General features: G+C 47.5%; 46 protein-coding genes. 23 read left to right on the top strand and 23 right to left on the bottom strand.

From position 1 onward, the window contains the following. Positions 1–194: hypothetical protein (locus ABJO30_08695; GenBank protein ID MEP3232890.1), on the top strand; the 194-nt coding region annotated here is incomplete at its 5' end. 120 nt (positions 195–314) lie between these two features. Beyond that, on the top strand, positions 315–758 hold the full coding sequence (locus tag ABJO30_08690; protein ID MEP3232889.1) for a hypothetical protein: 444 nt from the start codon (positions 315–317) through the stop codon (positions 756–758). Between the two features lie 126 nt (positions 759–884). Here the strand turns inward: ABJO30_08690 and ABJO30_08685 are convergent, their stop codons facing one another. Then, complete coding sequence (locus tag ABJO30_08685) at positions 885–1,997, bottom strand: acyltransferase family protein (GenBank protein MEP3232888.1); 1,113 nt, start codon at positions 1,995–1,997, stop codon at positions 885–887. A 246-nt stretch (positions 1,998–2,243) separates the two neighbouring features. Here ABJO30_08685 and ABJO30_08680 point away from each other — a divergent pair, with 246 nt between their 5' ends. After that, on the top strand, positions 2,244–4,439 hold the full coding sequence (locus ABJO30_08680) for a transglycosylase domain-containing protein (GenBank protein MEP3232887.1): 2,196 nt from the start codon (positions 2,244–2,246) through the stop codon (positions 4,437–4,439). A gap of 342 nt (positions 4,440–4,781) precedes the next feature. Next, complete coding sequence (locus ABJO30_08675) at positions 4,782–6,140, top strand: peptidoglycan-binding protein (protein MEP3232886.1); 1,359 nt, start codon at positions 4,782–4,784, stop codon at positions 6,138–6,140. 76 nt (positions 6,141–6,216) lie between these two features. On the opposite strand, the gene ABJO30_08670 is transcribed toward ABJO30_08675, so the two are convergent. Both ABJO30_08670 and ABJO30_08665 read right to left on the bottom strand, forming a co-directional pair. Further along, entirely contained in the window at positions 6,217–7,071 is an 855-nt protein-coding gene (locus ABJO30_08670; protein ID MEP3232885.1) for a prephenate dehydratase, read from the bottom strand. A 23-nt stretch (positions 7,072–7,094) separates the two neighbouring features. Further along, positions 7,095–7,835, bottom strand: coding sequence for a 3-deoxy-manno-octulosonate cytidylyltransferase (locus ABJO30_08665; GenBank protein MEP3232884.1), 741 nt, complete (start codon positions 7,833–7,835; stop codon positions 7,095–7,097). Between the two features lie 226 nt (positions 7,836–8,061). Between ABJO30_08665 and ABJO30_08660 the strand changes: the two genes are divergently transcribed. The 6 genes from ABJO30_08660 to ABJO30_08635 all read left to right on the top strand — a co-directional run bounded on the left by ABJO30_08660 (position 8,062) and on the right by ABJO30_08635 (position 14,940). Next, positions 8,062–8,607, top strand: a complete 546-nt coding sequence (locus tag ABJO30_08660) for a cytochrome c family protein (GenBank protein MEP3232883.1) — start codon at positions 8,062–8,064, stop codon at positions 8,605–8,607. A gap of 121 nt (positions 8,608–8,728) precedes the next feature. Then, a complete protein-coding gene (locus ABJO30_08655; protein MEP3232882.1) occupies positions 8,729–10,618 on the top strand; it encodes an ABC transporter substrate-binding protein in 1,890 nt (629 codons plus the stop codon). A gap of 28 nt (positions 10,619–10,646) precedes the next feature. After that, positions 10,647–11,741, top strand: a complete 1,095-nt coding sequence (locus tag ABJO30_08650) for a microcin C ABC transporter permease YejB (protein MEP3232881.1) — start codon at positions 10,647–10,649, stop codon at positions 11,739–11,741. Beyond that, positions 11,742–12,875: an ABC transporter permease gene (locus ABJO30_08645; protein MEP3232880.1), complete on the top strand. Its 1,134-nt coding sequence runs from the start codon at positions 11,742–11,744 to the stop codon at positions 12,873–12,875. Between the two features lie 8 nt (positions 12,876–12,883). Beyond that, positions 12,884–13,315, top strand: a complete 432-nt coding sequence (locus ABJO30_08640; GenBank protein ID MEP3232879.1) for a PIN domain-containing protein — start codon at positions 12,884–12,886, stop codon at positions 13,313–13,315. After that, positions 13,312–14,940, top strand: a complete 1,629-nt coding sequence (locus tag ABJO30_08635; protein MEP3232878.1) for an ABC transporter ATP-binding protein — start codon at positions 13,312–13,314, stop codon at positions 14,938–14,940. Before ABJO30_08640 ends, ABJO30_08635 begins: the two co-directional genes overlap by 4 nt. 16 nt (positions 14,941–14,956) lie before the next feature. Here ABJO30_08635 and ABJO30_08630 read toward each other — a convergent pair whose 3' ends face one another. The 3 genes from ABJO30_08630 to ABJO30_08620 form a co-directional block, all read right to left on the bottom strand. Next, positions 14,957–15,907, bottom strand: coding sequence for an NlpC/P60 family protein (locus ABJO30_08630; GenBank protein ID MEP3232877.1), 951 nt, complete (start codon positions 15,905–15,907; stop codon positions 14,957–14,959). Between the two features lie 46 nt (positions 15,908–15,953). Continuing rightward, complete coding sequence (locus tag ABJO30_08625) at positions 15,954–16,304, bottom strand: MarR family transcriptional regulator (protein MEP3232876.1); 351 nt, start codon at positions 16,302–16,304, stop codon at positions 15,954–15,956. Positions 16,305–16,395: 91 nt separating this feature from the next. Further along, positions 16,396–17,772, bottom strand: coding sequence for a leucyl aminopeptidase family protein (locus ABJO30_08620; protein ID MEP3232875.1), 1,377 nt, complete (start codon positions 17,770–17,772; stop codon positions 16,396–16,398). 157 nt (positions 17,773–17,929) lie between these two features. Here ABJO30_08620 and ABJO30_08615 point away from each other — a divergent pair, with 157 nt between their 5' ends. Next, a complete protein-coding gene (locus ABJO30_08615) occupies positions 17,930–18,739 on the top strand; it encodes a tetratricopeptide repeat protein (GenBank protein MEP3232874.1) in 810 nt (269 codons plus the stop codon). A 105-nt stretch (positions 18,740–18,844) separates the two neighbouring features. Here ABJO30_08615 and ABJO30_08610 read toward each other — a convergent pair whose 3' ends face one another. The 13 genes from ABJO30_08610 to ABJO30_08550 form a co-directional block, all read right to left on the bottom strand. After that, a complete protein-coding gene (locus ABJO30_08610; GenBank protein MEP3232873.1) occupies positions 18,845–19,855 on the bottom strand; it encodes a type II secretion system F family protein in 1,011 nt (336 codons plus the stop codon). A gap of 21 nt (positions 19,856–19,876) precedes the next feature. Then, positions 19,877–20,878 (bottom strand): type II secretion system F family protein, encoded by a 1,002-nt coding sequence (locus ABJO30_08605; protein MEP3232872.1) that lies wholly within the window; start codon positions 20,876–20,878, stop codon positions 19,877–19,879. 74 nt (positions 20,879–20,952) lie between these two features. Further along, a complete protein-coding gene (locus ABJO30_08600; GenBank protein MEP3232871.1) occupies positions 20,953–22,422 on the bottom strand; it encodes a CpaF family protein in 1,470 nt (489 codons plus the stop codon). A 41-nt stretch (positions 22,423–22,463) separates the two neighbouring features. Then, entirely contained in the window at positions 22,464–23,699 is a 1,236-nt protein-coding gene (locus ABJO30_08595; GenBank protein ID MEP3232870.1) for an AAA family ATPase, read from the bottom strand. A gap of 12 nt (positions 23,700–23,711) precedes the next feature. Continuing rightward, a complete protein-coding gene (locus ABJO30_08590; GenBank protein ID MEP3232869.1) occupies positions 23,712–24,464 on the bottom strand; it encodes a CpaD family pilus assembly protein in 753 nt (250 codons plus the stop codon). Between the two features lie 63 nt (positions 24,465–24,527). After that, on the bottom strand, positions 24,528–26,078 hold the full coding sequence (locus ABJO30_08585; protein ID MEP3232868.1) for a type II and III secretion system protein family protein: 1,551 nt from the start codon (positions 26,076–26,078) through the stop codon (positions 24,528–24,530). Positions 26,079–26,089: 11 nt separating this feature from the next. Then, complete coding sequence (gene cpaB, locus ABJO30_08580) at positions 26,090–26,908, bottom strand: Flp pilus assembly protein CpaB (protein MEP3232867.1); 819 nt, start codon at positions 26,906–26,908, stop codon at positions 26,090–26,092. 130 nt (positions 26,909–27,038) lie between these two features. Then, complete coding sequence (locus tag ABJO30_08575; protein MEP3232866.1) at positions 27,039–27,542, bottom strand: prepilin peptidase; 504 nt, start codon at positions 27,540–27,542, stop codon at positions 27,039–27,041. Positions 27,543–27,705: 163 nt separating this feature from the next. Beyond that, positions 27,706–27,909, bottom strand: coding sequence for a Flp family type IVb pilin (locus ABJO30_08570; protein ID MEP3232865.1), 204 nt, complete (start codon positions 27,907–27,909; stop codon positions 27,706–27,708). Positions 27,910–28,229: 320 nt separating this feature from the next. Next, positions 28,230–28,928, bottom strand: coding sequence for a SprT family zinc-dependent metalloprotease (locus ABJO30_08565; protein ID MEP3232864.1), 699 nt, complete (start codon positions 28,926–28,928; stop codon positions 28,230–28,232). A 228-nt stretch (positions 28,929–29,156) separates the two neighbouring features. Next, positions 29,157–29,579 carry a DUF2852 domain-containing protein gene (locus ABJO30_08560; protein MEP3232863.1) on the bottom strand — a complete coding sequence of 141 codons (423 nt, stop codon included), beginning with the start codon at positions 29,577–29,579 and terminating at the stop codon, positions 29,157–29,159. A gap of 192 nt (positions 29,580–29,771) precedes the next feature. After that, positions 29,772–31,088: a polyhydroxyalkanoate depolymerase gene (gene phaZ / locus ABJO30_08555; GenBank protein ID MEP3232862.1), complete on the bottom strand. Its 1,317-nt coding sequence runs from the start codon at positions 31,086–31,088 to the stop codon at positions 29,772–29,774. Between the two features lie 392 nt (positions 31,089–31,480). Further along, positions 31,481–31,942, bottom strand: a complete 462-nt coding sequence (locus tag ABJO30_08550) for an MmcB family DNA repair protein (GenBank protein ID MEP3232861.1) — start codon at positions 31,940–31,942, stop codon at positions 31,481–31,483. 153 nt (positions 31,943–32,095) lie between these two features. Here ABJO30_08550 and ABJO30_08545 point away from each other — a divergent pair, with 153 nt between their 5' ends. Further along, positions 32,096–33,046, top strand: a complete 951-nt coding sequence (locus ABJO30_08545; protein MEP3232860.1) for a GGDEF domain-containing protein — start codon at positions 32,096–32,098, stop codon at positions 33,044–33,046. A 51-nt stretch (positions 33,047–33,097) separates the two neighbouring features. Here the strand turns inward: ABJO30_08545 and ABJO30_08540 are convergent, their stop codons facing one another. Next, positions 33,098–33,910, bottom strand: coding sequence for a tellurium resistance protein TerC (locus ABJO30_08540; protein MEP3232859.1), 813 nt, complete (start codon positions 33,908–33,910; stop codon positions 33,098–33,100). Between the two features lie 244 nt (positions 33,911–34,154). Between ABJO30_08540 and ABJO30_08535 the strand changes: the two genes are divergently transcribed. After that, on the top strand, positions 34,155–36,323 hold the full coding sequence (locus tag ABJO30_08535; protein MEP3232858.1) for a malate synthase G: 2,169 nt from the start codon (positions 34,155–34,157) through the stop codon (positions 36,321–36,323). A 93-nt stretch (positions 36,324–36,416) separates the two neighbouring features. Here the strand turns inward: ABJO30_08535 and ABJO30_08530 are convergent, their stop codons facing one another. Together ABJO30_08530 and ABJO30_08525 are read right to left on the bottom strand one after the other, a co-directional pair. Continuing rightward, the gene (locus ABJO30_08530; protein MEP3232857.1) at positions 36,417–36,881 is read right to left on the bottom strand and encodes a YtoQ family protein; all 465 of its coding nucleotides are present in this window, start codon (positions 36,879–36,881) and stop codon (positions 36,417–36,419) included. Between the two features lie 102 nt (positions 36,882–36,983). Then, positions 36,984–37,247, bottom strand: coding sequence for a hypothetical protein (locus ABJO30_08525; protein ID MEP3232856.1), 264 nt, complete (start codon positions 37,245–37,247; stop codon positions 36,984–36,986). A gap of 120 nt (positions 37,248–37,367) precedes the next feature. On the opposite strand from ABJO30_08525, the gene mepA reads away from it, so the two are divergent. From mepA to ABJO30_08490, 7 genes are all read left to right on the top strand, one after another. Then, positions 37,368–38,309: a penicillin-insensitive murein endopeptidase gene (gene mepA / locus ABJO30_08520; protein ID MEP3232855.1), complete on the top strand. Its 942-nt coding sequence runs from the start codon at positions 37,368–37,370 to the stop codon at positions 38,307–38,309. 186 nt (positions 38,310–38,495) lie between these two features. Further along, a complete protein-coding gene (msrA, locus tag ABJO30_08515) occupies positions 38,496–39,152 on the top strand; it encodes a peptide-methionine (S)-S-oxide reductase MsrA (GenBank protein MEP3232854.1) in 657 nt (218 codons plus the stop codon). A 145-nt stretch (positions 39,153–39,297) separates the two neighbouring features. Beyond that, on the top strand, positions 39,298–40,482 hold the full coding sequence (locus ABJO30_08510; protein MEP3232853.1) for an ABC transporter substrate-binding protein: 1,185 nt from the start codon (positions 39,298–39,300) through the stop codon (positions 40,480–40,482). A gap of 98 nt (positions 40,483–40,580) precedes the next feature. Further along, the gene (locus ABJO30_08505; protein MEP3232852.1) at positions 40,581–41,504 is read left to right on the top strand and encodes a branched-chain amino acid ABC transporter permease; all 924 of its coding nucleotides are present in this window, start codon (positions 40,581–40,583) and stop codon (positions 41,502–41,504) included. Next, complete coding sequence (locus ABJO30_08500) at positions 41,505–42,500, top strand: branched-chain amino acid ABC transporter permease (protein ID MEP3232851.1); 996 nt, start codon at positions 41,505–41,507, stop codon at positions 42,498–42,500. Beyond that, positions 42,497–43,240 carry an ABC transporter ATP-binding protein gene (locus ABJO30_08495; protein ID MEP3232850.1) on the top strand — a complete coding sequence of 248 codons (744 nt, stop codon included), beginning with the start codon at positions 42,497–42,499 and terminating at the stop codon, positions 43,238–43,240. The genes ABJO30_08500 and ABJO30_08495 overlap by 4 nt, the downstream gene beginning before the upstream one ends. A 3-nt stretch (positions 43,241–43,243) precedes the next feature. Beyond that, the gene (locus tag ABJO30_08490; protein ID MEP3232849.1) at positions 43,244–43,945 is read left to right on the top strand and encodes an ABC transporter ATP-binding protein; all 702 of its coding nucleotides are present in this window, start codon (positions 43,244–43,246) and stop codon (positions 43,943–43,945) included. Between the two features lie 59 nt (positions 43,946–44,004). On the opposite strand, the gene ABJO30_08485 is transcribed toward ABJO30_08490, so the two are convergent. Beyond that, positions 44,005–44,823: a mechanosensitive ion channel domain-containing protein gene (locus tag ABJO30_08485; GenBank protein ID MEP3232848.1), complete on the bottom strand. Its 819-nt coding sequence runs from the start codon at positions 44,821–44,823 to the stop codon at positions 44,005–44,007. A gap of 267 nt (positions 44,824–45,090) precedes the next feature. Between ABJO30_08485 and ABJO30_08480 the strand changes: the two genes are divergently transcribed. The 3 genes from ABJO30_08480 to boxC form a co-directional block, all read left to right on the top strand. Next, a complete protein-coding gene (locus ABJO30_08480; GenBank protein MEP3232847.1) occupies positions 45,091–46,626 on the top strand; it encodes a benzoate-CoA ligase family protein in 1,536 nt (511 codons plus the stop codon). A 9-nt stretch (positions 46,627–46,635) separates the two neighbouring features. Continuing rightward, positions 46,636–47,475: an alpha/beta hydrolase gene (locus tag ABJO30_08475; GenBank protein ID MEP3232846.1), complete on the top strand. Its 840-nt coding sequence runs from the start codon at positions 46,636–46,638 to the stop codon at positions 47,473–47,475. Between the two features lie 143 nt (positions 47,476–47,618). Then, positions 47,619–49,004: 2,3-epoxybenzoyl-CoA dihydrolase (boxC, locus tag ABJO30_08470; protein MEP3232845.1), on the top strand; the 1,386-nt coding region annotated here is incomplete at its 3' end.

Below are 49,004 nucleotides of genomic sequence, written 5' to 3'. Positions count from 1 at the left end.
CATGGGTCAACGAGAATGTGGCCGATCTGTTGAGCGGTCCGTTTGATTTGTCTGAAGCGTCCTTTGTTGCCATGCTAAAATATCTAGACTTCAGGTTTGAAGCGATCGGATGGCGTAACAAATATCCAGCACTGGTTGAGCCTTTTGAAGCAATGTGCGAAATGACGTGCGTTAAAGCTGTCTACGGGGATTAGACGCACCTGAAATTAACACGCTATTTCTTACAAACATCCACCAAATTTTTAACCCTTTTCACTAATCTATTATCCAACGGGATATTTTCCCAATGCTGTAGATGATGAGAGGTGGACGTTATGGAAATGCTAAAAACGTGGTATTTGGGCGCAACCAACCCCAAAGAAGTCAACTTCAAGACGATGTTCATTGCCAGTTTGGCAGCCAAAGGCAACATCTTTATGGCTCAACTCATCGGTGCGGCTCTGGTTGGGGTCGCCTTCCTACTTGGCGATGACGGCGATGGTGCTTTCAACAAATATATAACGTGGCAACTCTTCGTGGTTGCCCTTTGCGCAATCTCAGCACGTAGCCACAAGTACTTTTCCTTTATGGAGTTGGATAAAGGCTATCACTCTATCTTAGACCGTTGCTTGCTAGCGGGTCTCAATTTCTTGCTTGTATGGCAATGGGCAGACTCGTTTTTACATCCAAGTTTCGGGCTCTTCGTCTCCATTTGCTACGCTATCTTTAGCTTCTTCCTTTTCGCACCCAAGAAGGACCGTGAAGCCTTAAAGGTTTAAAACTTTTAGAACCCTTAGACGTTTCAAACATTTTGCAAAAAAATGCCGCTGTCTCCATTAAAGAGGCAGCGGCATTTTTGTATTCGTCAGTTGCGTATGCTGGTTTTACTTAGCAAGGCGCTTTGTTCATTCAGCAGGGGCAAGCGATGCTTTGCTGCTTGATGATGAAGGGCGATCAATATGAGCCCACGCAGGTCGTTCAAACAAGAAGCGACCAAAGCCAACCTTCTTGATAACCCAATAAAGCACAAGCGGCGCGATCACGGCTGTAGCAGTAACCAGAGCTGAGATTGTACCAAGATCAAGGAAGCCACCAAACTTCAACAACACGGCGCGAGAGACGGCCATCGGGAAGAAGAAGGCGAGATAGACCACGATTGAGTTCTGTCCGCAAAAACGCAGGAATGACATCCAACGAACCTTTGCAAGCAGAGCGGACACAATAATCACACCCACAGCACCAGCAAATCCAAGACCCAATGCGATAATTGGAAGATCACCAATCTGTCTAACGCTCGGCAAACCATGACGCGTGATTTCAACTGAGTTGAACATCAACATGGCATTGACCACACCCCACAAAAGCAGAGCAAGAACACTAAGGCTCACATTGTTGCGTGCCCATTCAGCCAGCTTGAAGATGTGCGGTGCAAAGAAATAGCCTGCGAAGAAATAGACATAACGCGATGCAAATTCATCCACGATCAGGCTGCCTGTATGGATAGGCGCAATTTGCAAAACAGCTGCCGCGCCGAAAACTAGATACCACGGGAGCGGTTTCAAAAGCTTCGTCACAACAAACATAATTGGCAGCATATAGATGAACCAAAGGGTAGAATATGGCTCCCAGAATGTTTGGAAATAAAGCAATGGAAGATTAGCAAAGCCAATTTCTGCGCCATTAGTCGGGATTTTGATGCCGAACTGGATGAATGTCCAAATCAGATAGAAGTAGACAAAATGCATCACCTTTTTATCTAGGTAACTCTTCCAAGGACGATCAATAACAAGCGCTAAGAACAGGCCAGCAATCATAAAGAAATCAGGCATTCTGAAAGGGCGGGCAAATTCTACAACGTAGTGGAGCCAGCCTTCGCCGCCGGCAGCTTTGCCAACACCCAAAGTTGAATGCATCATAACCACAAAGATGATGCAAAAGCCTTTTGCATAATCAACCCAGTCGATGCGCCCATCACTTCCAGCAGGAAATGAGGCTTTAAGTGTACTTGCTGTCGTCATAATCACTCACCCAAGTTATTTAAGTAGGCTCGGAAAATACCACGGAAGCGTATTAATACTTGTAACGGCTGTGTGAAAATGGCGGAAATCCGCGGCTATGATTAACAGCGACCTAAACTAATTGCAGAAAATCAGCTCTTTTTTGCTTAACAGCAGCTTCACCTTAACTGCCCCTTAAATCGCCGCATTTAGATTTCATGCCAAGGAACCAATTAAATTTGCAAACCATCGACGGGAATTCGCTTAGTGTTCAAACGTGCGAAGAAAAAAACAAAGCGGATCGAACCTAAAATCGATGCGAATTTTGGACGTGGCCGCAAGGGTGATCTCAATCTTGCCCTCAGCGAAGAAGACCGCCCCGGTGGGAAGTCTGGCAAGAAGCGCAAAGCCACGCGCAAAAAAGCACCCGCAAAATCGAGCGCCCGCCGCAAGCCTCAAAAAGCCACTGCAAAGGACCGACGCAAAAAAGCACGCTCATCAGGTGGCCTCGTTGGTTTCATGCGTAAAGGTATTTACTGGTCCTTGGTATTGGGCCTATGGGCCGTCATCGGTGTGGTTGGCATTCTGGGCTACTATACCGCGAAGCTACCAAACAGCTCGCAATGGGCCGTGCCAGACCGTCCGCCGAATGTGAAGATTGTCGCTGTTGATGGTTCATTGATCGGCAACCGCGGCACAACGGGCGGCGAAGCTGTACCCTTACACGAGATGCCGGCTTATATGCCGCAAGCCATTGTCGCGATTGAAGACCACCGTTTTTATCAGCACTTTGGTTTTGATGTTTTAGGCTTTGCCCGTGCCATGGTGACAAATATTGCTAAAGGCCGTCTGGCTCAGGGTGGTTCCTCTCTTAGTCAGCAATTGGCGAAGAACCTCTTTCTATCACCGGCCCGCACCTTTGAACGCAAAGTACAAGAATTGGTTTTGGCGTTTTGGTTGGAGACAAAATACACCAAAGACCAAATCGTCGAGATATATCTCAACCGCGTTTATTTCGGCGCCAATGCTTATGGCGTTGATGCAGCAGCAAGACGCTATTTCAAAAAATCTGCCCGTGATCTCAATCTTGGTGAAGCAGCAACCTTGGCGGGTCTCGTTAAAGCACCTTCACGCCTTGCTCCTTCAAAAAATCCTGAAGGCGCGCGCAAACGGGCCAAGCTTGTTTTGGCCGCCATGGAGCGCGAAGGCTATATTTCAGAGCGTGAACGCGAAATTGCCCTCGACATTCCTTCCAACAAAATACCACCACGCAAAACCGGCGCTCACAATTACATTGCTGATTGGGTGATGAATGTTCTGCCGAAATATGTGGGCGAGATCAAAGAAGACGTCATTGTCGACACGACAATTGATCGCCACTTACAAGAATTTGCTCAAAACGCCATTGCAAAGGGCCTTAATGACGACGGCAAGAAACTCGGCGTATCACAGGGCACACTCGTCTCAATGGATGGCATTGGCGCGGTGCGCGCAATGGTCGGTGGGCGGGATTATGGCAAAAGCCAATATAACCGTGCGGTCAAAGCAAAACGTCAGCCTGGTTCGTCATTCAAGCCTTTTGTATACTTAGCAGCCGTTGAAAGCGGCCTAACCCCCGACACCATTCGGGTGGACAAACCGATTTCAATCAAGGGCTGGAAACCCAAGAACTACTCAAAGAAATATGAAGGCGAAATCAAACTTCGTTCAGCGCTTGCAAAATCTCTCAACACGATTGCCGCCCAATTGGCCTATGAGGTTGGACCGCAAAGTGTTGTGGATGTGGCCAATAGATTGGGTGTGCGCTCAAAGCTCAAACCTAATTATTCACTGTCACTTGGTACGTCTGAAGTAACGCCTTTTGAATTGGCAACGGCCTATGTGCCGTTTGCAAATGGCGGCTATAGAGTTGCCCCTTATATCGTCAAACGCGTGATCACCAAGAGTGGCAAAGTGCTCTATCAGCGAGATGGCAATGAGCAATATGTCAAAGTCATCAACGCTAAACACCTAGGCATGATGAATGCGATGCTGTCAGAGACTTTGGTGACAGGCACTGGCAAACGGGCCGCTTTGAAAAAATGGCCTGCGGGTGGCAAAACGGGTACCAGCCAAGAATTTCGCGATGCATGGTTTGCAGGCTTTACCGCAAACCTCACCACGGTGGTCTGGGTTGGCAATGACAACAACAAACCAACCAAAAAAGCGTCTGGCGGCAATTTACCTGCAGCCATCTGGAAGCAATTTATGGAAGAGGCTCATCAAGGTGTGCCGATTGCCGATTTACCAGGCCGATATAAAGATCAAATCTTCGCTGACAATTTGCCGCAAAACATCAACGATATAATCGTCCAAAATGGCGGCACCCCAATACCAACCACTCCTCCGCCGCAAGTTGTTCGCGCAAATGAGGATAAAAAGGGTATCAAAGGCTTCTTTAAAAAGATTTTTGGGCGCGAATAGCAAATTTGCGCTTTTCAAAGATTAATGATCGCTAGTGTTAGGTATAGCTAGAGCTTTCATTTACTACTGCTTTAAGCTCGTTACCCAACACAGGTATTTCAAAATATTCAAACCATTGAAATACAATCTCTTTTCAGCAACATGCATTTATACACATCACGTATTCTTTAAAGCGGCTATTTATAGTGCACAAAAGAAGCGAATTTGTGCTTTGACAAAACCTTATAGTCGCCGTTACTTTCAAAACAAGGGCATTTTATCGGCCCGTATATTGTACAGATTTGCTTCATTAGGCTTCTCAAGAAGTCGGTATTTTACATTTATTTTTCTCAGGAGGGCTCAATGCTTTTACGTTCACTAACAGCCGTTGTACTTAGCGCAACATTCTTAATCGCCGTTCCCGCGCCGCAAGCACAAGCAGGCAATGCAGGGAAAGTTCTTGGCGGCCTTGCAGCAGGTGCCGCCGCTGGTTTCATTGCTCATAAAGTTTACAAGAACCAAAAGCGCAAGAAGCGTGCCCGTCGTTATTATAGCAAGCGTCGTCAATATAATAACCGCCGCACATATTCAAAACGCAAAACATACTCGAAACGCACACGTGCAGCCTTCAACCAAAACACTTACAACACACAAACATGGTTGAACCAATTGGGTTATAATGCCGGGTCTGCCGATGGCATTTCTGGTCGCCGCACAAGAAATGCTGTTCGTCAGTTCCAAATTGCAAACGGCTTGCCATCAACTGGCGCTTTAAGCCCACAGCAAACCGCATTGCTTTCTCAACAAGCAGCAGTAGCTGTTGCAGGCGTTGCACCTCAAACGCCAACAACTCAGGTTGCCGTTGCTCCACAGGCACCAATAGCTCCACAAGGTTATGTTCCACAAACAGTTGTACCAGCAGCAACGGGTGTTGCAGCTTATAATGCGCTCCAGCCTCAGCAACCAGCGCTCCAGCCAGTGCAACCGCAAGTGGCTCAACCCGTTCAACCGCAGGTAATTCAGCCAGCGCAACCAGCCTTACAACCTGTTCAGCCGCAAATTGTTCAACCAGTGCAGCCACAAGTGGTTCAACCAGCTCCGTTGTTGGAAGTATCAACACCAGCACCAACATCTCCTGCCGCAAACGGTGCGCCATATTCAACAATGGCTGATCGTCCAGCAGTTCTCGGTGTAACGGTTGGTGGTTCGTTTGCGAATGTTCCGACTTTGTTGCAAAGCCAAGGTTTTGTGAACTGTGAATCATTTGCGAATGCTACATTCTGCGAAAGAACGACAGGCTTCGGCTCAGATAAAATCGCGGTGGCTGCAAGTGGTGGTAAAATCCACACCATCACGCGTAAACTATCATTCAACCAACCAACGACGCCGGCAAATGTGTTCGCTCCAATGCCTGCTACCTATAAGCCACTCATCGATGCGGCGAACCATAAAGTTGCGTCGGCTCCTGCGTGTGGTGCGTTGGTTTCAGCGAATGCTGGCACGTTTGACACGATGGTCAAGCAAAGCATGGTTGGCAACAAATATGATGCCTCAACCGTTGGCTTCTCTCATGCATGTAACTACTACTTCGCAATCAACATACCTGCGGGACCAACAGTCAATGAAGTTGAGCTGACATTCTTTGATGCCTCACCAATCATTGCATCCTTGAGCGATGGCGCAACACAAGCTGGTGCGCAAAACGGTGAATTGAAGTTTTAATCAACTTCACTCAAGACCAATCACGAAAAAGCGGAGCTTCAAGCTCCGCTTTTTTATGACTAACTCGGGCTAGGATCTAGCTATTGGTTTTGTTGATTGATTGACGGAATGAACTTGCAGGATAGGTCCCGAGAATTCTGATCTCATCCGAGTAAAACCCTAATTCCTCAAGCGCATATTTGACACCTTGATCATCAGGATGACCGTCAATTTCCGCATAAAACTGCGTCGCCGTGAATTTGCCGTCGAGTTGATAGCTTTCCAGTTTTGTCATATTCACGCCGTTAGTCGCAAAACCGCCCATTGCCTTATAGAGCGCAGCCGGAACATTTCGCACGCGAAACACAAAGGACATGACCGTTGGATGCTCTGACTTTACTGGCACTTTGGCGTCGCGAGATAAAACAACAAAGCGGGTGGTGTTGTGATCTGCGTCTTCAACATTTTTTTCTAAAATATCGAGGCCATAAAGATCAGCGGCTAGAAACGGCGCGAGGGCAGCAACATGGCGGTCCCCTCTTTCAGCCACCATTTTGGCAGCACCGGCCGTATCGCTTGCAACCATTGCAGTCCATCCGTTGTTGCGGATTATATTTCTGCACTGACCAAGCGCATGAATGTGGCTATGCACTTCCGTAATTTCATTTTTTGCAACACCTGGCAGCACCATCAATTGAAAATGGATTGGCAGGAAATATTCGCCGATAATGTTTAAATTGGATGCTGGCAAAAGGTGGTGAATATCTGCGACACGGCCCGCGAGTGAATTATCAATCGGGATCATCGCAAGATCGGCCACACTGGTTTCAACGGCTAAAAAAGCATCTTCAAAGGTCGCACAAGGTAACGGCTCCATATCGGGGAACATGTCGCGGCAAGCCGAATCTGAATTAGCGCCTTTCTCACCTTGAAAGGAAATTTTCGCGCGCATTTGGTCAGCCATTTATTTGTTTCTCACGATCGGGATGCCAGCAAGGTGCGGGCCTTTTCAAGGTCGGCAGGAGTATCGACACCAAGGGGGATTGTGTCAACGAGTGCGACCTCGATTGACATACCTGCTTCAAGAGCACGCAATTGCTCCAAACTTTCACGCGTCTCAAGTGTCGAGGGCGAAAGCGACACATATCGTTTCAATGCGTCACGCTTATATCCGTAAAGTCCAATATGATGATATAGCGGCCCCTCTCCATAAGGAGCGGTTGCTCTGGTAAAATAAAGCGCCTTTAAACGTCCATCACCAAGGGGCGACCCAACAATTTTCACCACGTTCGGATTGGTCTTTTCTGCTTCCTCAACGATCTCAACCGCAATTGTAGAAATGTCGACGCTATCTTTTTCTAATACTTTGCAGGTTGCCTGTATTGATTGAACATCGACTGTCGGCAAATCGCCTTGAACATTGATGATCACATCGTGTTTTGCCTCAGGGTCAATTGCTTCCATCGCTTCATGGATGCGATCTGAGCCATTGGTGTGATCTGCTCGCGTCATAATTGCTTCGCCACCGGCTTCTAAAACAGCATCCACTATGGCTTGATCGTCAGCGGCAACAACCACACGCCCAATCTTGGCCTCGCTCGCACGCTTATAGACCTGAACAACCATCGACAGCCCATTTATATCAGCCAACGGTTTCCCAGGGAGGCGTGTTGAGGCCATACGAGAAGGGATCAAGACGAGCGGATTCATTAACATTCTCTGTTTAAACTGTCATTTGTCATACAACGGGCTCGTTCCTGCACCTTTATAAAGGGCATATCAAGGGTGAAATTCACAACTTCGTGCAGCTTTTAGCCGCAAAATTCAGAAGACGTGCTGATCATAGTTGATTTTCCCAGCAAAAAGGGTAGTTTCCGCCCAAATATAAGATTTCCTGCCTGCCACTGTATGGGGCGCAGTTTTTAGAGGAGTCGCTTTAGCGATGCAAAAACCTGACATTAACACCGTTTTCATGGGCCTTTTGTTCACCATCTTCGTCGTTTTAGGCGTGAGTTTTATGAGCGAGTTGGTTTTCCATCACGAAGCACCTGAAACAAAGGGCTATAAAATCGAAGTTGCAGATGCTGGCAATTCTGATGCGGGCGCTGAAGCTGCACCTGTAGAAGAAATTGGACCAATGCTTGCAACAGCTGATGTTGCAGCCGGTGAAAAGCTCCTCAAACGTTGCGTTGCTTGTCACTCATTTGAAGAAGGCGGCAAGAATAAAGTTGGCCCAGCGCTTTACAACGTTGTCAACAAAGCCATCGGTAGCGCTGACGGGTTTGGTTATTCAGGCGGGTTAACAGGCTACGCTGAAGGCAAAGTGTGGAGCTACGATGAGCTTGACGGTTTCTTGAAGAAACCAAGCAAGTGGATCAAAGGCACTGCGATGGGCTTTGCTGGTCTTAAAAAGATTCAAGACCGTGCCAATATTATCGCTTATATGCGCACACTCTCTGGGTCACCGGCACCGCTTCCTGGCGAGTAACCAAGACTGCATAAAATACAAAAAACCGCTCAAAATAGTCTTTTGGGCGGTTTTTTTGTTCGCCATTTTAAAATCTCACCGTTATGCTCTGGCCCACTAGAGTACACGGGAGAGTACCAGAATGCATTTTGATCGTAGACCACCGATGTTGCGGTGTGAGACAACACGTCGAACTTTTTTAAAAGGTATTGCTGCAACAGCCGCTTTAACAAGCATGGCGCCACTAGCATGGGCAGCAGGCAAAAAAGGGCTTCATGGTCTTTCAGCATTTGGCGATTTAAAATATGCAGCCGACTTCAAACATCTTGATTATGTTGACCCTTCAGCGCCACGCGGTGGGCAATTTAATTTCATCCCATCAAGCTGGGGCTACAATCAAAATTATCAAACCTACAACACGCTGAACGGCTTCGCGGCCAAAGGCGATGGCCCGATGGGCATTGAGATTTGCTATGACAGCTTGGTCGCTGGCACCGCTGATGAGCCTGATTCAGTCTACGGTCTTGTGGCAAAAACCATTGATGTTTCTGAAGACGGCAATGTCTTCACCTTCAACATGCGCAAAGAAGCCCGCTTCTCAGATGGCACGCCCATCACGGCCCATGACGTGGTGTGGTCTATTGAGACAATGATAGACCCGAAAAAAGGCTATCCATCCATCAGCCAATCTCTGTCTGATTTGGTCGGCTGTCGCGCGGTGGATGACCACACGGTGGAAATCTCTTTTAACGGCAAACAATCTTTATTCGCGCCGTTCTCTGCAGCCGGACTGCCAATTTTTTCCAAAGCTTATTACGCTGGCCGCGATTTTGCGGGTAACTCAATGGATATTCCCGTTTCTTCGGGAGCTTATGAGGTTGGCAATTTCAAACCGGGCACGTTTATCGAATATAATCGCAAGGATGATTATTGGGGCAAAGACCTGCCGATCAATATCGGGCAAGGCAATTTCGATGTCATACGCATTGAATTTTACCGCGACTGGGCTGTAGGTTTTCAAGCCTTTGCAAAAGGTGATCTTGATTTTCGTTTGGAAGATACCGCGAAGAACTGGGCGACCCAATATACATTTGACGCTGTTAAAGAAGGCAAGGTTATCAAGACCACCCTGCCAGGCGACAAATCTGCCATTTTGCAAGCTTTCTTCATCAACTCTCGCCGCGACAAATTTGCAGATCCCAAAACGCGCGAAGCTTTGGGCTTGGCTTTTGATTATGAGTGGATCAATGAGACCTTCTTTTATGGCTCATACACCCGTTCTGAATCTTATTTTGCAACGTCAACATTTGAAGCCAAAGGCAAGCCCGAAGGGGCTGAACTTGCCCTTCTTGAACCTTTCCGCGAAGAATTGGGGCCACGCGTTTTTGATGAAGCTGTTAAACCGCCTGTTTCTGATGGAAGTGGACGGGACCGCAATCAATTGCGCAAAGCAGCAAAACTGCTCAAAGAAGCTGGATGGAAACGAATTGACGGCGTCCAGACCCGCGATGATGGCACTCAGCTAAGTCTTGAATTCCTTATTCGCTCACGTAGCTTTGAACGGGTTCTCGCCCCTTACATTCAAAGCCTCGAATTACTCGGCATTAAAGCAAATATTCGCCACGTGGAAGCAGCCCAATATAATGACCGCGTGCGCAATTACGACTTTGATATTGTGGGCCAAGCCCGCCGTTTCTCAGCCACACCGTTGCAAGGTTTCAAAACAGCCTTTTCATCTGAAGCTGCAGATCTGCCAGGAACAGGCAACTTATCTGGTGTGAAACTGAAAGCAGCAGACGCATTGATTGCAACTGTTGAAGGCGCGAAAAATCGTGAAGATATGGAAGTAGCCGCCCGTGCATTAGACCGAGTGCTACGTGCGAACTTCTACACCATCCCAAATTGGCATATCGACAACCACCGCGTTGCTTATTGGAATAAGTTTGGTTTCCCACAAGTTGAAAAACCAGCCTATGCATTCCCCTATCTTTCTACATGGTGGTATGACAAAGAAAAAGCAGCCAATATCTAACAACTGATTCGTTCATCACGGAGAACACATGGCCGCCTACATACTACGGCGACTTTTACTTATAGTCCCAACCATGCTTGGCATCATGGCGATTGCATTTTTGGTCATCCAATTCGCACCTGGTGGTCCCGTTGAGAAAATCATCGCGGAACTAACTGGTGCTGCTGGAGGTGCGTCTGATCGCGTAAGCGGTGGTGCAGGTGACATCAGCAAAGATCTTTCACTCAACGACCTTGGCTCAAAATATCGCGGCGCACAGGGGTTAGATCCAGATTTCATCAAAGACTTGGAAGCCCAGTTCGGCTTTGACAAACCACCGGTAGAGCGCTTCTTCATCATGGTTTGGGATTATCTGAGGTTTGACTTCGGTGACAGTTTCTTCCGTGATGTCTCTGTCATTGATCTCATCATTGAGAAAATGCCCGTGTCCATCTCACTCGGCCTGTGGCTCACCCTTTTGCAATATGGCATCTCCATTCCGCTTGGCATCAAAAAAGCTGTATCCGATGGTAGCAAATTTGATATTTGGACATCGGGTGTGGTCGTGGTCGCATACGCGATACCAGGTTTTCTCTTTGCCATTTTGCTCATTGTCTTCTTCGCAGGTAGCGAGTTTTTTGACTGGTTCCCGCTCAGGGGGCTGACGTCTGATAACTTTGAAGAGCTCTCTTGGTTTGGGCAGATTGTCGACTATTTCTGGCACCTTGCTTTGCCGATCACCGCTTTGGCGCTAGCAGCCTTCGCCACCACCACCTTTCTCACCAAAAACTCGTTTTTGGATGAGATCAGAAAACAATATGTGGTCACCGCACGAGCCAAAGGCTTAAGCGAGCATCGCGTGCTTTACGGCCATGTTTTCCGCAATGCCATGTTGATCATCATTGCAGGTTTCCCTGGTGCCTTCATCACGGCCTTCTTTACAGGATCGCTTTTGATTGAAGTTATCTTCTCGCTTGATGGGCTGGGTCTTTTAGGTTTCGAGTCCGTACTCAATCGAGATTATGCCGTGGTATTTGCAACGCTCTATATCTTCTCCCTCATGGGTTTGATCGTGAATTTAATTTCAGACATCGTTTACATGACGATTGATCCACGCATCGACTTTGAAGCGCGGGAGGTCTGATTGATGGATCATGCGACACCTCTAGCAGAAGTTAAAAAACCTCGCCTTTCGCCGATAACACAACGGCGTTGGGAGAACTTCAAAGCCAATAAACGCGGCTCATGGTCGCTGTGGATTTTCATCTTTTTGTTCTTAACATCGCTATTTGCGGAAGTAATCGCGAACGATAAGCCGATTATTGCAAGCTATGACGGTGAATTGCTGTTCCCTGTGGTGGTGGACTATCCAGAGGAAAAATTTGGCGGCTTCTTAGCCATCACAGATTACCGCGATCCTTTCATTCAAGATGAAATCAACGCTAAAGGCTGGATGATTTGGCCGCTGTTTCGTTATTCATTCAGAACCGTCAACAAAGACATTCCACGCCCTGCCCCGTCGGCTCCTTTTTGGTTGATGGACCGCGCAGAAGCCTGTGGTAAATATCCAAACGGCGTTGACGATGTGAATTGCACCTTTGGTAATTTAAACTTTCTTGGAACAGATAATCAGGGCCGCGATGTTGTCGCTCGTGTGATTTATGGTTTCCGTCTTTCCGTTATCTTCGGCCTCGTGCTGACAATCTTCTCCTCCATCATCGGCGTTGCAGCCGGAGCGGTGCAAGGTTATTTCGGTGGTTGGACAGATCTTCTATTGCAGCGTTTCATCGAGATTTGGTCCTCGGTCCCACAGCTCTATCTGCTGCTGATTATTGCCTCTGTGATCGCGCCCGGCTTTTGGGTTCTGCTTGGCATCTTACTGTTGTTTTCTTGGGTGGCCCTTGTGGGCGTTGTTCGGGCAGAATTTCTCCGTGCGCGAAATTTGGAATATGTCAACGCAGCGCGTGCGCTTGGTGTTTCCAACAGAACCATCATGTGGCGGCACCTCCTGCCAAACGCCATGGTCGCGACCATCACCTTCATGCCATTTATCTTGAACGGGTCGATTACGACATTGACCTCGCTTGATTTCCTAGGCTTCGGCCTGCCACCGGGGTCGCCATCACTAGGCGAATTGCTGCGCCAAGGTAAAGACGAACTGCAAGCACCATGGCTCGGCATTTCAGCCTTCTTGATCATCTCATTCATGCTGAGCTTGCTCATCTTCATCGGCGAAGCCGTTCGAGATGCGCTTGATCCGCGCAAGACATTTGTGTGAGGGAAAAGATGCAACGCCTCCTCCACGAACAAGTCTACCTCGACACCAACATCTTCATTGCAATGGTTGAAGCCTTCAATGCGAAAGCAATCGACTTGTTTCGCGCAGCCGAACAAGGCCTTGTTTATCTAGTCACCAGCGAAATCACACGTGGCGAAGTGCTGTTAAAGCCTATGCAAAACGAGAACATGGATTTGGTCACTCGCTATCAAGAACTGTTTGACAACAGCACCGGCCTCACCCCCCTTGCAGCGGATGGCACCGTGATGCGCGAAGCCGCCACTTTTGCCGCGACATCTGGTTTAGAGCTGATTGATGCAGTGCATTGTGCAACGGCGGAAGCAGCCGATTGCGCGTTCGTACTTTCACAAGATAAAGACATGCGCCACTATAGCCCAATTGATGTTTTGAGCCTCGATGAACTGGAGGCCTTAGCATGAGCGAAACCCCTCTCCTTTCGGTCAAAAACCTCGGCGTCCAATTTCGCCAAGGCGGCAAGGTCACGGATGCAGTCAAAGGCATATCGTTTGATGTGTTTAAGGGAAAAACGCTGGCGTTGGTGGGCGAATCTGGTTCTGGCAAGTCTGTCTCATCTCTTTCTGTTTTGAAGCTCTTACCCTATCCCGCGGCCCATCACCCGCATGGTGAAATTATCTATGAGGGTGAAGACCTTCTATCGGTGCCAGAAAAGCGGTTGCGGCAAGTGCGGGGCAATGGCATCTCGTTCATTTTCCAAGAGCCCATGTCGTCGCTCAATCCACTTCATACAATTGAACGCCAGATTGCAGAGACCCTCAAAATTCACCGAGGCATGAGCGAAAAAGCTTCCCGCTCTCGAGTGCTGGAGCTGCTTGAGCAAGTGGGTATTCGCGACCCTGAAAGCCGGCTTAAATCATTCCCACACCAACTCTCTGGCGGGCAACGCCAACGCGTGATGATCGCCATGGCACTGGCGAATGAGCCAGACCTGTTGATTGCAGATGAACCAACCACCGCCCTTGATGTAACGGTGCAGGCGCAAATTTTGGAGCTTTTGAAAAAGCTACAAGATGAGACTGGTATGGGTCTTTTATTCATTACTCATGACCTCGGCATCGTTCGTAAGATTGCCGACGAAGTGTGCGTGATGACCAATGGTGAGATTGTTGAGCGCGGTGATACGAAGGCAATTTTCGACAACCCGCAGCACGAATATACGCGCCACCTACTTTCTGCTGAACCAAAAGGCGATCCGATTGCTGAAGATGCAACCGCTCCTTTGGTGATGGAAGTTGACGACCTCAAAGTTTGGTTCCCGATCAAGGCTGGCTTGATGCGTAACACGGTTGATCATGTCAAAGCTGTAAACGGTGTCGATATTGCCGTGCGCGCAGGGCAAACGCTCGGTGTCGTGGGTGAAAGTGGTTCCGGCAAAACGACACTCGGCCTTGCGCTGATGCGGTTGATTTCGTCTGAAGGCAACATTCGGTTTTGCGACCAAGAAATCAATGATCTTAGCTTCAAAGAAATGCGCCCCTTGCGCCGCGATATGCAGATTGTTTTCCAAGACCCGTTCGGCTCACTTAGCCCGCGTCTTTCTGTGCAAGGCATCATTGAAGAAGGCCTACTCATTCACAAACCAGATTTGAACGCACAACAACGCGATGAAGTTGTCTGCAATGTGCTTGAAGAAGTTGGGCTTGATCCTTCAACCCGCGTTCGCTATCCGCACGAATTTTCCGGTGGGCAACGTCAGCGCATTTCGATTGCGCGGGCAATGGTGCTTGAACCTAAATTTGTGATGTTGGATGAACCAACGTCAGCGCTCGATATGAGTGTTCAAGCACAGGTAGTGGATTTGTTGCGTGACCTTCAAAAGAAGCACCAGCTCACTTATCTGTTCATCAGCCATGATTTGAAAGTGGTTCGCGCGCTATCCAACCATGTGATGGTGATGCAGCAGGGTAAGATTGTGGAACATGGCTCCGCCGCACAAATTTTTGATGCACCACAGACCGATTACACCAAAGCACTCATGGCCGCTGCCTTCAATATTGAGGCAACGACAGGTGCTGTTGCAGACTAGTATTAGCTTTTAAATGTTAGCTTGCTTGCGCGATTGGTGCAGCACCTTCAGCCGGATTAGACACTTGGCCTGTCAAAGCAAATGGTCTGCGAACAGAACGCGGAGTGCCATAAAGATAAGAGATCCGCTTAACAGCATTTTCCAAAGGTTCAGCGAAAACTGTCATCGTGTGGCCATTGGCGTGAAGTATATTTTCGCTATCACGCATCATGCCAACATGACCTGGCCAAAAGATGAGATCGCCTCTCTTAAGACCCGAAAGATCCGGTGCAAGCTCAACGGCCTCACCGATGGATGCTTCCTGCATGTCTGTGTCACGGAAAACAGCAATACCAGCCATTTGCATCGCCAGTTGGACAAGGCCTGAACAATCAAGCCCAAATGTCGAACGACCCGCCCACAGATAGGTCATGCCAAGCATGCTTTCTCCGACCATCACAAAGTCACGCGCACTTTTTGACAAAGGGCGGACATGTTTTTTGATCAACCAGCCACGGTCTGTTTTCAGATAGTCTGTATCCCGCACGTTAACGCGATCAGTTACAACCAAACGTGATGCCATTGGAATTTTCATCACAGGTTGAGATTTCATATCTGCTTCTGAGTACACAAATGTTCCGCGAGACATAACCTGATGGGTCGCATCCAAATGGCCCTCGGCCACTACATTTTTACGAATCCAGCCAACATAATGATCACGAGGAGCTTGCCCCCAAAGCCACTGGCCTCTCTCGCCATAAGCAACAAAACGCTCACCGTAAAGCAACTGGCTATCAATAGCAGCGCCATCATCGGGTTCACGTTTCAACACACAAACGGGTGCGGTGATATGAAGGTTTTTTCCTTCTGCAAAACGTTCTGCTTGAACGATGCCTTGAAGTCTTTCAGCAGCAACACCTTCGCGGATTGGCGTCAAACGCATATCATCCGAGAGTTCACTTGGAATATTTAGATAACGATCGTCCATATTGCTGCCCTTTTGCCAAATTGCTACTGCAGCATCGCTTATTATATTAAATAGGAAGTAAACGTGCCCTATTTTGTATAGCATCTCCCAGCATTTCGACATAGAGGGCGCCCTCTACGGTACGCTGAATGATAACATTTCGTTTGTCATCCTCATCGCGCACTCGCGAAACAAGTCCCCGCTTACCCATAGTATCCAAGGCACGGGTGATTACTGGCTTTGTGACGTTTAGCTGTTTTGCCAAGCCGCGCACGGTGTGCGGTGGCTGTTCAAGGTAGATCGTTAGCAGGATGGTGATTTGACGGTAGGACAAATCAATATCGTCATTATGGACGAGATCAAGGTTGACCTCGCGCCATAAACTCAATGCTTGACTTGCACGCAAATTGATCGCCAACAGTACAACCCTTCTTCATTACGGAACCGTTTTAATTTAAACAGAGCCATAGTGCTTTTCAAGATTGCAGGAAAAACGTTGCAAATCAGGGTTAAAAACGCGCTTTTAACAGGCCGTAAATCGCACGAATGGCTTGTGCTTCCCCGCCTTTAGGCCGCGCTGGCTTAGCAGTTGGTGTCCAACCATAAACATCAAAATGCGCCCACGTCGCGGCCTTTTTGACAAATCGCTCTAAGAAGAGTGCTGCCGTAATGGAGCCTGCAAAACCGCCACCTGGGGCATGGTTTACATCCGCAATTGGCGTATCCAGCATGGACTGATAAGGCGCCCAAAGTGGCATATGCCAAAGTGGATCAGCCATATCTTTAGCCCGCACTTTGAGCTCATCTGCAAAGGCTTCATCGTGGGTGTAGAAGGGTGGCAAATCGGGGCCAAGGGCAACACGAGCAGCGCCTGTTAATGTCGCCATATCGATTAGAATATCCGGCTCTTCTTCATCAGCTAAGGCCAAAGCATCTGCGAGAACCAAACGGCCCTCAGCGTCTGTATTGGTAATTTCAACACTCAAGCCAAGTCGTGAAGGTAGAATATCACCGGGTCTGAACGCATTCCCAGATATGGCGTTTTCGACAGCTGGAATGAGCAACCGCAAGCGGACCGGCAATTTCGCATCCATAATCATTTTTGCCAGCGCCAAAACATTTGCAGCTCCCCCCATGTCCTTCTTCATCAAGGTCATGAAATTACCAGTTTTGATGTTCAAGCCACCCGTATCAAAAATCACGCCCTTGCCAACCAGTGTGACTTTCGGGTGGGCTTCATCGCCCCATGTCATATCAATCAATCTTGGTTCGCTATCACTTGCACGACCGACCGCATGGATGAGCGGAAAATTCTCATCAAGAAGCTTATCGCCGACTGTCTCTTTGAAAGAAGCACCGTAGTCATCGGCAACAGCTTTAACTGCGTTAGAAAGCTCAAGCGGTCCCATATCATTAGCAGGTGTATTGATGAGATCGCGCGCAAGTAGGTGTGCCTCACTTAGACGAAGCGCTTCTTCCAAGGCTTGGCTGTCTTCAACAACAAGTTTGATTTCTTTGCCGCTCGCCTTTTCTTTGTAACGAGAAAATTCGTACCCATGAAGACAAAAGGCAAGAGCTACAAGCGCTTCATTTCTATGAGGCTTGTCAAAATGGTAAGTGCCCGATGGGAGTTTCGCCGCCAACACGCCATAGGCAAGTTCGCTCCGCTCTGAGCTTTGTTTAGGGGCACCAAACAAAACCTTTTTCAAGGTTCCATCTTTGCCAGGCAACAAGCAAACTTCACCAGCCTTCGCTGCAAAGCCATTGCTTATTGCCCAAGCACGCTCTGCCTCTTCGAGTGCATCAAGCGCTCCGTCTTGTGCAGCAAGCACATGAATTTCAATCGACGCGTCTGCATCAGTTGCAGCAATCAGCTCAACACTCATTAGATATCCATTTCTCAATCATTCAAAAATAACACGACTCATTTGTGCCAATTTAAACGTTGAAGACGGGAATGTTAACCAATGATTAGGGTTAACGCTTTACGAATAGACAACCAAATTGCGCACTCAATCCGCGCTCAAAATCCGGATGGTCATTATGGCAAATTCGATATCAAATCTCAAAGCACCTAAAAACACCACAGGTAAAAAGCTCCTGCGCGGTGTTGCTTGGCTACCTCTTGCAACAGCAATTGTTCTTGCTGGTTGTTCTAGCAACCCAAAATCTGCAAGCTCCGTGCGAGCAGTAACTCATCAAGATGCGCTTGCCGCGGTTGATTTTTGGGGCAAGAAATATGAGAAATCTCCATCAGACCGCACGGCTGCATTGAATTTTGCCTCCGCTCTTCGCAGATCGGGCAAATCAACTCAAGCGGTCGCTGTGTTGCAACAGGCTTCAACAATCCACACCGAAGACACCGGCGTGCAAGCAGCCTACGGCAAAGCACTCGCAGCACAGGGTGATTTAGAAAGCGCGCTCAATGTTATCCAATCGGCGCAACGTCCAGATCTACCAGACTGGCGTTTGGTTTCTGCTGAAGGTGCAATTTATGACCAAACCGGTCAGCATCAAAATGCGAGAAATCGCTATCAATATGCGCTTACCATTTCCAGCAACCAACCTTCTGTTTTAAGCAATCTTGGTATGTCTTATGTCTTAACGGGCGACCTAAAATCTGCTGAAACTTATCTACGCCAAGCGTTGAAGCAGCCTAAAGCAGATGGTCGCGTCAGACAAAACCTATCACTGGTTGTTGGACTTCAAGGTCGCTTTGAAGAAGCCGAGCAGATCGCTCGTTCTGACCTTCCACCGCAACAAGCCGCGGCAAATATCGCTTATCTTCGTTCGCTTTTGACCCAGCAAAATACATGGGACAAGCTGAAGGAAGAAGGTAAGACAGAAAGCTAAGCTTTCAAAACCTCTCGTTTATTCAATGAATTGAAATAAAAAAAATGCAGCGCCTTGGCGCTGCATTTTCTGTGTTCGAAGAGCCGAGTAAAACCGGGACGCTTCTTAAAAGACACCAGCCTCGAAAAGCTGCATAATTGCTGGCGAAATAATAATCAGGAACAAGACTGGCAAGAAGAACAAGATCATCGGCACCGTTAGTTTTGGTGGAAGTGATGCTGCTTTTTCCTCCGCTTTATTCATACGCATGTCGCGATTTTCTTGCGCCATAACACGTAAAGCAGAACCAACAGGCGTACCAAATTTCTCTGCCTGAGTAAGCGCCAAAGTACACGCCTTAACGCCGTCAAGGCCAGTACGCGCGGCAAGATTATCATAGGCTTTGGTTCTCACCTGAAGGAATGAAAGCTCAGCCGTTGTTAGGGCCAATTCTTCAGCAAGTGGCGGTGATTGTGAACCAATTTCTTTAGCAACCCGCTTAAAGGAGGCTTCAACAGACATACCCGATTCCACACAGATGAGCATAAGGTCTAGTGCATCTGGAAAGGCTCTTTGTATTGATTGCTGCCGTTTAACGGTTTTATTTTTCAATATGATGTTTGGAAAAATAAAACCAATATAACCAACGCCGAGACAAGCGCCAAGGCGAATGGTGAGCACTTGATCTGCCAACAGACCGAGACTGAAAATATAGATCGCCGCAACAACCATAAAGGCGAAAGGAAGCACAAAACGCGCAAACAAGAAAATGTTCGATGGTCTTGGACCGCGGAAACCAGCCATAGCAAGTTTATTCGCTAGGGAGCCATCATCCAACGCTTTACGCAAATTGAACTTACTGACAATGGTACGCATCAAAGTTTGACGTTTGCCTTCTGCTTGACGAAGCGAATTGTTGTTATCATCTTTACCTTTGACCAAGCGCGAACGCTCTCTCTCACGGATACGGTCCCGTTCAAGCGAGACTGACTTCATACGAGATTTCAATTGGTCACGAGCAAAAAGAGGACGACTCAAACCGACAACGGTTGCAAAGGTTCCCACAGCCGCTCCAACCGCGATAAGGGTCTGCGGGTTGCTTATGCCTTCTGCGATTGTCGTAATTATATCTGCCATATTCTTACAATCCCCAAACCATTAAATTTCAAAGTTGATCATTTTACGCATGACCATACTGCCGGTGAACATCATCATGAAACCAATGCCCAAGATGAGGTGCCCGGTGGAACTTTCAAACAAACGACCAATGTAGTCTGGGCTAATGATATAAACGATAGTGCCAACAACAATTGGCAGTGAACCAATAATACCGGCAGACGCCTTAGCTTCAGAACTGATCGCTTTGATCTTCGCTTTCATCTTCTTACGCTCACGTAGAATTTTTGAAAGATTGCCGAGTGCTTCAGACAAAGAACCACCAGATGTCTGCTGAATAGAGATGACCGTCGCCAAGAAATTAGTCTCTGGCATTGGCAAATTCTCACTGATTTTTTGTATCGCATCAGCCATTGGAACACCGAGCTGCTGCGTTTCAACAACGTTACGGAACTCGGACGCGAGAGGTTCTTTCGCCTCACCTGCAACCATTTTCAATCCGTCGTTGAGGGGCAAACCTGCTTTGATGCCGCGCACAACCATGTCGACCGCGTCAGGAAGTTCATTAACAAAAGCTGTCATTCGGCGTTTTGCGAGGACTGAAAGGATAAAACGAGGCAAGCCTAAGGCGCCGACGATGAATAATAAACCAATCATAAGCAGAGGAACTTTAACGATGAAGCCAACGAGAGCAAAGATCATACCAGTGACGACCGACAATACGATGAACGTTACCTTTGATATTTTCAAACCTGCGCGTCGCAGTCTCAATGCGAGCGATACTTTTTGACTATTGCTGCTTTTTTGATCAATTTCTTCAAGTGTTTCTTGAATGTTTTTTCGGCGTTTTGCTTGATCACCTTGGCGACTGCGCTCTGATATTTTAGCCGCGCGTCCTGCACCTACCTGCTTGATACCTTTAAGTCGTGCATCTGTACGTTTTTCTGAATCGAGCTTGGGAAGCAAGAAGGCGACGGCTAACAACATTGCGCATAAAGCAACAAGCGCTGCGATAATTAACACATTCAACGGTATACCAAACAAACCAGTATCCTCACTTCATTTACTATTCCCCAAATTCATAGGGGTGTTTTGCTATTTTAGTGTGAATCCATTCGTTAAAATGAGTTCTCATCTTCCATATTCGATGCATCCAATGCACGACCAAGCCGTTCTTCTTCATTGTAATAGCGGGCACGATCCCAGAAATGAGGTTGACCGATACCTGTAGAGCGGTGCTTACCCAAGATTTTGCCATCTGCATCTTCGCCCTGCATATCGTAGACGAACAAATCTTGCGTCGTAATAATGTCACCCTCCATACCGATCACTTCAGTAATGTGGGTGATACGACGGGAACCGTCGCGAAGGCGTGAAGCTTGAACAACAATATCAACTGATCCTGAGATCATTTCACGAACGGTACGAGCTGGCAAAGTGTACCCACCCATAGCGATCATCGCTTCCATACGAGCAAGACACTCACGTGGTGAGTTGGAGTGGATCGTACCCATTGAACCATCGTGGCCCGTGTTCATCGCTTGCAACAAATCGAATACTTCTGGTCCACGAACCTCACCAACGATAATACGTTCTGGACGCATACGAAGACAGTTTTTGACAAGATCACGCATGGTGATTTCGCCTTCGCCTTCAAGGTTTGGTGGGCGCGTTTCAAGACGCACGACGTGAGGCTGCTGAAGTTGTAATTCGGCCGAATCTTCGCAGGTAATGATGCGTTCATCGGTATCGATATAACGGGTTAAACAGTTAAGCAGTGTTGTTTTGCCTGAACCAGTACCGCCCGAGATCACGACGTTACAGCGAACGCGGCCAATAATCTTCAAGATCTCAGCACCTTCAGGCGAGATCGAACCGAAAGATTCTAGCTGGTCGAGGGTTAGCTTGTCTTTCTTAAACTTACGAATGGTAAGTGACGCGCCATCAAGAGCCAATGGCGGTGCAATCACGTTAACACGCGAGCCATCAGGCAAGCGCGCATCACATATTGGACTTGCTTCATCAACACGGCGGCCAACTTGGCTCACAATGCGTTGGCAAATATTCATCAATTGCGAATTATCGCGGAATTTAAAGCCGGTTTTTTGAACTTTACCGTTCACCTCAATAAAGGTCGCATTGGCGCCATTGACCATAATATCAGCGATATCATCCCGGGCCAAAAGCGGCTCAAGCGGGCCATAGCCAAGCACATCGTTACAAATATCATCGAGTAGGTTTTCTTGCTTTGAAATCGACAAAGCGAGATTTTTCAAAGCAATAATGTCGTTGACGATATCACGAATTTCTTCGCGCGCCGTTTGTGGGTCAAGCAATGCGAGTTGTGATAGATCGATCGTATCGATTAACGCAGCAAATACCGATGTCTTGATGTCGTAATAATCTTCGTCGTGATCGCGTGCTTCCGTTTGTTGGACAGGAGGTGCCTGTTCAATTTTCATCGGAGGCGACGCTTCAACCTTTACGGGTGCCGCAATTGCTTCACTTTGTTCCAAAGCTGGCTGTGGCGCTTCTTTTACAGAAGCACCTTGGCCACCTGTTCCACCTGTGGGACGTTTACCAAACATTGCTATGCCTTTTTACCCTGCTTAAACTCTAATACCGCTACTTAAGATGCTTTCTTTTGGCGCAACTTATCGAGGAATGGGAGCATTGGTTTTTTACGATCGGCTACCTTAGTTTCACCTCGCCCGGTGAGACTGGCTGCCATTGATTTGAACTGCTGAACAATAGGAGACTTAGCGCTGCTTTCACCAAGCATCTGGCCATTATTCATCGCCATACCAAACAGGCCTGGATCGAATGGAATCGAAATTGCGATTTCAGTATCCAACGCATCTTCGAAAGCATCCGCTTTGATCTCGGTCTCTTTACTGCGGCCAACTTGGTTTAGAACAATGTGTGGTTTCGGGTCGTTCGAGCGTTTTTGAACCAATAAATCATATAGGTTCTTTGCGTTACGAAGACCTGCCAGATCAGGCGTTGCTGTTATGACAACTTCATCCGCTGAAACCAAAGTTTTCTCAGTCCAATCAGCCCACTGACACGGCAAATCTGCAACGAAGAATGGTACAGACTTTTGAGCAACCTCAATAAGTTGATCCACCTCTGAACTACCAAACTGATAAGTTCGGTCGAGTGCTGCAGGTGCTGTGAGCAGGTTCAAGTGATCTGTGCATTTTGCAAGCAAGCGATCTAAGTAAATATCATCCAATTTTTCGTTGGAAAAGAGCGCCTCAGCGATGCCTTGCGTTGGGTCTTGATTGAAATTCAAACCAACCGTTCCGCCCGCCAAATCGAAGTCACCAATGATGACTTCATCTTCAAACAATTCAGAAATAGACCAAGCCATATTCTGAGCAACAGTCGAAGAACCAGTGCCACCTTTAGCGCCAATGAAAACGATTGAACGTCCAAGCGGGTCCGCGTCTGGTGCGACAAACATCTCACCAATGGTTGCGATCAAATCCATAGGAGCAACCGGTGCTACCATATATTCTGAGACACCGAAGCGAATGAGGCGGCGATATAGTTCCACATCGTTCTTTTGACCAATTACGATCACTCGCGTGTCCGCATCGCATACGTTCGCAAGGAGGTTGAGTTCATTGACCAACTCCTCGCCAAGCAAAGAGCTTTCCACAATAATCACATTCGGCGTAGGCGCGCTCTCATAAAATTCAATAGCTGCTTTAGTGCCACCATTATGAATTTTTACGTGAGCACGAGACATACGGCGATCATTCGCGAACTCATTAAGCGAAGCCAACACTTGATCGTTTTCGCAAAAAGCTTGCAGTGAAATCCGAGGAATTGGGCGAACGTCTGTATTGTTGTTTTCCATATCACCAAACTCCTAGAACGATGTTGTACTAACTGCAGTCGCAGCTGGTGTCGCGTTGGATTCAAAATCACTAATCACAACATCTGTGCGCTCTGGATTGATTTCACCCGGTCCGCGTGGCGAAATTAAATCATTTGGATCGGCAATAATCGCAGCAAGGTTTTGCTGAGATGCGCACCCAAAATTCTCGTAATTTTCGTTTTCAAACCCGCTACCAATGTCTGTAGGCCAAACGCCGCACTCGCTAGCAACACGCGCTTTTATCGCTGTGAATGTTAAACGGACGTGTCCTGGATGCTCTGCACTCACCGCTTTATAAGAACGCGTTCTGATGTGAGAGCTTGGTATTCCGGCTTCGCTCAAGGCCTCGCGAGCGTGACCCGCAATATGACTTGCAAATGCTTCATTGGATGACCCCGCTGGCACCAAAACGTCGATACCTTTGCCACCGGAGCGGCGATAGTCACCAGCAAATCCTACGATGGCGCTCTTCATTCCCGGTGTGAAATGGGTTTTTTGATCACCCGCGGGCAGATCCAAATTGGTTGGAGATGCATCCACCACAATTGGGTGCCGTGTTTGATATGAAGATGGCGCTACATTGATACCAGCAGCTGGTTGGTGCGCCGCGCATCCTGCAAGGGCAACCCCAGCTAGCGCTGCAAGTGCAAAATTCATCGATAGTGATCTCTTCGAGGACGATACTGCAGATGGTTGGCTTTTTGCCTTTGCCGTATCCGCGATAACTTTACTAATGTCACTCATGTTCTTTTCCTTTGCGCGTTGCGCCGTCTGGATATGCGTTTGTTTTTTGTTCGACTTCATTGCTTAGTCGTAGATAAAGCCGACACGCCCATGATATTTCCCGTTGGCACCGGTCTTTCCGCCATAGATGCGGTTGATCTGGTTAAACAAATATGTCCCAGTGTCCGATGGAGTTGCGAAGTTCTTGTCAGGGCGAGCAAGGTTTTTGCGAGCTGTTGGGCGCACCAGATAAGGTGTTGCCATGATCACCAACTCAGTTTCATTACGAGTAAAGCCTGAGCTACCAAATAGCGGACCAAGAACCGGTAAGTTTTTCAGATAAGGCAGACCATTTGATGTGCGGCGTAGCTCATCTTTCAAAAGACCACCAACAATCATCGTACCACCAGATGGAAGTTCGATTGTTGACGATGCTCTGCGAATAGATATACCTGGGAAAGCAACGCCACCAGAGTCAGTATTAGCTTGCGTTGGATCAACGGCACTCACCTCTGTATTCAACGTAATACTGATGCGTTCAGCAGACTGCACCACTGGTGTGAAGGAAAGAGATACACCAACAGTTCGTGCAGTTGTTTCGACTGTAACAACCCCATCTTCGATTGATGATGATGTTGGAAGGTTGACTTCACCACCAGCAAGGAACGTTGCTTCACGTCCAGATTGTGCCGTTAGTGTTGGTTCAGCCAGTGTCCGCAACACATTTGCCCGTTCCAAGGCGTTAATTGTCGAATTAAAGGTTGTGCTTCCAAAAGTCCTACTGAAGGAAGCTGCGCCGCCGCCCGGTTGGAAAGACCCAACAGCACCCGCAACCGCTTCGCGGGTTAAATTAAAGGTTGAAGCGTTGTTTCGGATCGCTTGGAGACTAATCCCAAGCTGTTTCAAAACACTACGTCTGATCTCAGCGACAACCACTTTAAGGTGCACTTGATCTTCGCCTTCAATTTTCAAAAGGTTGATGATTTGCGATTGCTGACGGCCTTGGCCATCCGGATTGGAGATTGCTGAATCGCCACCATTTTGTCCACTAACCGCCGTCTGCGTGAACTGGCCGGTTGTAGCCTCACCGCCTGATACAAACGCTTGCGCTAAATCAGAAACACGGCGTGCAGAGATTGGGTTTGGAACTGAGCCAGTTAACACGATGTTGTCATTGACGATTTCGACTGTAACGTCAGAACCCGGCACATATTTTTCAATAAGATCTGCGAGCGGCAAAATATCACGTTCAACAGCCAAATTAAGACTAAGAACTGTGTTACCTGCTTTATCGAACATGAAAATGTTTGTTTGACCAACTTGATTGCCGATCAAAAAGATTTTCCGTGCTGTTCTGACAATCGCATCAGCGATTTCAGGGTTTGCAACCAAAACATCACGAACATCACGCGGTAATTCGATAACAAGTGACTTGTCCAACCCAAGTGACACGTTTTTGGTAGCACCAACAGTGCTCGTTCTAATGACTTGAAGGCTATTTTTTTTATCTGCAGCAATCGCGTCTGTTTGCAAGGTTGTCAATGCGACAACTGCGGCTAATAAAGGCAGTACAGACATACGCGCGAAGCGGATAAGCACAGCCAAGGTGGAAAATGAGTTTCTTGTTTTAATCACGATGATTTCCTCTACTTTGCTTTCACTTCTTCACGCGTGCCATAACGCACGACAGAAACTGTACTTTTCTTAAGGTCTTTGCCGTCTTCACCACGTCCAATTAGATAAACTGCAGGAGATTTTGGCTCCTCAGACGCGTCACTCAAGCTTCTCAAAGCCAGTGTCATGCGATCTGCAACTTGTTGAGCAATAGTCAAAATTCTCACTTGCTCATCATTAAGTTCAAGTGTTGCAGTCTTACCAACAACAACAGACTGACCGTCTTTTTCCTGAACAATCTGATCAATTGCGAGAACACGAATATTGGTGAGAACTGGCTCTGTCTTATATTCTTCGTCTTCGCCTTCACCTAAGGTTCTTGTCATCATCAGATCGACGCGGTCATCTGGAAGAATAAATCCTCCAGCCGCTGTTCCTGGCGACACTTTAGTAGAAACAGCCCGCATACCTTTAGTCAGAACTGAAGCTAAGAACCCTTGGCCTTTGCCAATGAACTTGCTTGCATGAGCGGGATCACCTTTTTCCATACCAATACGGACCCGCGTTCCTGCAAATTCAGTAATCGCTTTAGGTTTTTTGCTTTTGGTAATGTGTCGGTCAGTGACTGAGCTACTTGGCCAGTCAGCCCATGCGAGGTCTTTACCAGTTACAGCATCGCCTCGTTTAAGACGTTTCTTCGTAACCAATATTTTTGTTGTTTTGATGGATGGCTCACTGGCCACTTGGCGAACCACTTGCGGTTCGCTAGATGTCAAGTTTACAGCTAAAACAGCCGCAACGATTGCAGCAACAAAACCAATTCCCAAAATTAATATGCGCGTCGGACTCATCAGACTACCTCACTAGTGACCCATTAAGGGGGTTATTTGAGGTTACTCTGGCATGACAAACGTATATTTATAGTTAATGTTTAGTGATGTTTTATACTTAACAAAAATTAAATGTAATCAAAAGCCCAAGCTACAACGCTGAAATTCTCGCAAGTATTTCCGTTTTTGGAAATTCTATTAAAGCAGCAAAAGCAATTGCGACACCATAGGGGATGCCTTCTTCTTTGGAATGAAGTCCCGCGATAGCGCTGTTTTTCAACCAATTTTGCGGGATTTTAATTTTCCGGAAAATGAGCAAGGCTAAGGCTAAAACACCGCCTAGTATCGCCATCATTGTTATAAACGGCAAAACATTCGACGGCCCCAACCAAAGGCCAAGGGCTGCTATAACCTTCACGTCACCGCCGCCAAACAAACCTGTTGCGAATAAAACGAAGCCAACGACGAATAAAATAGCACCAACACCAACATGCCAACCAAACGCGGCAAGAGGGGGTTGGATGATTAACATCACAAGGCAGAAACCAACCACCAACAAAATTGAGATGAAATTTGGCAGAGTATATGACGTTAAATCCGAATAAGTGACATATAACATTAAAGCCGAAAACAATATAAGCACAATGTAAGCCATATAGATCCTATAATTCTTCGAAGTTGCCGTCAGATTTTAAATTTCTTCATTTAATCACAAAAAACGGGAGCAAAAGCTCCCGTTTTTCAATTGCACACTCTCTATAAAGCTGCATCATCAACCAAACTAGCCGAAATGCAGCTTCAAGAAGGTTTTCGCAGTATTAGTTACTTGTAAGATCATTTGTACCAGCTGTTACGTTAGCTTCAGTAACAGCGTTAGATACGCCAGTAAATGCAGCGTCAAGCTGTGGGCCGAGCGCGTTAAGCGCAGCGATGATTACAACTGAGATAAGAGCCGCGATCAAACCATATTCGATTGCTGTCGCGCCTTTTTCGTCTTTACGGAATTGTTTAAAAAGTTTCATAGTGAGCTCCTAATTGATCACATGTGTTAAACTGAACCGTGACCCTCTAGTTCATGTCCGGGGCCATCGATGAGCCAACACTACAAAAAAGTTCTTTCACTACAGTTAATTCGAACCAATAAAAACTAACTCAAATATTCGGCTTACACACGGTAAATAGAGTATTAAATAGGTGTTATTCTGGTTAAATTAGCAGGATAAATGAACATTTTCCACGAATTCGGCACTATTTATATTAAAAATTGAATTAAACCTTGATGACCATGTTTAGGGTGCGTTTACCATCGTCGAGGTTGAGGAATTAAATTCTCGCTCAAATCTTATAACGAACCATAAGAATGAAGCGTTGTACCATGTCGTCTAAGCCACGTTTTATGCAATTCCATCTCAGGACATGTTTTCTCAACAAGGGCCCAAAACTGCGGTTTATGATTCATTTCTTGAAGATGAGCGACTTCATGTGCCGCTACATAGTCCAAAACCTCAGGTGGCGCTAAGATCAAACGCCACGAAAAATTCAAACGGGCACCCGTTGAACAAGATCCCCAGCGGGTTCTTTGGTCTCTAATTGAGATAGAACGGAAATGAAGCCCCAGATTGTTGGCATGATGATGGCAAGCAGCGGTGATGTCTGCTCTTGCTTGCTCTTTCAGCCAGTCTGTTACCCGCCGCTCAAAGTGGCGCGGGTCACCAGACACACTTAAATGAGGCGTTGGCTCCTCATTGATGACTTGAATCACGCCGCGCGCCTTACCGCTGGAGACCAATCGATGCGGTTCACCGCGCAAAGGCACTAAAACATCCGGTTCAAACGCGGTCAATTCAGGTCGATCAGCAATGCGGGCCGCAAGCCAACCTGTATGACGCCGCGCAAAATCGATGGCTTCGTCATGGGTTCCATATTTGGGAATTGTCAAAATTGGCGTTGTGCCCACTTGCGGCATGCGCAGTGTATATCTTTTCGCGCGGTCATTATGTTTGATTTGGATCGGCACGTCATTGCCGTTGATCTCAAGCATTATGCTTTGCTGGTAGGCGGGTTTTGAACCTGCCGATTTAGGCGAAGAGAAAAGAGAACCGAACATTCCCCTATTATAGGTGACTCGCTAATTGTTCGCATAGGGAAAATGAGTTTTAGATCGGCAAAAGAAAACGGGGCCAAAAGCCCCGTATTCCTTTTTCAATAAGGTCCATCGCATCTAGGGTCAGAACCCAAGGTTTCCAGAACCAAATAATCGCGGAGATCGTTATTTCTTTTTGCGTTGAGACATAAAGCGATCGAATTCTTCTTGATCACGAGCCTGTCTCAAGCTTTCAAGATGATCATCAAAATCTTTACGCATTGCATCAAGCTTCGCGCGCTCTTCTTCAAGGCGCTGCAACTCAGTTTCACGAAACGCATCAAACGCTGCATTACCTGTTGTTGAAGATGCACGATCTGGATTAGACGTCATCCAATCCGTTTGAACAGCAAAAGATTTTTTCATATCGTCCTTGAACTCTCCTAGTTTATGTCCCCAAAGATTGAAGCCAAGCATGGCAAGGCCCAAAGGCCAAAACAGCATGAAGCCAACAATCATCAAGAAGATATTGAGTGGAGCCCAACCCGGTTTAAGGAACGGACCCGACGTGTCAGCAGACGCAGTAGAAGCAGTCTGTGAATGAACCATTTTATACCTCACAGTTTTGATTCAAAAATCGCATCTTAGTCAGATGCAGTCAGGAACCGCCGTGCCGCATAACCGCGAACAATTGGTTCCCGCTTACTTCAAGATATGGTGATGATGAGGTGATTATTCAAGAAAAAACCCCCGAAACTAGGCGTTTCAGGGGCTAACCTTGCGTCTAAAGATGCTCTTAGCTTAGCTTTTGGCTGCTTTTTTAGCAGGCACAACCTTTTTACCCTTAGCGGGTTTTGGCGCTAATTTTGTGCGCTGGTCAGCTTTTAGAACGAACTCTGTAATCTTAGGTCGGATACCTTTTCTAAAGCGCGAACCATTGAACACGCCATAATGGCCGACTTCAGGCTGCACATAATGCATCCGTTTGCTATCTGGAATATTCGAGCAGAGGGAATGAGCGGCTTCTGTTTGACCAACACCAGAAATGTCGTCTTTCTCACCTTCAACCGTCAATAGAGCCACATTCTTGATGGCTTCCGTTTTCACCAATTCATCACGGTGCATCATGTCGCCTGTTGCAAGAGCATGACGAATGAAAACTGTGTCAACCGTTTGGAGGTAAAACTCAGCCGTTAAATCCATCACAGCCATATATTCGTCATAAAACTCACGGTGTTTGTCAGCCGATTCCCCATCACCTTCGACAAGGTGATTATAAAACTCACGCTGCGCACTCACATGGCGATCCAAATTCATGCTCATGAAACCTGAGAGTTGCAAGAAGCCTGGATAAACTCGGCGCATGACACCAGGATGCGGGAAAGGAACAGTCATTATGACGTTGTTTTCAAACCAATCGAGATCGTTTTTCTGCGCTAGGTCGTTCACGACCGTTGGATTGATCCGCGTATCAATTGGCCCACCCATCAATGTCATTGATTTTGGCGCAAGCGGATCTCCAAGTTCTTCCATGCGTGCAACAGCTGCTAGAACAGGAACTGACGGCTGGCATACAGCGACAAAGTGAACATCACCCTCAAAATGATGAGCAATGTTGATGACGTAATCAATATAATCATCAAGATCGAAAGAACCGTCTGTGATTGGAACCTGGCGGGCATCGACCCAATCAGTGATGTAGACATCATGATAAGGGAGCAATCCTTCAACAGTTCCTCGTAACAATGTTGAATAATGCCCAGACATTGGAGCCACAACCACAACTTTGGAAAGGCGACCTTCCATGTCAGGCCCTTGGCCAGCTGGCGCCATGCGTTGAAACTGGATCAAGTTACAAAAGGTATCTGACCACACCGTTTTTTCAGACACGCTTAATGGCACGCCGTCGATTTCAATTTCTGTAATGCCGAAAGCCGGTTTGCCATATTGGCGTGTTGCCCGTTCAAACACTTCAAAACCCGCATCAAGCGATCTCACAACCGGCGTGTTCGCCAGTGGGCTCATCGAATTATTGACGAGTGCACGCGTGGTTTCAGCCATTGTACGCCATGGGCTCATGGTCGCATGGGTCATTTCGTGCAAGAAATAAAACGACATTAAAAAGCCTTTCAACTGGAAAACGGCTTGCCCGTGCAAGACCGATATTCGATGAGTGCTCAAATCTTAAAATTTTGCAGTGCAACCATCTATTTTGCAGTGCACCATATCAGATAAAAACGAATGAACAACTAGTCCTTTGGAGAGTATAGGGACGTTCTAACAATTATATTTCTAAATACCGTAAAATTCGATAGTCGCCTTAACCACCACTTGCTCTTCGCCTCAAAGCGAAAGCGCTAAGCACCCCTACCAAAATAATCAAACCACCCTAGTCGACAGAGGTTACAATAGGGTAAAAACATGAGAACACTCCAAAGAAGGTTAAAATTTTACCAACGTTGCCTGTGGTGTATTGGCGCCCAAACCATCCTCGATTGAGACCAACTTTGTTACATAACTGATTTTTCCTTGAGTGCCGGATCTTGAAGATTATGAAACCGTTTGGCACCAAACCGCGCAATCATCAAAGTTAGTTTTTTACGCATCGGCGCCGACAACTTATCGTCGGGCGCTTCGCGCATGCAAGCAGCGCCAAAATTGTCCGCGATCAGCAAGCCAGCTTCAACCGGAAAAATGTCTGCCGGGACATCATTGAGCGTTGCAAAAAACAAAGCATCACAATGGTTTTGATAGTCTTGCCATTTATGATCTGCTCTAAAATCCTCAACTGATGATTTGATTTCAATAATCCAAATTTGCCCTTTAGGTCCAAGAGCCACCATGTCGGCACGGCGCTTATCTGGTAGCGTGAGCTCTGGCACATAAACATAATTGAGACTTCGCAGATAACGCCCAACACCACGTTCTATTTCTGTCGCTCGCGTTGAATGTCTTCCGTCAAACTGTTCCATCGCACCCAATCATTCTGTAAGCCCAAGATCAAAACTACGTGTACAGAAACAAAAAAATCTAAAAATTTAACTTCCGTTAGTAAGCTTGTGAGAGAATATGTGCAACTCGGGCACTTTCTCATGGTGAGAATACAACCCTGAAGGAATAAAAAATTGCGTGGCGCATTCGATGCTAAACTTTCGGATTTTCTCCAAGATTTCCCGACTCCCATGTGCATGGAGGACAGCGAAGGCGTTGTTGTGTTCGCAAATGCGGCTTATGTAACCCTGCTTAACACCAAAGAAGATCGTGTTATTGGGCATAAAACAGGGCCGCAAAGCGCTTTATTCCAACCCGTACGCTCAGAAGCTGATAATCTTTCGCAACCAGGGCAAACGCCTGAAGCTGAAGTGTTGTGCAAGCTCGTGACTGACGACATCAAAGAATGCATGGTGCTTGGCAAACCTAAGCTCGTCACTGGCGAAGATGGTAATGAACATACGCTGTGGAGCTTATGCGACATCAGTCTTTTCGTTTCTTATGAACAAGAACTCGAAGACAAGCATCGCGAACTGCGCAAACAGCAGAGCAAGTTGAAAGAACTTGCCGCGATTGATCCATTGACCGGCATTGCAAACCGCCGCTCTTTCTATGACAAATCAGAAGAATTGCTAACATACGCAGAGATCGGTGATCTTGAAATTGGCGTTTTGATGCTCGATCTTGATAATTTCAAGAACCTCAATGATACACACGGCCATGCGGCTGGTGATGAGGTTTTGATTGCATTCACCAAACTAATTGAAGATTGCGTTCGCGGCTCAGATGTTGTCGCAAGATTAGGTGGCGAAGAATTTGCCATTTTGCTCCCAGATGCCCCCGAAGTTGCGACACGACGTATTGCGCAACGTATCATCGACCGCACTGGAAAAACCAAAATCAAATACGATGGGCAAGAAATTAGCTTTACCACCAGCGTTGGCGGCACAATGTGGATGAGTGGTGAAGATAAGATCGACATTGCTCTTAATCGCGCCGACAAAAATTTGTACATCGCAAAAGACAATGGCCGCAACCAGCTTGAGTTTGAAAGCTGCCAGTTTGAAAAAAATAAGGTCGCTTAAACCTAAGCGACCTTAAAACGTTTATATCCCTTAAAAAACCAAACGCCCAACCTATCCAAGATCAGGCTTGTGGTCTCCTGCTGATTGCAGCTTTCGCTCCAACGTCAGTTTCTTTTGGTAACGACCTTGGACGATATCCACCAAGACCATAACCGCGATGACAAAGTAGAAGGTGCTCTTAGCCATTGGCTCAACAGGCACGCCTGCAAGTTTCAAATGCGCGATATGGCCGCCTTCTGACAAAAGCAAAATACCAACAACAAACAGGATGAAGAGCCCAAGCACTTCATACATGCGGTTCTTTTTCAAAAAGTCTGCGACATAGTCAGCCAAGACAATCATCATAATGCCTGAAACGATCACAGCGACGGCCATAAGGATGAATGTGTCTGTTAGCGCCATCGCACCCAAGATTGAATCGAACGAGAACACAACATTCATGGCCACAATCCAAATAATCGCAGAAACCATCGTACGCTTCGCGCCGCTCTCGCCTTCTTGATCCAAATCTTCGATTGTCATCATGTGGCTAATCTCTTTGAGCGCGGTGTATAAAATGAACACACCACCAGTTAACACAATGATAGAATGACCATTAATCGACGCTTCTATGATGCCTTCAAATTCAAGCTCGAACAGCACATCTTGAAAAAGCTTAATCGCGTTTACAAGGACGAAGAGAAGGACCAACCGCAATGCGATCGCGATGCCGATACCCCAACGCCGTGTGGCTGCTTGTTGATGCAGGGGCACGCGTTTTGATTCGATTGAGATATAGAGAAGATTGTCAAAACCGAGTACTGCTTGAAGCAGAATCAGCATGGCAAGTGTGAAGAGGTTATCGATAGTTAGCAATTCAGCCATAATTCAATTTCCTTGCGCTAGAATTCTTAACTTTCTCTACTAAATCCAAACTGCCCATTCAACCTTTGATATAGCAGCAAATTTTTACAACTCACGGATATTACATTCTAATCACACCTTTATTATATCCATAAATTCATAGGACATATTCCAAATGATAAATTGATTGCGCGCGTCTTTGGGTTACAACAACACTTAAAGCACGATAACTGTGCACTTTCATGCAACTTTTGGAGGTTTCGGCATGGCAGATACGGTAGAACATGGTGGCCTGAAAATTAATCAGGAACTTTATGATTTCATCAACAGCGAAGTAATGCCGAACACCGGTGTAGAACAAGCAAAATTCTGGGATGGGTTTGCAGCGATCGTTCACGACCTTACGCCAGAAAACCGCGCTCTTTTGGCGAAGCGTGAAGATTTGCAGCTAAAAATCGATGCATGGCACCGCGATAACCGCGCCAATGGCATGGATATGGACGCTTATAAAGCCTTCTTGAAAGAGATTGGCTATATGGTCGAAGAAGGTGGCGATTTTTCTGTCGACACGGACAATGTTGATCCTGAAATTGCCTCAGTTGCTGGCGCCCAGCTGGTCGTGCCCGTTATGAACGCACGTTATGCACTGAATGCAGCCAATGCACGTTGGGGTTCACTCTACGATGCACTTTACGGCACTGATGCGATTTCTGAAGAAGACGGCGCGGAAAAAGCCGGTGGTTATAACCCAGCACGCGGCACAAAAGTAATTGCATGGGCACGCAAACATTTGAATGCTTCTGTTCCTTTGCTGGACGATTGGGTGAATGTTGCAGGCTTCAGCGTTGCCAATGGTGCTTTGACAATCAAAACCACTGATGGTGGCGAGACAGCGCTTACTGATCCATCGCAGTTTGTTGGCTATAAAGGCGATGCTGACGCGCCAGATGCTTTGATGTTTGCAAAGAACGGCCTGCATATTGGCGTTCACATCAATGCAGACCATCCAATTGGCTCAACCGATGCCGCCAACATTTCAGATGTTTGGTTAGAATCTGCCATGACAACCATCATGGATTGCGAAGATTCTGTTGCAGCCGTTGATGCCGAAGACAAAATTCTTGCCTATAAAAACTGGGCGGGCCTTATGAAAGGCGATCTCAAGGATGAGTTCATGAAGGGTGACAAGATGGTCACGCGTGAATTACATCCAGACCTAGATTACACAGCACCAAATGGTTCTGCGATCTCTCTCAAAGGTCGCTCGCTCATGCTGGTTCGCAATGTTGGGCACCTTATGACCAACCCTGCAATCCATGACAAAGATGGCGCTGAAGTGCCAGAAGGCATTATGGATGCTGCCATGACAGCGCTTGCAGCGCTCCACGATGTTGGCACAAATGGCCGCCGCGCAAACTCTGCGCATGGCTCTATGTATGTTGTGAAACCAAAAATGCACGGGCCGGAAGAAGTAACCTTTGCTAATAAGCTATTTGGCCGCGTTGAAGAACTGGTCGGCATGGCGCCAAACACCATGAAAATGGGCATCATGGATGAGGAACGCCGCACCACGGTGAACCTTAAAGAATGCATCCGTGCTGCGAAATCTCGTGTTGTGTTCATCAACACCGGCTTCCTTGATCGTACAGGCGATGAAATTCACACCGCCATGGAAGCTGGCCCAATGATCCGCAAAGCGGACATGAAGCAAGCCGCTTGGATTGCTGCTTATGAAGAGTGGAATGTAGACATTGGCATTGAATGTGGTCTTTCAGGCCATGCACAAATCGGCAAAGGCATGTGGGCCATGCCTGATTTGATGGCTGCCATGTTGGAGCAAAAAATTGGTCACCCAATGGCAGGTGCAAACTGTGCTTGGGTTCCCTCCCCAACGGCTGCAACGCTTCATGCAACACACTACCATCAAGTGAGCGTTGCAGAACGTCAGGCAGAAATTGCAAAACGTGGCCGCGCAAACTTGGATGACATTTTGTCTATTCCAGTCGCAGAACGCCCGAACTGGCCGAAGGAAGACATTCAAGCAGAGCTTGAAAACAACGCACAAGGCATTCTTGGGTATGTGGTGCGCTGGGTTGACCAAGGTGTTGGCTGTTCAAAAGTGCCAGACATCAATGATATCGGCCTAATGGAAGACCGCGCCACATTGCGTATTTCTTCACAGCACATGGCAAACTGGCTACACCATGGTGTTTGCAGCGAAGAAGAAGCCATGGGTGCCATGAAAAAGATGGCGGCAAAAGTAGACGGCCAAAATGCTGGCGATCCACTTTACCAAGCAATGGCCGCAGACTTTGATGCCTCCATTGCCTTCCAAGCAGCCTGTGATTTGGTGTTTAAAGGCAAAGAACAACCAGCAGGCTACACGGAGCCGATCTTGCACCAGCGTCGTTTGGAAGTGAAAGCTGCCAGCTAGATTTGCTCACCGTTAAAAATCAAAAGCCCCGGTTCAATGAACCGGGGCTTTTTTGTTTAAGGCTGATTGTTGGAATGACGCGGCAGCTTATCCTTAGTCAGTATAACCTTTAAGCGTTCCATTGATCACATAGGCCAAAATATCAGCAACATCCGTCGGTGTATCGGTGACGGCAAGGGCTGCGGCATCAACCTCTTTCAACGCATGTTGATGATCAGCGCCGTGGATCACGATTAGAGATTTGCCAAGTGCAGAGGCATAACCCGCATCAAAGGCGGCATTCCATTGTTTATATTTCTCACCAAAGCGAACCACCACAATGTCAGCACGCTCAATCAAGGTGCGGGTGCGGATTGCATTGACCTTTGCGCCTTTATTGTCGTGCCAAAACTTGTTTGGCTCTTCGCCCAAAATCGCAACACCACAATCATCTGATGCTGGATGGTTTGTCACGGGTGCTGCAAAGGACACATCAAGCCCCTGAGCTTTAGTCGCCTCTTCAATTTCTTCACGCCAATTCGTGTGAATTTCGCCTGAGAGATAAACTTGCCATGTCATGATTTCGCACCCTATGTGATGAATTGTTCCCATCACTTAGTGCATCTGAAGCAAATCACCAACCAAGGAAGGCCTTGATTGGCGATTTTTAGGATAGAAAATTTAGAACGCTCGAATTTGCGGGTTGGCCGCCAAATAATCTTGAAGCTCCCGTCTTGCAATTTTAACATTAGAACGAGCAATCGGCTGCTCTGCCCGCAGATTGTTTAAACTTCTTCTCTCTTTCGGAATTTTCGCAATCAGTTTTGGATCTTTGGAAATTGCCCATCTGGCTAGATTATCGATACTCGTGTCGATCTCGTTTTGAATGCCACTAACACGGCTTTCAGTACGAAGTGTTTCAGAATTCAAAACGTGACGAATCATCAGTTATATTCTTGATTTCTCCCACATCCCGACACACTAGAAAACAGATGTTGCAAACCAGCCGCCAATCAGGAAAACTCAAACAATAATTCATTTATGCTGTGAACTGTGGAGATCGACATGAAGCTGTTATCTCAAATTGCAAAACCATCCCTTGTCGGCACGCTTTTTATCGGCCTTGCAACACCTGTGTTGGCCGCTGATGTTGTGCCTGCTAAACGATTATTTGGGTTCAAGGCAGCGCCCGCGCCTTTGAAGGCTCGCGCCGTTGGGTCTTATGCGAGAGGATGCTTGGCTGGCGGCACATCCATTGAGATTGATGGTCGCTACTGGCAAGTGATGCGCCTGTCACGCAATCGCAATTGGGGACACCCATCGCTTGTTAAATATGTCAGACGTCTTGCTAATGATGCAGGGCAAGCGGGCGATTGGTCTGGGCTTATGGTTGGCGACCTTGCTCAACCGCGCGGCGGCCCCATGCTAACAGGGCATAACTCTCACCAGATCGGACTTGACGCCGACATTTGGCTCAACCAAATGCCTAATCGACGCCTGACCCGCGAAGAGCGCGAGAAATTGAGTGCTGTTTCAACGGTCAATTTTGATAAGAAAGAAGTCGACCGGAAAGTTTGGTCACCCAACCATGTACGCTTGATCCGCCGCGCCGCTTCTTACCCAGAAGTTGCTCGCATTTTCGTCAATCCGATTATCAAGAAAGAACTTTGCCGCGCGGCCGGGAATGATCGCGCATTCTTACGTAAAGTTCGCCCTTGGGCAGGCCATCATTATCATATGCATGTGCGTTTATCGTGCCCAGCGGGTTCTAAAGACTGCAAAGATCAAGCCCGTCCTGCTGCTGGTGATGGATGTGGCGCAGACCTTGCTCGCTGGTTTGCACCACCACCAAAACCAAAAGGCAAAGTTAAGCCCCGCAAACCGAAACCACCACTCACGTTGGCGAGCCTTCCTAATTATTGTGTAACGGTTCTAAAAAGAGGAACAGCAAAACTGCCATCTTTCCCTCCAAAACGGCCACCATTTCCGAGAGGAAAGCCCTCTTAAGGTCTCGTCAGTCGTGGATCACAGCAAGCTTGATCACGAAAAAATGTCTTAACTGTCAGTCATAGGACCTATTATCTTTGGAAAATATCTTGCACAATAACCTAGAAGCCCAGTTTAAAATTTGGTACTAAACTTCCAAAAAACAATGGCTTAACGCCCTGTCAGCTAATTAAGTGAATTTTTGTCATGTTCCTTTTTGACGTTTTAAAGAACAAAATCTCGATCCCCAAGGCAGAAGACGCACTGCCAGGACGGGATGAAGAAATGATGATTCCAGAGTTTCATTTCACCAATGGCAACCCAATGAAGGGGCCGTTCCCTGATCAATTGAAGCAAATTATATTGGGCCTTGGCTGCTTTTGGGGAGCCGAAAAAGCATTATGGAAAATGCGCGGTGTCTATGTAACTGCCGTTGGTTATTCAGCTGGCCACACTGCAAATCCAACCTACCAAGAAGTCTGCTCAGGCAAAACTGGCCACAATGAAGTGGTGATGGTTATGTATGATCCAGATCAAATTTCACTCGACAACTTGCTGATGCACTTCTTTGAAAGCCACAATCCAACCCAAGGCATGCGCCAAGGCAATGATGTTGGCACGCAATATCGCTCTGGAATTTATTATAAATCGAACGATCAAAAAGAAGTCGCAGAAGCCGTAAAAGAGCGCTATCAAAAAGCTCTGCTCAAAAAAGGCTATGGGCAAATTTCGACAGAAATACTGCCTGCTTCTAGCTTTTATTATGCAGAAGACTACCATCAACAGTATCTCGCAAAGAATCCAAGTGGATATTGTGGCCTCGGCGGCGTTGGCGTTAGTTGCCCCGTTGGCGTTGACGCCTAAAAACCAAGCTAAACCTATTATATAATTCGGCTAATCCCACCCTGCCCCTCTTCGCATTGTGTCGGCTTTCTGCCAGCTTTGTGATTGACAACGCATTGCAAGCAGATACACTTTTTGCAGTTGGAATACAGATCGGGAGGATTATATGATCAAAAAGGCCCTGCTAGGAACACTTGCAGCCGCGTTCATGGCGAGTACCGCTCATGCCGCTGAAGTCAAAGTTGGTTTCGTTACCACACTCACCACACCTGCTGCCGTTATCGGTAAAGACATGCAAAACGCCGTGAATTTGGCTGTTGAGCATATGGGTGGCAAAATGGGTGATCTTGATATTAACCTCATCTATGGCGACGATGGTTTTAAGCCTGAAACCGGCAAACAAGTCACCGACAAGCTTGTCAAACAAGACAATGTTGATTTCGTCGCGGGCTACATTTGGTCGCACGTTCTTCTTGCATCGCGCAAATCAGCGCTTGATGCCGGTAAGTTCCTCATTTCCGCAAATGCTGGTCCATCACCGATCGCTGGCAAGCTTTGCCACGAGAACTTCTTCTCAACATCTTGGCAAAATGACCAAACACCAATGGCAATGGGCGAAGTGCTCAACCAAAAGGGTGTGAAGTCAATTTACGTCATGGCGCCAAACTATGCTGCGGGCAAAAACATGGTCGCAGGCGTTGAGCGCACCTTTAAAGGCGAAATCAAAGGCAAAGACCTCACCAAATGGGGTAAAGACCGCCAGCTTGATTTTTCTGCTGAACTTGCAAAAGCAAAAGCATCAGGTGCGGAAGGCATCTTCGTCTTTTACCCAGGTTCTGCCGGTGGCGCGTTTATCAAGCAGTATCAGCAAGCTGGCCTAACTGAGAGCTTGCCGCTTTATTCTGTGTTTACGGTTGACGGTTTATCTTTGCCAAAATTGCAAGCGGCAAACTTTAAAGCCGTGCTTGGTTCACAAACAACCCAACAATGGGATCCAAGCCTCGACAATGATCAGAACAAGCGCTTCGTCGCAGACTTCAAAGCAAAGCACGGTGGCTACCCATCATTTTATGCAGCGCAGGCTTACGATTCAATGTTCTTGATCAAGTCGGCCGTTGAAGCGGTTGGTGGCGACCTTACCAAAAAAGATGAAATGCGTGCAGCAATGAAATCTGCAAGCTATGCATCTGTTCGCGGTGAATACAGCTACGGCAACAACAATATGCCGATCCAAAACTTCTACCTTCGTGAAGTCATTGAAGATTCTGAAGGCAAGTGGACAACGAAAGTTGTTCAAACTGTTTTGGAAGCACACCAAGACCCCTATGCAGGCGAATGTTCTTTGAACTAAGCTAAATTAGTCGTATTTTCGGAGGGAGCCTCAGGGCTCTCTCCCTTGTTTTTTGGGATTTGCAAGCACTTCGTTTCACTTGCATCTTATACATTTTTATGGACTACGTCCTTCTTTTAACCCAAACGTTAAATGGATTGCAGCTCGGCGTATTGCTGTTTTTACTCGCATCCGGCCTTACCCTTGTGTTTGGCATTATGGATTTTGTGAACCTTGCCCATGGTTCGCTCTACATGATGGGCGCCTTCATTTGTGCGACCCTCACTTTTGCAACGGGCAACTTCTTTTTAGGCATTTTGCTTGCTATCCCCGTGATGGCCTTGCTGGGCTATGCCGTGGAATTCGGCCTTGCGCGCTGGCTTTATACCCGCGATCACCTTTCTCATGTGTTGGCCACTTTTGGGCTAATTTTGATCTTTGACACGCTGGTACAAATCATTTGGGGGGAAGCAGGCATTGTGGTCCCGCTACCTGAATGGCTTGATGGGCAGGTCGAGATTTTACCAGGGGTTGTCTTCCCAATCTTCAGGCTTCTCATCATTGGGTCCGGTCTCAGCATTGCGGCGGGCCTCTTCTGGCTGGTGAATTATACACGCCTTGGCATGTTGATCCGCGCGGGCGCATCTAACCGCACCATGGTGTCAGCGCTCGGTATTGATATTCAAATGTTGTTCGGCCTTGTCTTTGCCCTTGGCGCTGTTCTCGCTGGCATTGCGGGCATGTTGATTTCGCCCATTACAGAGGCAGAAATCGGCATGGGTAACGGCATCATCATCACAGCTTTCGTCGTCATCATCGTTGGCGGCATCGGCTCCATGAAGGGCGCTTTTATTGCGGCCATGTTGATCGGCTTGATCGACACATTGGGGCGCTCGTTCTTAGATGATGCGTTCAAATTATTCATGACAGAAAACAGTGCTGAAACAGCGGCCCCTGCCGTCTCCGCCATGTTGATCTATATTTTGATGGCGATCATTTTGGCTGTGCGTCCGCAAGGCCTCTTTCCTCCGAAGGTGCGTTAGATGAGCCGCAACCTCAACCATAGAATTTTCAGCATCATCATTATGGTGCTTCTCGGCATCTTGCCCCCGATTTTCATTTGGATTGGCGAACCATTTTATGCCGACCTTGCAACCCGTATTGTCTGTCTTGCAATTGCCGCTGTTAGTCTAAATTTGATCCTTGGTTATGGTGGCATGGTCTCATTTGGCCATGCGGTTTTCATCGGCATTGGCGCTTATGCAGTCAGCATTCCAAGTTATCACGCAACCTATGGCGAATGGGATGCAATTGCGAGTTACAACGGGCTCTTCCAGTTTGGTATTGCCATTGGCCTTTCCGCTATTTTCGCTCTCATCGTTGGTGCTATTTGCCTGCGAACCAAGGGCGTCTACTTTATTATGATAACGATGGCCTTTTCGCAGATGATGTTTTTCTTCTTCATCAGCCAAGAAACTTATGGCGGTGATGATGGCCTCACAATCGACATCCGCTCAGAGCTTCCATTGATAAGCATGGATGACCCGTTGCAGATGTATTTGCTTTGTTATGCCTCGCTGGTTGCGGCTGTGTTGTTCGTGCGCATGATCGTGCGCTCACGCTTTGGCATGGTGTTACGCGGTGGCATGGGTAACGAAGAACGCATGCGGATGATTGGTTATAATGTCTATCTCTACCGTCTTGTCGCTTATGTCATCTCAGGCGCAATGGCTGGATATGCAGGCGCACTACTTGGCAATTTCACCACCTTTATCTCACCAGAAATGATGGATTGGACACGATCCGGCGAACTGATGTTTATGGTGATCCTCGGCGGCGGTGGCACCAGTGTTGGGCCTGTGCTTGGATCAATCCTCTTTATCGGGCTTGAGTTCGTCATTGAAAACGCCATCGCGCTCATCAATCACGATTGGGCGAAATATTGGCACCTACCGTTTGGGGCGTTTTTGATTGCTGTGGTGCTGTTTGTGCCAGGCGGCGTAATTGGACTGTTTAAAAGCAAGGAGCGCAAAAAATGAGTGCACTCCTTGAAATTGACGGCCTCAACAAAAGCTTCGGTGGCGTTGCGGCGACCGTGGATGTCTCACTCAGTGTTGAGCAAGGTGAAATCCATGCGATCATCGGGCCGAATGGTGCGGGCAAAACGACGCTCATTTCTCAGCTATCAGGTGGCTTGGCTCCCGATAGCGGCAATGTTCATTTTCGCGGCCAGACCATTACCAACCTACCCGCTTATAAACGCGCTCACCTTGGTATGGCGCGGTCGTTTCAAATCACCAGCTTATTGATGACCATGAGTGCCGCCGACAATGTGGCGATTGCAGCACAGGCACAAGAAAGCCACTCGTTCAAATTCATCCGACCCGCTGCTAACATCAAGTCTCTTCGTGACAAAGCACAAGCAGCCCTCGACCGTGTTGGGTTAGGTGCGCGGGCCGATGATATGGCAAGCAGCCTTTCTCACGGTGAAAGACGGCAGCTTGAAATTGCGGTGGCGCTGGCAACAGAAGCCGACTTTCTTTTGTTGGATGAGCCGATGGCTGGCATGGGCATTGAAGAATCAGCCCGCATGGTTGATCTGCTCAATGGACTTAAAGGCGAGAAAACCATGCTGCTTGTTGAACATGACATGGACGCTGTTTTCGCGCTTGCCGACACCATCTCCGTTCTTGTCTACGGCAAGATCATCGCAACTGGAAAACCCGAAGACATTCGCGGCAATGCTGATGTGCGTGCTGCCTATCTTGGGGAGGCTTAAGCAATGTTGAAAGTATCTGGCTTAGAGACATTTTACGGCGCGAGCCAAGCCCTCTTCGGGATGGATTTTGAGATTGAAGAAGGTGAAGTCGTCACCCTTCTTGGGCGCAATGGCATGGGCAAGACCACAACCATCAACTCGCTCATGGGCATCGTGAAGCCGAGTGCTGGCAGCATTCAGTTTTCTGGCCATGAATTAGCGGGTGAGAAATCATTTAAGATCGCGAAACTGGGCCTCGGTCTCGTGCCAGAAGGGCGTCAGATTTTTCCAAATCTATCAGCCCGCGAAAATCTAATCGCGACAGCAAGCAACCACCTTGGCATGAGTAATCCATGGACCATGGACCGCATTTACGATCTCTTCCCCGAACTTGCGACACGCGCAAGCTCAATGGGCAATCTTTTATCAGGTGGAGAGCAGCAAATGCTCGCCGTGGGTCGCGCACTCATGACCAACCCGAAACTCCTCATTTTGGACGAAGCAACCGAAGGACTTGCCCCGCTTATCCGTGATAAAATTTGGACAGCTCTTGGAGAAATTCGCCAAAGTGGTGTTTCAATTTTGTTGATTGATAAAAACATCAACGACCTTATGAAGCTCGCAAACAAGCACTTCATCGTTGAAAAAGGCCGTGTTGTTTGGTCTGGGTCATCTGATGAATTGAAAACGCAAGAAGACGTGCAACAACGCTATCTCGGCGTATAAAAAAACTGGCGCAGGGGATGGGCCCACGCCAGCTAGGTTTGAGATCATCAATTTGACAATTATTTTTCCGTAATCATTACCCGATGTGGGAATGGTATTTTGATTTTTTGCTTGTCAAACTCCTGCTTCACCAATTGGGGAAGCGAGTATCTCAAATCGAAATAGTGTTCGCCTTTGCAGAACGGGCGAGAGATGATGTTCACTGACGATTCACCCAGTGTGTCCACTTCGATGAAGGCAGCAGGTTCACTCAACACATGCTCATGCTCATCAAAAACTTTTTGAATTGTAGCCTTCGCCTTATCGAGTTTTGTATCGTAGGAAACGGAAAAGATCATATCGACACCACGCTCTGGATAATGGCTGTGGTTGATAATCTTCGTACCCCAAAGTTCGCTGTTTGGAACGATGATGTGCTGATTGTCGAACGTCACAAGATCGGTTGTGAAAAGTGTGATGCCTTTAACCTTACCAAACACATCCGCACCATCAATGAAGTCATCGACTTTAAACGGGCGGAACAAGAGCAACATCACACCAGCTGCAAGGTTTGACAATGTGCCTTGCAAGGCGAGACCAACAGCAAGACCGGCGGCACCGATGAGGGCGACCAGCGACGTTGTGGTTATGCCGAAACGTTCAAGCACCATGATGCCCGCGAAAGCCAATATCGCGTAACGGGCTAGACTGCCTAGAAATTCAAATAACGTGTCGTCAAGCTTCTCATTGGAGTTGGCGATTTTGGTGATCATCCGCTTGATGAAACCAGCCACCCAATAGGCAACAATAATGATGATGATCGCGTAGAATACATTCATCACATTAGACGAGAGCCATGAAGCGCCCGCACTCGTTTGTTCTAAAACTTTACTTTCCATAATATCCCCACTCCCTGCAATATGCACTCATAGGTATATATAGGTTGCTCAACACAATTTAAAGTATTTTCTCAAAAATCTTCCACAACCCAGAATTTGGTGCAAAGACACCACTGGTAGATATGGAAAATAGCAATATAATTCATACACCTAGACAAATTCGCACCAATTTCGACCGTATAACAATGTTGTACTCACATTATCTTGCCTCTTCTCACATGATGTGGCTCAATTGGTTGTAGATAACCATTTCTGGGAGGAATGATGGTGAGTGATTTGAACCAAAACGCGGCCTGCTACTTTGTGGACCGCCACGCTAACGCCATTCCAGATAAATGTGCTTTCCAAGAGGCTGACGGCGCTGAACGCTGTTTAAGTTACGGCGAACTTGGCACCGCTTCTGGCAAGATGGCCGCCCTTTATGAGCGCTATGGCCTTGGCCAAGAAGACCGCGCTGCCATGCTGGTTTTGGATCAGATTGAATTTCCAATCATCTTTTGGGGCAGCATGAAAGCGGGCATCGTTCCAATCGCCATCAACACATTGCTGCCAACTGAAACCTATCGCACCATCTTAAACGATAGCCGCGCACGAGTGCTTTTTGTGTCAAAGGCGCTCTATGCAACCGTTGAACCATTGTTGGCTGACAACCCTTATTTGAAAGCTGTTTTTGTTATCGGCGAGGACACGCCAAAAGGCTGCCATGATTTCAATGCGGAGCTTGAAAAAGGTGATGCCCGTCCAACGATTGAAGTAAGCGGCGATGAATGTGCGTTTTGGCTTTATTCGTCCGGCTCCACAGGCCAGCCGAAAGGCGTTCAGCATGTACATAGCGCGCTTCAAGCAACCGTTGATACTTACTCAAACAACATCTTGAAAATGCGCGAAGATGATGTGGTTTATTCTGCCGCGAAACTGTTCTTCGCTTATGGCTTAGGCAATGGCATGACCTTCCCCATGTCGGTTGGAGCAACCACGTGGCTTCTCGCCCAGCGCCCAACACCTGACAGTGTTTTTGCAACCATCGCCAAAGCCAAGCCAACGCTTTATTGCGGCGTGCCAACTCTTTATGCAGCCCTTGTTGCGCAGATGGGCGACAAGACCGGCGGCCTTGAAAATTTGCGTTGTGCAATTTCAGCAGGCGAAGCATTGCCCGCCGAAATTGGGAAGAAGTGGCATCAACTAACCGGCGTCGACATTCTTGATGGTGTTGGCTCAACAGAGATGTTGCATATCTTTTTGTCGAACGGACCAGATGATGTGGTCTACGGTACGTCCGGCATTGCTGTGCCCGGCTATCAACTTCGCCTTGTCAACGAGCATGGTGATGAGGTGGCAAACGGCGAGGTTGGTGAGCTTCTGGTCAATGGCGCGTCTGCTGCCGATGGCTATTGGAACCAACGCGAAAAATCTCGCGCGACCTTTGAAGGCAATTGGACACGCACAGGCGATAAATATGAACGCCGCGATGATGGTCGTTATGTTTATTGTGGCCGCACCGATGACATGTTCAAGGTGAGCGGCATTTGGGTTTCACCGTTCGAGGTTGAGCAAGCAATCAGCGCTCATGCAAGCGTGCTAGAAGCTGCCGTTGTTGCTGCACAAGATAGTGATGGATTGGAAAAGCCAAAGGCCTTCGTCGTGCTGCAAGAAAGCGCGAATGGCGACGGGTTGGCGGAAGAATTAAAAGAGCATGTCAAGCAAGCCATCGGCAAATGGAAATACCCACGGTGGGTGGAGATCGTGCCTGACCTACCAAAGACTGCGACAGGCAAAATTCAACGCTTCAAACTTCGAGGATAATGTAAACCAATGATGGATTGGAACAACCCAAACCCGCAACACATTCAGATCGGCACGACCAAACTGGAAGCCCAATGCTTTGGCCCGCCGCCATCTAACGCACCAACAATCATTATGTTGCATGAGGGATTGGGGTGCATTGCTTTGTGGCGCGATTTTCCATCACGACTGGCAGAGGCAACCGGATACGGTGTACTTGCCTATTCACGTGCAGGCTATGGCGGATCAGACGGAAGCCCGCCACCAAAGCCACTTGATTATATGACGCGCGAGGCAATGGATGTTTTACCGTTGGTTCTCGATCAAATCGGCTTTCAACGCGGCATCTTGCTTGGCCATAGTGACGGAGCTTCAATTGTAACGATCTATGCAGGCAGCACAGAAGACATGCGCATTCGGGGCTTAGTTTTAATGGCGCCACATTTCTTCACTGAGCCTGTGGGTCTTACCGCCATAAAGGCTGCAAAAGAGATTTATGAAACAGGCGACCTCAAACAAAAACTGGCCAAATATCACACCCATGTGGATGATGCTTTTTATGGCTGGAACGGCGCTTGGTTGGATGATGATTTTAAAGACTGGAATATTGCAGAGAACATCGACTATTTGAGAATTCCCGTGCTTGGCATTCAAGGGCGCAATGACGAATACGGCACACTTGCCCAACTCGATGAATTGGAAGCGCGGCTTTATTCGCCCTTTGATTGTGCGATCTTGGAAGACTGCAAGCATTCGCCACATCTTGAAAAGGCGGATGAAACGCTGGGTGTCATTACAGAGTTTTGTCAGCGCCTTGAGCGCTTAGAACGTGAACTTGTCTCAACTAGCAATGCTGCACCATCACAATAACGCTTAATTTATGCATTATAAAACACATAATGATGTATGAAGACTGAAAAAGTGCATATTTTTGCAAAATTGATGTATTTTTATGCTTTTTATTGCTATCCTTTGTACTAAAGTGCCTTAATAGGCTTTTAGGAGGCTTTGCCATGAGCAAGCGGATTGATTTTCAAACCGACCCATCAAAATACAAGCATTGGAGCGCCCGTTATGACGGGCCTATAGCCTTTGTCACGATGGACGTGGATGAGAATGGCGGCTTGTTTGATGGTTATGAGCTAAAGCTCAATTCTTATGATCTAGGCGTTGATATCGAGCTTTCAGATATCATTCAGCGTATGCGGTTTGAACATCCAGAAGTAAAATCTGTCATCATGCAATCTGGCAAAGACAAAGTGTTTTGCGCAGGCGCTAATATTAGAATGCTGGGCGGTGCGACCCACGCGCACAAAGTCAATTTTTGTAAGTTCACCAATGAAACCCGCAATACCTACGAAGCGGCCAGCACTGATTCCGACCAAACATGGATTTGCGCGGTAAAAGGATCATGTGCAGGGGGTGGATATGAGCTGGCTCTTGCCTGCGATTACATCATGCTGACAGACGATGGCGCGTCGAGCGTCTCACTACCAGAGTTACCTTTGCTTGCGGTTCTGCCCGGCACAGGCGGCCTCACCCGTGTTACCGACAAGCGCAAGGTGCGCCGCGATTTGGCCGATGTATTTTGCACGGTTGAAGAAGGTATCAAGGGCAAAAAAGCGAAAGAATGGAACCTCGTCGATGAGGTCGTTAAAAACTCGACCTTTGATGAAACCGTGCTGGAACGCGCCAAAGAGTTTGTCGACAAGTCTACCCGCCCGAACGGCCTAACAGGCATTGAGCTAACACCACTAAAACGCACAATCGCGGATGATGGTTCGCTCACCTATAGCACGGTTGAAGTGGCCATTGATCGTACAATCAATATGGCGACGATCACGATCAACGGACCTGATACTGCGGCGCCCGCATCAACCGATGCCCTTCAAGCAGAAGGGGCTGACACATGGATGCTTCGCACGGTGCGTGAGCTTGATGATGCCATCTTGCATTTGCGTATCAATGAACTTGAGATCGGGCTGGTTGCCTTTAAAACCCAAGGCGATCCTGAAGCTGTGAAAGCTCATGAAGCCTTTTTGATTGAAAACAAAGACCACTGGCTTGCTAATGAAATTCTCAATTATTGGAAACGCCTCCTAAAGCGCATCGACGTTACATCACGCTCGCTTGTCGCAATGGTTGAAAATGGCTCTTGCTTTGTGGGCGTACTGGCAGAACTCGCCTTTGCTTGTGATCGCTCTTACATGATGGAAGGCGACTTCGACGGCGATAACCGTCCTGTCGCGACCCTCACTTTGACCCAGAGCAATTTCGGCATGATGCCGATGGGCAATGACATTTCCCGCTTGGAAGCCCGTTTTTACGGCACGCCTGAAATGGTGGATGGCGCACGCGAAGAGATTGGCAATTCGCTGGAAGCCTTTGACGCCAATGAA

The organism is Hyphomicrobiales bacterium (genome assembly GCA_039973685.1).
Taxonomy (GTDB): Bacteria; Pseudomonadota; Alphaproteobacteria; order Rhizobiales; family JACESI01; genus JACESI01.
Note: the sequence above shows the minus strand (reverse complement) of the source record. Positions and strands in the feature narration are given on the sequence as shown.

Coding starts and splice junctions, on each gene's coding strand:
- ABJO30_08690 (MEP3232889.1), top strand. CDS start 315: ATGGAAATGCTAAAAACGTGGTATTTGGGCGCAACCAACCCCAAAGAA.
- ABJO30_08685 (MEP3232888.1), bottom strand. CDS start 1,997: ATGACGACAGCAAGTACACTTAAAGCCTCATTTCCTGCTGGAAGTGAT.
- ABJO30_08675 (MEP3232886.1), top strand. CDS start 4,782: ATGCTTTTACGTTCACTAACAGCCGTTGTACTTAGCGCAACATTCTTA.
- ABJO30_08670 (MEP3232885.1), bottom strand. CDS start 7,071: ATGCGCGCGAAAATTTCCTTTCAAGGTGAGAAAGGCGCTAATTCAGAT.
- ABJO30_08665 (MEP3232884.1), bottom strand. CDS start 7,835: ATGTTAATGAATCCGCTCGTCTTGATCCCTTCTCGTATGGCCTCAACA.
- ABJO30_08660 (MEP3232883.1), top strand. CDS start 8,062: ATGCAAAAACCTGACATTAACACCGTTTTCATGGGCCTTTTGTTCACC.
- ABJO30_08655 (MEP3232882.1), top strand. CDS start 8,729: ATGCATTTTGATCGTAGACCACCGATGTTGCGGTGTGAGACAACACGT.
- ABJO30_08650 (MEP3232881.1), top strand. CDS start 10,647: ATGGCCGCCTACATACTACGGCGACTTTTACTTATAGTCCCAACCATG.
- ABJO30_08640 (MEP3232879.1), top strand. CDS start 12,884: ATGCAACGCCTCCTCCACGAACAAGTCTACCTCGACACCAACATCTTC.
- ABJO30_08635 (MEP3232878.1), top strand. CDS start 13,312: ATGAGCGAAACCCCTCTCCTTTCGGTCAAAAACCTCGGCGTCCAATTT.
- ABJO30_08630 (MEP3232877.1), bottom strand. CDS start 15,907: ATGGACGATCGTTATCTAAATATTCCAAGTGAACTCTCGGATGATATG.
- ABJO30_08620 (MEP3232875.1), bottom strand. CDS start 17,772: ATGAGTGTTGAGCTGATTGCTGCAACTGATGCAGACGCGTCGATTGAA.
- ABJO30_08615 (MEP3232874.1), top strand. CDS start 17,930: ATGGCAAATTCGATATCAAATCTCAAAGCACCTAAAAACACCACAGGT.
- ABJO30_08610 (MEP3232873.1), bottom strand. CDS start 19,855: ATGGCAGATATAATTACGACAATCGCAGAAGGCATAAGCAACCCGCAG.
- ABJO30_08600 (MEP3232871.1), bottom strand. CDS start 22,422: ATGTTTGGTAAACGTCCCACAGGTGGAACAGGTGGCCAAGGTGCTTCT.
- ABJO30_08595 (MEP3232870.1), bottom strand. CDS start 23,699: ATGGAAAACAACAATACAGACGTTCGCCCAATTCCTCGGATTTCACTG.
- ABJO30_08590 (MEP3232869.1), bottom strand. CDS start 24,464: ATGAGTGACATTAGTAAAGTTATCGCGGATACGGCAAAGGCAAAAAGC.
- cpaB (MEP3232867.1), bottom strand. CDS start 26,908: ATGAGTCCGACGCGCATATTAATTTTGGGAATTGGTTTTGTTGCTGCA.
- ABJO30_08575 (MEP3232866.1), bottom strand. CDS start 27,542: ATGGCTTACATTGTGCTTATATTGTTTTCGGCTTTAATGTTATATGTC.
- ABJO30_08570 (MEP3232865.1), bottom strand. CDS start 27,909: ATGAAACTTTTTAAACAATTCCGTAAAGACGAAAAAGGCGCGACAGCA.
- ABJO30_08565 (MEP3232864.1), bottom strand. CDS start 28,928: ATGCTTGAGATCAACGGCAATGACGTGCCGATCCAAATCAAACATAAT.
- ABJO30_08560 (MEP3232863.1), bottom strand. CDS start 29,579: ATGGTTCATTCACAGACTGCTTCTACTGCGTCTGCTGACACGTCGGGT.
- phaZ (MEP3232862.1), bottom strand. CDS start 31,088: ATGTCGTTTTATTTCTTGCACGAAATGACCCATGCGACCATGAGCCCA.
- ABJO30_08550 (MEP3232861.1), bottom strand. CDS start 31,942: ATGGAACAGTTTGACGGAAGACATTCAACGCGAGCGACAGAAATAGAA.
- ABJO30_08540 (MEP3232859.1), bottom strand. CDS start 33,910: ATGGCTGAATTGCTAACTATCGATAACCTCTTCACACTTGCCATGCTG.
- ABJO30_08535 (MEP3232858.1), top strand. CDS start 34,155: ATGGCAGATACGGTAGAACATGGTGGCCTGAAAATTAATCAGGAACTT.
- ABJO30_08530 (MEP3232857.1), bottom strand. CDS start 36,881: ATGACATGGCAAGTTTATCTCTCAGGCGAAATTCACACGAATTGGCGT.
- ABJO30_08525 (MEP3232856.1), bottom strand. CDS start 37,247: ATGATTCGTCACGTTTTGAATTCTGAAACACTTCGTACTGAAAGCCGT.
- mepA (MEP3232855.1), top strand. CDS start 37,368: ATGAAGCTGTTATCTCAAATTGCAAAACCATCCCTTGTCGGCACGCTT.
- msrA (MEP3232854.1), top strand. CDS start 38,496: ATGTTCCTTTTTGACGTTTTAAAGAACAAAATCTCGATCCCCAAGGCA.
- ABJO30_08510 (MEP3232853.1), top strand. CDS start 39,298: ATGATCAAAAAGGCCCTGCTAGGAACACTTGCAGCCGCGTTCATGGCG.
- ABJO30_08505 (MEP3232852.1), top strand. CDS start 40,581: ATGGACTACGTCCTTCTTTTAACCCAAACGTTAAATGGATTGCAGCTC.
- ABJO30_08500 (MEP3232851.1), top strand. CDS start 41,505: ATGAGCCGCAACCTCAACCATAGAATTTTCAGCATCATCATTATGGTG.
- ABJO30_08495 (MEP3232850.1), top strand. CDS start 42,497: ATGAGTGCACTCCTTGAAATTGACGGCCTCAACAAAAGCTTCGGTGGC.
- ABJO30_08490 (MEP3232849.1), top strand. CDS start 43,244: ATGTTGAAAGTATCTGGCTTAGAGACATTTTACGGCGCGAGCCAAGCC.
- ABJO30_08485 (MEP3232848.1), bottom strand. CDS start 44,823: ATGGAAAGTAAAGTTTTAGAACAAACGAGTGCGGGCGCTTCATGGCTC.
- ABJO30_08475 (MEP3232846.1), top strand. CDS start 46,636: ATGATGGATTGGAACAACCCAAACCCGCAACACATTCAGATCGGCACG.